Here is a 57,671-nt window from a genome sequence, read left to right as displayed (position 1 = left end):
GGCTTAAGCAGATAGTCGAGGCTATTCACTTTAAAAGCCTGAATGGCATATTGGTCGTAAGCGGTGGTGAAAATGATGGGGAAATTAACTGTACACTGCTCAAATATTTCGAAGCTGATGCCATCGCCCAGTTGAATATCGAAAAAAGCAAAGTCGGGTTCCGGATTGGTCTTAATCCATTCTACAGCTTGTTCAACACTATCGCAAACGGCGCATACCTTGGTCTCTGGATACAGGTGGCTCACCATCTGAATTAAGCGTTTGGCTGCCAAGTGTTCGTCTTCTATTACTAATAGGCGCATGTTACAACGATATTAAGGGTAGGTGAATGGAGAATAGCTTGTCAGATTGAATGATTGTCAATTCTTTGTTGGTCAGGTATTTTATGCGTTCATTTAGGTTTTTTAATCCCATGCCCGAATCTGAACTGTTTACTTTTGGATAATACGTATTAGTCATCAGAACTTCATTTTCTAATATCTCAATGGATAGGTGAAGTTTTTTACTGCTTGAAATGACATTGTGTTTAAACACATTTTCGCAAAGCATTTGCAACGATAAGGGGAGAACCATTTGGTCGGACTCTCTGTCTTCAGGTAGCTGGTAGGAGAAGCTGTCGCCAAATCGTATTTTTTGAAGATATATGTAGCGTTTAACAATGTTGATTTCCTCCTTTAAAGGGATGATTTCTTTGTTCTTCAATTGTAGAATATCACGGTAAAAACCAGATAATTCATTGGTGAAGGTTTTAGCAGATGCAACATCCATCTCGATTAAAGTTGTCAGGGCGTTGAGGCTGTTGAATAAAAAATGGGGGTTCACTTGAGTTTTAAGTGATTCGTACTGTAATTGCAAAGCCTGTCGTTTTAGCTTTTCGCGGTCTTCCACTTCCTGGCGCCAGGCCATGAAAAATGAGCGGGCATAAAACCATAAGGCAATAAAGTAGAAGATACCAAACTCAATCCACATGGTTGCTCCAAAATACTCCCAGAAACGATCGGAAGGAATATCGCGCACAATAATATGCCAGAACCAATTAACACCAATGATGGCAATTGTACAGTACACTGTGGATGAAAGCAGAACAATTAATAGGCTTTTAACAGGAAACTTAATCCAGTCGACATATTTGCTTTCCAACCAATTGAACACGAAGCCAAAACTAAACAAGCTATAACCAAGTAACAGGCTGTATCCACCGTTGTAGAACAACGCTTTTGGCCTTAACAGGCAGGAGGGGCAAGCTAAGCCCATAAATATTACTCCAATCAAAATGGAGCTTAATCCAAACCAAAGAAATGTAAAGAAAATGGTGCGCTTACTGTGTTTGTGACCGTTGATGTCTTTATAAATGCTCATGTTTGAGGTTTTTCAGTTCTAAGATAGTAATTGTTGGATGATTATTGTAAATAGTAGACGGAAGACAGAAGACAGAAGACAGAAGACCGCTCACCTAAGTTAGCCTCAGCTGGCGACTATAGCCATTGAAAATGTCGCCTGCTGAGTATGATGTTCTTACTTTGTCTCTTTGCATTTGGCCAGCATTTGATTATTGTGGTAGCTTCCCCAGCTTGGCCATAATGGATTATCATTTTTATTATTCGTGAATAATTCAGCGGCCTTTTCGAATAAGGGCAAGGCTTTTTGTTGGCCACCACCAAACATTTTAGGTGTGTGGTAAATGTTATTGCCGCGGCAATAGTATACACGCGGATTGTTACTATCAAGCTGTTCGGCCTTGCTCAAAGCCTCATTCGATAGGTTTGAATACTTGTAACCGCTCATAGGGTTGGTAATACGCAATGAGTAGATGAAAGCTTGCAAGACGTAAAGCTCCGATTCGTCAGGATTAGATTCCAGCAACCCATTTAGTTCTGCTTGTGCCTTATCCAACTGAACATGGATGGAATCACTTTCAGAGATAAAATGAGTTGAACGGGCATAGGAGTAGGCAGCATAATAGCCGGGTAACCATTCGCTTGTTTCAACTGCAGCAATGCGTTTAAAACTGGCAGCTATGGTGTTAAGAGTTTCTACATTGTTGGTTTTAAACAGTTTTTCGATGTTTTCTTTCATAGCTTTTTGATAATCGTTGGCGTGCATCAATTGTGCTGTGCATAGGCTTAGAATAATTACAATAGTTCTCATAATCGTTTATTTAAAGTGTTAGTATTATTTCGTATTTATTGAGATGAATAGGCCCAGGAATAAAAACTGCTTGATATCGGGCAGAATGGGCATTTGAATATAACCACTGGCAGCACTGGCCGATGGAATATTCTGGTAACCAACCAGGTGTTCCCGTCCAAGTATATTGGAGAAAGAAAAATGAATAATGGTAAAGTGGTCGCCGATATGTGTTAAGTGACTAAGGTTGAGGCTAAGGTCATTGTAATAAGGAGCTTTCCGGCTCATGTATTTTGTGTCGCCTTCTTTGTGATAGGGGCGACCCGAAGTCATCACCCAGGTAGCTCCCACCTGTGTATTGATGGTACCAATAAAATATTTGCCAACAGCCGAAAAGGTGTGCTCGGCGATGTAGGATGGTGTTACCGCATCGGGATAGTTTCTGTAATGACGCTTGGTATCAATATAAGAGTAGGAAAGCCAGTAATCCGTGTATTTAAAGGATTCTTTATCACGAAAGAAAATATCAATCCCTTTGGCGTAACCGTGTCCCCCATTCGCCAGGTTATTGTAGAAGTTATTACTATACTCACTATAACTAATTAGTTGTTTGTAATCCTTGTAATAAGCCTCGGCGCGGAAGAGGCGCTTTTTTAAGGTGCCGGTTTGATAGCCAAGCAGGTAATGAACCGCTTTTTCAAACTCCAGGTTTGAAGTGTATTTCAGATAGTCGATGACCGGATTTTGAAAGAAATGTCCCCAGGCAGCTGTCAGCTGACTGTTTTTACCAGTTTTGTAGGCTGCTGAAACACGAGGTGACCAACTCGATTCTTTCAGGTAGCTCGAGTATTCGTAGCGCAAACCAGGACGGACTGCCAACTCGGCTGATAATCGTATTTCAGGCTCAATAAATACACCTGCAATATGGTCGTCCACCCTCGCGTTGCTATAAGTTGAGGCATTAAGCTGTGTGTAGTCCTGACGGTATCGGGTGAAGGCATCGGAGACACCCAATTTCACATCAACAGCATCCGAAAGTGGGTGATTAAACGAAAGGCGCCCTTCAATATTCAGCTCTTTGTCAACTGTGCGGTGAAAACCAGCTATCTGTCGGTTATTATCAATGGTTGATGCCAGTCCGGCTTTTAAGCATGAGTTTTGAAGAACAGGCAGCGAGTAATTCATATTGATATAGGCGCTTCCGCCTTCGATATCAATGTTAGTAAAGGCATTTCCCAGTGAGGTGTTGAACTCCTGTACGCCATAGTCAAAGGTTGAAAATACTTTCAACAAGCTGCCATTTTTACCTTTTTGGCGATGCATAAAGTTAAAATTCATAGCTTCTGTTGGTTTAACCCAGTCGAGTCGGTTGTTGGCCAAACCATAATAAGGAGCCATATTGGTGTAAGCCACGCCTGCTGATGTGGAGCGATTTGGAGCGCACCATGTTTTGGATGCTTCGCCACCCACGCTCATTATCGATAGACTGGTGATTTCTTCAATAGCTATGTCGTTCGATTCGAGAATTAAGATAGAGGAAAGAGCCTGGCCATATTCTGCCGAATAGCCCCCCGTACTAAAAACAGTACCGCTAAACAAACTGGGAGCAAAACGCCCTCGAGTGGGTAAGTCAGGCACTTTTGAGTAATAAGGCTTAGCCGCTAATAAGCCATCCACATGCACTTTTGTTTCGGCTGCTTCGCCACCGCGCACTAACAGGCGGCCATCGTCCGAAGCCGGTTGAGTACCCGGAAGGGTTTTGAGGGCTCCATTTATGTCGCCCAATGACCCGGCAGTTGTGTAAATATCCAATGGTTCTAATACCGTAGCACGCTTTTTGTCACCTGCGCTAAAGGTGCCAGCTGTTATTGTCACCGCATTCAGGCTGGTCACGCTTTCTTTCAGAACAACCGATAGCTGAGGTGTTTTTTTGTTAACCTCAATTTCTTTCGTTTGATAACCAATATAGCTGATTAGCAGCGTTGCCTGTTCATCCTCTAGTGCCAATGTAAATTTACCATTGGTGTCGGTGATGGTACCATCGTAAGTACCTTTGATAGTGATGTTCACACCAACCAAAGGGGCGCTGTCTTTTGCGGTCACCTTGCCGTTAACCTGATATTGGGCACTGAGCTGTGAGATGGTCTGTACAGCTAGTAATATGGATATTGCAATTCTGAGTTTCATCGTCAGTGGGTTTGTTAATGACGATTCAAAAATGCAAGCTATTGCAGGCACATAATAATTAAAGGCGATGAGTTGTTGAATCAATGCGATGAGTTGTAAAAGCTGGTTAGAAGAAGGGAGTAAGTTGACAGAAAACTATTATTTGAAGGGGTAGGTGGTTGATTTATCGACTGTAGATGTTGATTTAGAAATCCTAAATGCCAATTTGGTGACTATAGATGGCAATTTATCGACCTCAACTATCGATTTACCAAGTGTGAAGGTTGATTTATCGACTGCTGATGTTGATTTGGGAATCTCAAATGCCAATTTGGTCACTGTAGATGGCAATTTATCGACCTCAACTATCGATTTATCAGGAGTGGAGCTTGATTTGGGAATCTCAAATGCCAATTTGGTGACTGTAGATGGTAATTTATCGACCTCAGATACCAATTTATCAGGAGTGGAGCTTGATTTATCGACTACAAATGTTGATTTGGGAATCTCAAATGCCGATTTGGTCACTGTAGATGGCAATTTATCGAACTCAGATGCCGATTTATCAGGTGTGGAGGTTGATTTATCGACTACAGATGGAGGGGTTGGTCAATAAGTTGTGTCATCAGTTCCCTTTTTTTAAAAAAACTCTGTACCTCAGTGTTTCTGTGCTTATGTTGTAAGAATGAGATTCATAAATACATTGCATGAGTAGTATCTCTGTAACGAATTTCTCACAACTTTTGATATCCTATTAAAATCGCTAATTTCACGGGCAAATAAATTTAAGAATGAAGGATAAAGTTATCATCATAACAGGTGCCTCTTCCGGGATTGGCCTGGCTTGTGCCCGTGAGTTTGCTCAACGTGGTGCCCAGTTAGTGTTGGCGGCTCGCAGTGCCGAAAAGCTGGTTGAGATTGAACAAGAGTTAAAAAGCAATGGAACAGATGTCATTTCAGTTAAGACTGATGTGAGCATAGAAGACGATTGTAAGCATCTGATTAGTGAAACGCTCCGGGCATTCGGAAGAATTGATATTTTGGTGAATAATGCCGGTATTTCCATGCGTGCCGCCTTTCAGGATGTGGAGCTAAGCGTGTTAAAACAGTTGATGGATGTTAACTTTTGGGGAACGGTGTATTGTACCAAGTATGCGTTGCCGTCTTTATTAGAAGCCAAAGGTTCGGTAGTAGGCGTATCTTCAATTGCCGGATTTATAGGTTTACCTGGTCGTACCGGTTATTCGGCCTCTAAATTCGCCATGCATGGTTTTTTAGAAACCATCCGCGTCGAAAACCTGAAGAAAGGGTTGCATGTATTGATTGCTGCTCCCGGTTTTACCGCGTCCAATGTGCGTAAAGCTGCTTTAAAAGCTGATGGTAGCAACCAGGGCGAAACGCCACGTAAGGAAGAAAAGATGATGAGTGCCGAAGAAGTGGCCAGCCACATGGCCAAAGCCATCATTAAACGCAAGCGTACATTAATCCTCACTTTTGTAGAAGGTAAGCTAACGGTTTTCTTAAGTAAATGGCTGCCTAAACTATTGGATAAGTTAAGTTATAACCATATGGCTAAGGAGCCCGATAGCCCGATAAAATAATATAGTGTTCAGTGCTTAGTGTACGGAGCTCAGTGCACGGTGCAAAAAAAAACGGATGACATCTTTATTGATTGAACTCAAATAAAGATGTCATCCGTTTGTGTTAAGTCTTTCGTCTCCTGTCTTCGGTCTTCCGTCTGTAAAGCTACCAACTTCCGCCGGCACCGCCGCCGCCAAAGCTGCCACCACCAAATCCGCCGAAGCCACCGCCTCCGCCACCAAAACCACCTGATCCGCTGGAGAAATTACCAAAGCTACCACCATGTGAGCCACTGCTGCGGCTTCCCATCATGGACATCAATAACCAGAATGGCAGGCTTGAGCCGCCCAGATTAGAGCGTCGGTGACCACCTGCACCTCTCATTATAAAAGATACAATAGCAAAGAAGATGATGATACCAAAGATGCCAAATCCGCCACCACCCTTGGTTTCATTCATATAGTCGTCGGCTGTGTATTCGCCGCGCGTCAGTTCCATTAAGCGGTTTGTAGCTAGCGCTATACCTGAGAAATAATCGCCCTGTTTGAAGCTGGGAATCATCTCGTGGTCAATAATGCGGTTAGCAACAGCATCGGGCACAGCTCCTTCTAAACCATAGCCCGTTGCAATAAATGCCTGTCCACGTGAGTTACCTATGCGAGGTTTAATCACTACCACAATACCGTTGTTTTTGCCTTGCTGTCCGATGCCCCATTTTTCGCCTACTTTATAGGCAAAGTCTTCGCGCGATGTACCACCAAAATCTTTAACCGTTAAAATGGCTATTTGCGTGCTCGTTTCGCGGGCAAACTGCGAAAGAGCCTGTTCCAGTTGTTGTTCCTGCTGTGATGAAATCAATCCGGCGAAATCATTCATCAGGCGAGGAGGATTGGGCTTTTCAGGAATATCTTGTGCATTGGCCACAATAGCACAAAGCACAGTCAATAGTAATAATAATGTCTTCTTCATGTGTTTTTTATTTGTCGCCAAACGAAATATCATCCGATAATTCATTAACATCATCCGATTGATAAGGGAAGTGCTGTTTTAGTTGTTTCCCACTTTCAATAATACCATTGGCCAGTCCATCGGCATATCGTCCCTCTTTGAATTGTGCCATCATCTGGTCTTTAATCGAGTCCCAAAAGTTTTCAGGAACCTTTTGGTTGATGCCTGCATCGCCTAATACAGCGAATTTTCGGTCTTCATAGGCCAGGTAAAACAAAACGCCGTTGCGCTGTTCTGTTTTATGCATCTGTAGCTTTTCAAACCAATAAGCTGCACTGTCCAGCACATCTTCGTTGCAATGTTTATCGAGGTGAACACGTATCTCACCCGATGTATTGAGCTCAGCTTCTTTGATAGCGCCTACAATCCGTTGACGCTCTTCTTCCGTGAAAAATTCTTTTGCCATAGTTACAATAGTCAATAATTAGAAGTGAGAGGAGAGAGGAGAGAGGTGAGTAGTCTGCGTTACTACAAGATAGGTAAAAACTCATTACTCAATTCTCATTACTCATCTCTTGTGTTTTCTAAAATTCCACTTTAGGTGCTTTCTCCGAACCTGCTTCTGCCTGGAAATAAGGTTTCTTCTCAAAGTCGAACCAGCTGGCATAAATAACACGCGGGAACTTTTTGATGTACGAATTGTAATCGCGTGTGGCGTCATTGAATTTTTTACGCTCAACAGCAATGCGGTTTTCCGTTCCTTCTAATTGCGCTTGTAAATCCATAAAATTTTGGTTGGCTTTTAAATCCGGGTAGCGTTCCATCACAACCATTAATTTCGATAGAGCAGATGTTAAACCTGCCTGCGCCTGCTGAAATTGAGCCAGATTGGCTTCGTTCAGATTGTCGGCACTAATGTTAACACTTGTTGCTTTTGAGCGGGCTTCAATCACGCCAGTCAATGTTTCTTGTTCGTGCTCGGCATAACCTTTAACAGTATTAACTAAATTAGGAATTAAATCAGCACGACGTTGATACACATTTTCAACCTGTGCCCAGCTGGCGTCAACCATTTCGCTTTTATCCACCATGTTGTTGTAACCACAGCTTGTGAAAAACGGAATAGCGAATGCAATTAGTAGAAGGTGTTTTAGAGTTTTCATAAGTATTAGTTGAATGTTTATTTGTTTAACAGCTATTGAGGTGATGAGTTTAAAAGTTTAGTAGTTGATGAGTTAATCGAATAAATTACTTCACCAAAAAGTCAAACATTAACTCATCTTCAATATAACCTTTTAGCCTGTCGTTGATAGCAACAGGGCCAACGCCTGCTGGCGTACCAGTGTATATCAAATCACCAATCTTTAATGTAAAATATTGCGATACGTGCGAAATAATGCGGTCAATCGGAAAAATCATATGACCAGTATTCCCGTTCTGCACAGTCTCGCCATTCTTCTCCATTTTAAAGTTGACATTTTGAATGTCGCCAAACTTCTCTTTATTAACAAACTTAGAAAGAACGGCTGAACCATCAAAGGCTTTAGCTTTTTCCCAGGGCAGACCTTTGCTTTTAAGCTCCGATTGCAAATCACGCGCTGTGAAATCCACACCAAGTGCTACTTCTTCGTAATAGCGGTGAGCAAATTGTGGCGCAATGTTTTTACCAATACGATTAATCTTCACCACCAATTCTACCTCGTGATGAAACTCTTCAGCAAAATCAGGAATGAAAAATGGTTTGTTTTTCAGTAATAAAGCCGAGTCGGGTTTAGCAAAAATAACCGGCTCAGTAGGCACCTGGTTATTGAGTTCCTCGATGTGTTTAACGTAATTACGGCCAATGCATAAAATCTTCATGATTGCTTATTTATTGAAGTTACGCAATTTAATATTTGTCAGTACTTTTTTGGTAAACAATGGAAAATCACCATTCATCATCCAGCCATAGTACGATGGGTCTTTAGCCAACACTTCTTCCACGCTTTTGCCTTTGTATTTACCAAAGTTAAAGACTTCTTGTCCTTTATCGTTAAAAATAATACGACCTATAAAATCAGCGTTTTTATTGAAAGATGAGAAATCGTTTAGGAATTCAACATCGTTTTCCAGTTCTTCGTAGCGGTCAAGTTGCGCTTTTAACACTTCATAGGTGGCTTGGGTATCTGCCAGAGCCGAATGCGCATTTTCCAAATCTTTATCGCAATAAAATTTGTAGGCTGCTCCCAAAGTACGTTTCTCCATTTTGTGGAAGATGGTTTGCACGTCCACAAACTTGCGCTTTTTCATATCGAAATCTACTTCGGCACGAATAAATTCCTCGGCTAATAAAGGCACATCAAATTTGTTGGAGTTAAAACCGGCAATGTCGCAGCCTTCCATAATTTTTGCCAGCTTTTTGCCCAACTCTTTAAAAGTAGGGGCATCTTTTACATCTTCATCATATATACCATGTATTTCAGAAGTGACCTTAGGAATGGGCATCTCAGGATTAACCTTGTAGCAATGCGATTCTTCGGAGCCATCAACATTTATCTTTAATATGGCTATTTCTACTATGCGGTCTTTGGCTATGTTGATGCCGGTTGTTTCTAAATCAAAAAATACAATTGGGTTCTTTAAATGAAGCTTCATATTATATTATAGTTTTTTTATGTCTTAAGCAGCAAAAATAGTTAAAAGCCTTATTATACCTATAAAATGAGAACTTATTTGGTCGCTACTTCTGGTCTTCGTGGCATCACAATAAGTCGAATGCGGTCAGCCACAGATTCGAAGCGATTGTCGGGTATTATTAATTCGTAATTGAGTGGTTCGATTGATTCGTGCTCAATTTTAATTTTATAGTGCCCTGTTGTTAAGGCCATCACAAAATCAGCTGAATCAGTATGGGCCACATAGCTGCCAACCAGGTTGTCAAGTGTGTCAGTCACACTAATTTGTGGGCTAAAATCCGGAATCTGAATACGTCGGTCTTTTTTTAGCCGAATATCGCAACGAACGACAGCATTATACGGATTTGTTTGATTAAAAACTACTTTGTACAGGTCATATTTCCCATATCCCTCAGGTCGTATAGCCGATATGTAGGCAAATCGGTTTTCGACCCACGAGATATTATAATTATTGTAGGTGTCGTTTATAGGATAACCTATGTTTACAGGCTGTCCCCAGGCTTTTTTGTTTGCATCCCAATTGGCATAGAATATATCGTATCCACCCATCGATTGTTCATTGTCAGAGGAGAAATACAGACGTTTACCATCACCGGACAAAACCGGAAAGTTTTCATTGTACTTTGTTGAATTAATTTTTCCTGGCAATAAGCGGGCGTTGCCCCATTCGCCTGTTGGCAGTTTAATCGCATAATACAAGTCGGTATTGCCCTTCATATTTTCGGATGAGAAAATGATGGTGTCTTGCTGTTCGGTCATCCAAACACCATACTCAGAGCCTTTCGCATCAAGGGGAGGACCAAAATTCTCAAGGGGTTCAAACCTGTAATTTCCTTTGTAAATGGAGTAGCCCATCGCTTCTGATCCATCTCTGTTATGAAAGGCAAACAAGTTAGAACCATCAGGCGATATGCCGGCTACCATTTCGTCATAAATGGAATTAAGTTGTGAACCAATTGTTTTTCCTTTTTCGAAATTCAGCTTTTCTTTTTCACTAACACAAATATTGTAATAATAAATGCCGGCATAGCTGTTGTAACGCTTGTCTGATGCGTAAAACAACGTATTTTCTTTATTCGTAATAAAGGGACTGACTTCGTTGCGTGCTGTATTGATGTCTTTTCCTAAATTAACGAAAGAGACGTCTAAAGGATTTGTTACAAGGTTTTTGGCGTTTGTGATGTTGGTTTTCAAATGTAATGCTTTTTCCCTTAATTCGATATTTCCAGCTATTGAAGGTTCTAGCTTATTTAGCAAGCTTTCCGCCTCATTGAACTGATGTGCATGAAATAAGGCCGTTACTTTATTAAGTTGTGCTTCGTAATCGTTAGGTTTTAGTTTGATGAGTATTTCAATATATGGAAGAGCTTCTTCACGCAAGGTGTTATCGCTCAGGTAGCAATCAACTATCTTTTTAAGCAATCCAACATTGTCTTTGTCTTTTCTCCACACGCGAATATAGTCTTTACGTGCTTTTTCGTAATTGTAATATTTGTAGTATTTGTCAGCGCGTTGCTCATACTTTTGTGTCGATGACTTTTGAGCTGAACAAATTAGGCTGAAGAGACAAAAAAATGAAAAAAGCAGAATTTTATTCATGGTTTGATTCAGTTATTGACTTTAAAGAAAGCAATTTTTCGAAGAATCCCCATTTATATTTGATGAATGTTTAATAGCTTGTTATAAGTTGACCTACTGTATAGTTATAGGAAACCTGAACAATCACTTAAACAACTTGTTTAGTCTTTATATTGGATACTTAACACAATGAAGAGAAGACAGTTTATTAGTTTAGTTGGATTAGGAGCAGCAGCTGCCTGCACCAGTTCTAACAAAAGCAGTCAAAATAATGAGGCTGTGAAAAGTGAAATTAAAACGGGACCAATAAGTGGTCATTTTTTTCCTGCTCTACCCTATAGTTATAATGCTTTAGAGCCACACATTGATGTCGAAACAATGGAGCTTCACTACGATAAGCACCATCGGGGTTATTTTAAAAAGTTTTCAGCTGCAATTGAAGGAACTTCGTTGGAAACCACTTCTATGCCTGCCATTTTTAGTGAAATTTCTAAGCATGGCGAAGCTGTTCGAAATAATGGAGGAGGCTATTACAATCATATGCTATTCTGGGAAAATATGAGTCCGGATGGCGGAGAGCCTTCTGCTAAGTTACTTAGTCATTTGATTAAAAATTTTAAATCGTTGGATGCATTTAAAGAAACATTTTTTAAGGCTGCTAAAACACAGTTTGGCAGTGGCTGGGCGTGGTTAATTCTTGATTCGGAAAGGAAACTCAAAGTTGTGTCGACGCCTAATCAGGATAATCCTTTAATGGATATTGCCGATCATAAAGGTATTCCATTGTTAACCATAGATGTTTGGGAGCATGCTTATTATTTAAATTATCAAAACAAGCGTGGTGACTATATTAATGCATTTTGGAATGTAGTGAACTGGAACGTGGTTAATAAACGATTTGAAAAAGCCCTCAAAGGCGAATGGATAGGATAAGTCTTGTTTCATATAAAATTGCGAAGCCCTTTTATTATTGAAAAGGGCTTTTTTTATATTTTTATCTACCAAACTAACAAAATGAAGAAGATACTGATAATTTTCGCTCATCCGATGGAACAGAAATCGCGCGTTAACAAGGAGCTGATTGAAGCTGTTGCTGACATGGAGCATGTTACGGTCAATAATTTATATGAGCGATATCCCGACTTCTTTATTGATGTTAAGTACGAACAGGGATTACTGCTAAAACACGATGTAATTATTTGGCATCATCCATTTTACTGGTATAGCTCCCCTGCTTTATTGAAGGAATGGTTCGACCTGGTTTTGGAACATGGTTTTGCATATGGTAAAGATGCCTTTGCATTAAAAGGAAAACAAGTGATGAATTGTATAACCACCGGTGGAAGGGAATCAACTTATGCCCCTGGTGGGTTGAATCGTTATCCGATAACTGATTATTTATTACCATTTAAGCAGTCAGCATATTTGTGTAAGATGAATTATCTGCCACCTTTTGTGGTGCACGGTGTTCATTTGTTAACAGAAGATGAAATTGAAAACTACAAAAAAGAGTATCAGCAATTAATGATGAGTTTGCGGAATAATAATTAATTAGGAAGTTAGTTGTTGTAAGCACTATAATTCAAAAATAACAAGCATATGCATCTGGACGAAATATTCTTTAAAATAATGATCTACCTTTTGGCAGCAGTTATCTCTGTTCCAATTGCTAAAAAGATTGGTTTGGGTTCTGTGCTTGGTTATCTTATTGCAGGAATCGTTATTGGCCCTTTTGCACTCGAATTGGTAGGAAGTGAAGGAGAAGGAGTGATGCATATTGCAGAATTTGGTGTTGTTATTATGCTATTTATCGTTGGTTTAGAGCTGCATCCAAGTATGCTATGGCGCCTCAAGCGTTTGATTTTTGGCTTGGGAGGTATGCAAATTGGGTTTACAGCACTTATTTTCTCAGGGTTAACAGCTTTCTTCTGGCTGAATACAGCGCAGGCCATCACTACCGGATTAATCTTAGCACTTTCATCAACCGCTATTGTATTGCAAACACTAACTGAGAAAGGAATGTTGAAAACGCGCGGTGGAAGGCATAGTTTCTCTGTTTTACTAATGCAGGATATTTCGGTGGTCCCAATTTTTGCAATTTTGGCTTTGCTGGCTAACCAAATTGTAACAGATACTTCGGTTGTTGAGGAAGGAGCTTCCGGTGAAGGGTGGCAGCAATTATTAATTATTATGGCAGCAGTGGCTGTTATTGTGGTTGGAGGACGATATCTGGCGCACTATGTTTTTAAATTAATTGCAGAAACAGGCTTGCGTGAACTTTTTACAGCAACAGCATTATTATTGGTTATCGGAATAGCTGTTTTTATGGACTTTGTTGGTTTGTCGCCTGCGTTAGGTACATTTTTAGCTGGAGTTGTTTTAGCCAATAGTGAATATCGCTACGAACTGGAAGATAACCTGGAGCCTTTCAAAGGGTTGTTGCTTGGGGTCTTTTTTATTTCGGTTGGTGCCAGTATCAATTTTAATTTGTTGTTTGAAAACTGGAAGACGATTTTGCTCATTTTAGTCATTTTAGTTGGGGTCAAACTTATAGTCCTCTATGCATTAGGTAAACTGTTTAAATTAGAGAAGTCGCACAATATGCTATTTACTTTTAGCCTTGCTCAGGCCGGAGAGTTTGGGTTTGTGTTGATTACTTTTGCGGCTCAAAATGCCATTTACGATGATTTTACAGCTGGTATTTTGTTAATTGTGGTCGCCCTGTCCATGTTAATAACGCCCGTATTGTTTATTATTAATGAGCACGTCATACAGCCAAGACTTGCTGTGACGGAAAAATTGGATGACGATGATTTTGAAGAAAATGGTCACCCCGTAATAATTGCAGGTTTTGGACGATTTGGACAAGTGTTGGGACGTTTTTTAAATGCCAATAGTATTAAGTTAACAATCATCGATAACAATCCACACAATGTGCAGTACCTAAAAAAGTTTGGATATAAAGTTTACTACGGCGACATAACCCGCAAAGAGATGCTGGATGCGGCAGGCGCTTCAGCGGCCAAAGCATTAGTGGTTGCAATGAGTGAAAGGCATCAGATTGATAAACTGGTAGAGCTGGCTCAGAAGCATTACCCACATCTAAAACTGATTGTTCGGGCTGAAGATGTTGCACATGAACTAGTGTTACAAAATAAAGGCGTAGAAGGACATCGCCAAGCTATTTTTGATTCGGCCATTGATATGGGAGTCAGCACCATGTCATCGCTGGGCTATAATAAGCATCAGAGTTATCGTGCTGCACTAACTTTTAAGCATTTGGATAAACGTTTTATGAAGAATCTGCAGCAACGCTATTCAAAGGATGATCCGCATTTTTTAATGGAAACAAAAAAGTTTTCGGAACACCTGGAAAACATATTATTATTGCAACAGAAGCATCCATATCAAGAAATGGATTGTGCATGGGATACGCACTCATTAATTGAAGAGGCGAAGGAAGGTGGTGATCTAAGTGTAAAGTAATTAGGTTTTTAAAGGTGTTATTTTGGTTTGGTACGCTTATTGCTTATTCTCCGTTGGAGTTTAAAATATTAGCGTATGAAACGAAGAACCAACTTTAATGTATATAAACAAATTTTTATTGAGCTTCTTCTGACTGTTTCTATAGCATTTATCGGAGGACTTTTGATTTATATCGCATTTATTAAAGGGCTATTAGCGTAAAAAGTATAATTGAATTTTAAAATAAAAAAGGGGCTTAATAGCCCCTTTTATTATTATTTCTTAGTTCCCAACCAAGTTAATTTATGCCAAATGCCTTCAAGAGGGCCGTGTTTAAAATTGTTGGCCCACCAGTGGCAGAAACCACCAGTTGCAAGTGTTAGAATTATTGCAATCAAAAGGCTATAAGTTGCACCAGTGTATTGGTACAAGGCCATTCCGTAACCATAATATATACTTGAACCAATGACTGATTGCATCACATAGTTGCTTAAACTCATTTTACCTAATGGAGCAAAAAGCATCAGGAATTTATGGAAGATTTTCTTTTGAAATAATAGAGTTATTCCAGAGACCCATACCAGCATCAACGCAATATCCGACCATGGGTTAAACATTGTTGTTGCAGAACGTTCTATGATAGCACTTTCTATCCACCCAGGTAAAGCCAGACGGATAGGGTAAAGAATGATAAATGAAAGAGAAGCAATGATTAGTACTTTTTTCCAAAACCTATTAGATGACTTGGTTGTAACAAATAATTGCTTTCGTCCGGCAACAAGGCCAAATATAAACATGGCAAATATGATGAAGAAACGTCCGTTTTCCCAGTTCCAGAGGATAACTGCTTTTTTACCATTAGTCAGGTTCCCAATCCAGGTGTCGATAGCAGAACCATTCGGAATGTATTCCTGCATTTTACCAAAGTAAGTCCACGACACAGGGTTGACGATTTCAATATCCGGATTTTGAATGGCGTATATTAAACCATACCATTCTGCGGGTTGAAGCAGCATAAAGATGGCAATGCCTACTAATATTTTATTGCTTAATTTTGAAATAGGGATCAGTAGAAATCCGATGACTGCATAGATGGTTAATATATCGCCTTGAAAAAATAAGGAGTTGAGCATCCCAAAGGCAAATAGTAAGACCAGGCGCCAGGCAAAACGAGCTCTGAAGTCATAGCCTTTTTTCTCCTGATTATTGGTTTGAATAAAGAACGTTAACCCGAACAGTAAAGCAAATATTGAATATGATTTGCTGGCAAACAAAAAGAAGAGTGTATCCCAAATGCCCTTATCGAGCGACTTCATCCAATCGGGTAAATGGTCAGGTAGAAAATAAAAATCGAAATGTTCGAGGTTATGGAGTAGCATAATGGCTACAATGGCAAAACCTCGTAAGGCGTCTATCACATGCAGACGCGTCGTGCTTTGATTCATAGTTTGTGCTTGTGTAATGATTTAGTGGCGTAAACGTAATAAAACGAAATGAATCATCCATAAAAAACACTTACTTAATCTTGCTGTTGTGGTATATAAAGCCAAAAAAAGACCATCGATTGATGGTCTTTTAATCTGAAAAACTATTTTGAGTTTTGATACTCTAATTAAAAGGCAGCGATAATTCCGTGAAAATCTTCTGCTTTAAGCGATGCACCACCAATTAATCCACCATCCACATCTGGGTTAGCGAATAATTCTTTGGCGTTTGAAGGCTTACAGCTACCACCGTATAAAATGCTTGTGTCATTCGCCACTTCAGCACCGTATTTGTTAGCTAAAGTCTGACGGATGAAAGCATGAATTTCCTGCGCTTGTTCTGGAGAAGCTGTTTTACCAGTTCCAATAGCCCAAACTGGCTCGTAAGCCAATACAACTTTACCAAACTCTTCAGCTGAAAGGTGGAATAAAGCCTCTTCAATCTGCTCTTTTACAACGTCAAAGTGCTTACCAGCTTCGCGCTCTTCCAATACTTCACCAATACAGAAGATAGGCGTTAAACCGTTAGCCAAAGCTAAATCAGTTTTTTCTTTTAAAATGGCGTTTGTTTCACCGTAGTAAGCACGTCTTTCTGAGTGACCCAGGATAACATACTGTGCACCTGTTGATTTTACCATAGGGGCAGAAATTTCACCGGTGTATGCACCGCTTGCTTTATCAGCACAGTTTTGTGCAGCAACACCAACTAATTCAGCATCTACAGTTTTTACAACTTCAGTCAGGTGAATAAAAGGAGCACCTAATACAACTTGACAATTAGGCTTGTTAGCCTTCAAGATTTCATTCACTTCTTTGGCTAATGTCACACCTTCTTCTAAAGTGTTGTTCATTTTCCAGTTCCCTGCAACAATGTTTTGTCTCATTGATAAAAATTTAAAGTTTATTGTAATTTAAATGTTATGACAATTAATCCGATAAGTGCTGTAAAACTCAGCCAAAGCCAGGTTTTATCGTTAGAGCTTTGCAAGGCCTGAACCGAATGTGAAAGTGGGTTCTTTAACTGGCTTGCATCGGGTAATTGTGTGTGATTGTATTTTGCAATAATAGTTCCGTTTTTAATAATCACCAACCCGGGATTCCCGCGAATGATCGTTTTTAAAGTGGTTTCATCGCACATGGCATATTCAAAAGCCGCCTGATGTTGCATATCGAATTTAAAACATGCGTCAGATAGTGATGCTGTGGCAAAATAAAACAAATGGTTGTGTTGAAAAGCTTTGTCTTTAATATCAATCAATTGCTTAATATTCTTTGTTGATGCTTTTTCCAACTTTGGAGCAATCGCTAAAAAAACTGTTTGATCGTTATTGATAATAGCATCTGTTAGATCATCTCCATCAGTCGATTCGAAGTTTAAGGCGGCAATTGGTGGTTGATAACCTTCACGAATCACTTTGGTTTTACTATCTACAAATACCCAAGTGCTGTCATTATATGGATAATCATTAACGCCGAATTCCTTTTTTATACCTTCTTTTTCAAGGATGAAGGACGTTTCGTATTCTCCTTCGTCGGCACCTTCCGGGATGGTCATTTTTTCAGGAATATTAGCACCGATATGGTATGGGCGAAAATCAAGCACTGGCAGGTAATAGATGCTATAGGCCGAGATGCCAATAATAAATGCAAGGCCAATAAAAGTCAACAAGTGCTGATGGACAGAGGTCAATGTACACTTATATTTATCTCTTTGGTAGAAGACTAACAGGCTAAAAGGCAGTATGATGAGGTTTTTAATCAGCGTTTCCCAATTTGTAAGTTTGATGGCATCACCAAAACAGCCGCAATCAGATACTGGCTCAAATAGTGCAATAAAGAAAGTAATAATCGTAAAGCCGATCATAAAAAGCAGAGTAGGTAAGGCTACACGCTTTATCTTAAAGCCAATTAGCAGATGGAATCCTAAAATAAATTCTACTGTTGAAAGTGCAATGGAAAGAATTACCGATAAGCCTTCAGTATCATGCAATCCTACAACTTCGAGGTATTCGGCAATTTTAATGGCACCGCCTTTAGGATCTACGGCTTTTACAAAACCAGAGAATACAAAAATAAGGCCTGTGAGAATTCGACTTATTATCCTAAGCATTACAATTTTGGTTTATTCAGAATCGTTGTCTTCCGGAAACTCCAGTTTTATTAAGGCAAAAATGGCATAATTGATCATGTCCATATAATTGGCATCAATACCTTCCGATATAAGTGTTTGCCCCTGATTATCCTCAATCTGTTTGGTGCGGTGCAATTTCATTAAAATCAAATCAGTAAATGAACTAACACGCATTTTTCGCCACGCCTCATCATAATCGTGGTTTTTATTCTCCATCAATGATTTAGAGGCGTAAATATTATCAAGGTATAGTTTTAAAGCTTCATCATGATCCATTTCGGGCTGGTCGGCAGGTTGCAGCTCCAATTGAACCAAAGCCATTGCACAGTAGTTCACAATGCCAATAAACTCATCGCGAATGCCCTCATCCACTTTAGAAGTGCCTTTTGTTTCAATGCTCCTGATACGTTGTGCTTTTATAAATATTTGGTCGGTCATGCTCGAAGAGCGAAGAATGCGCCAGGCAGTGCCATAATCTTTCATCTTTTTTTCAAAGATGTCTTTACAAATATTAATGACATGCTCGAATTGACTATCTGTTTTGGTCACTTTAGATATGTTTTTTAATGGACGCGTAAAATTATCAAAAAATGATAAATATTGAGGTATAATCAATTAGATTCTGAAAATAAAACATCAACTTTTGTAATAAGTTGACTATTAATTAACTCGGAAGAGCAAATTTAGAAAAGTGGCTTTTGGCCGAAATCGACCTAAAGGCTGCTGTGATGGAATAGTCCTTGCCAGAAGGAAATTCCAGTCAAAAGCCATAACGAATATAGTGTATTGTTTTTGTATATTTATGCAAAAGTGCGATTAGGTTGAAATTATTTCTTATTCTATTCTAAAAACACTCTTTAGTAGTCGAGTTTATACATTTGATTCCATAACCGTTCAAATTCATTTCGATATTTTGAAATAGCATCTGAATTATTTGTTTCTAAGATGTTTTCCTGGTTAAATTCTGACGCACTTCTTGTCCAATTGTAGCTACCTGTCAGTAATACCTTGTTGTCAAAAATGGCAAATTTGTGGTGCATGTGATGAGGCGAATGATCAATGCGGACATCGGCACCGTTGTTAGAAAGGAATTGGATATCAGAACCTTTATCCATGGTTTTATCATCGTCGGAAATAATGCGCACATTAACACCTCGATTAATGGCTTTGACAATCTCATCACGTATTCGATCGTCGCTAATCGTAAAAACGCAAATGTCAGCTTCTTCAATACAATTGCTTAGTTGCTTGTTAATAGCCATCAGGCAATCAATGCCAGGGCTGAAGTAACTGTGGCAATAGAATGGTTCGATAGAATTGGGAAGAAGTAAATTATTAGCTTCCTCTAGCCATTGGATGAGTTGTTTGTGTTTGTTATCTATACTATTGGTCTTAGCTAACTCAAATAGATGTTTTCGTAATGCGAGTAAATCCTTTTTATCAAATTCTTTTGTCTCAAGTTTGGATGCAAGAATTTTTTTTTCAAATTTCGATAATACAAAATCATCAATAGATTTTTCTAATTCTTCAATTATCTCCTTCATTTCAATTTAGGTTCGATTTGACTTTGAATTTACTAATATGCATGTTTATCAGCTATACATTAAAGCTAATAATCATCTGAGAACATAAAAATATTGTATCTTCAACATTTAACAAAAGATGATTGTGACACGTAAGGCTATAAATACGTTTTTTATTTTGACTGCTATGTGCTTGTTAATGCCTGCTTTACAAGCGCAGGATAAACTTATGCTAACGGAGCAGAATGGATTATTTAAGGAAGTGTATTGGGTTAATGCATCGGATAAGCTGATAAAAGACGGTAAAAGTACGACTTATTATAAAGGAAAAGTCATCGAGCAGGGACGATATTTCGATAATAAGCGAGTTGGGCGATGGCAATTCTACAATCTTAACAGCATTCTTGATTATGAGTATGATTTTGATAATGATGAATTGGTGAGGGTAAGTGGGATTGAACGGCATGACTTGAAACGTAAATCACCCTGTTTGTTTATGGGCAGCCCACTGATTCCTTATTTGTTTTTAGTGGATAATTTAAGTTACCCAACTAAAGCCATTGATAATGATGTAGAAGGTGAAATCGTATTAGCTCTTAAAGTGAATAAGGAAGGTATGGTGTATGGCTTTTATATTTCGCAAAAATTACACCCGGTGCTTGATAGGGCTGTAATTGATTGTGTAAAAACAATGCCCGCCGATTGGCGATTTATACCCGCCACTAATAGTGGGCAAAATGTTGGTGGAGAGTACCATATTACTATTGAGTTTGATTTGGAATATGTTCATCAATAAAAACACAATTAATCGCTCAGCTTCATTTCAATACTTTTATTGAGGTATTTTTTTAGTTGATTACCAGAGTTTAAGATAAGGTTGATGTCTTTTGATATTGGACTGTAAATAACTTCCGATTCCTTTTTACCATATAATACAATGGTGGATGATTGAACCTGAGGTATGGCCATTAAAAGTGCCATCTCATCATCCAACAATCGGGAATTGAGTATGATTACCGAAACATTGTGGGCCATCGGTATGTTAAGCAAGGCCGAAAAAGAAAACAATAAAAGACTTTTAGTTTCCTCTATAACAATCGGTGCCTCTTTGGGTGTTTTTGAATAAAAAACAATGGCGTTATTATAGCGATAGTTCTGCGTTGAATTATTATGAGCTGGTAAAATAAAATGAAATTCAGAGCCATGATTCTCAACCGAAGAAACCCAAAGAAAACCTCCCAGTACATTGGCCAGGTGTTTGCAAATGCTTAAGCCGAGGCCAGCACCTCCAAAATCACGTGAGTTTTCATCGTTGGCTTGTCTGAACTTGTGGAAAATATTTGGAATCTTATGACGAGGAATACCTATGCCAGTATCGGCCACAATAAATTCTATTGAATTATCAAGCCTGTATTGATACGATAAAGTAATAGTTCCGCTGTATGTAAATTTAATGGCGTTGTCAATCAAGTGGCGTAACACCTGCTTTATCCTGGTTTTATCAGATATTAGTTTCGGTATTATGTCAAGGCCAATAGGTTCATTAATCACAAATTTTAACTGGGAATTGTTAGTGAGTTGTGATGTTGTATATTCACTAATTTTCTGAATAATATCGTGCGGATTGATTGATTCATTATTCAGCTTGATAAGACCCGATTCAATTTTTGAGAACTCCATGATATCGTTCAATAAATTAAGGAGTTCGTTTGAGCTGGCCTTAACAATGTTATGAAACTCTTTTCGCTCGTGGGCTTGTAATTGCTCATCGCTCATTAATTCTGTAAAGCCCATAATGCTATTAAGCGGTGTGCGCACTTCATGCGACATATTAGCCAGAAATGATGACTTTAACCGATCCGACTCTTCAGCTCTGCGCTTGGCTTTACGCATTTCTTGTTCCATGTGCAAGCGCACTGAAATGTCCTTGAAGAAGCAGATAGTTGCTTTGCTTCCGGCAAAATCAAATGGAATAATATCTAATTCAACCGGAATAAGTTGTTTTTCGTTTGATACAATATGAAAAGTGTTTCTTTCTAAAACAGACTCATCTTTAGTTGTAAGAAACTGCAAAATAGCTTCCCGCTCATCTTCCGGAAAAATTTTAACAAACGATTGTTTTAATAGTTGATTGGAGTTGATTTTTAAGATGTTTCGAAAGTGCCTGTTTGACTCAAAAATTCGTAGTTCATTGTCAATAATTGTAATAGGAAAATTAGCATTTGATATGGTCTTTTTTAAGTTATTTCTCCTTTTTTCAACATCACTTTGCGGATGCTGTATCGACTCCAAGTCTTCAACGATAATACAATATAATGGAAAGCTAATGTCTTGTATGTTAATTGGTCTGATATTTATTTTGAGCGTTCTTCCATTGTTGTTAGTTGCAATTACTTCACCTGTACTACAAAGGTTAAGGGTTGTGTTATTAATCTGTAGTTGTTTATCCCAGCTTTTGTACGCGGTGTTTGACAGTTCATCGTATTGGGCATTTGTAAACACCACTTTTTGGTTTTCATTGGCAATACAGGCGGCGTATGGAATCAAATCAACAATCTGTCTCAAGTTAGAGGTAAGATGACTACTGTTATCGCTTGACTCCATGAATTTGTCAGGTTGTATTTTTCTTTTTTTGTTATTTCTGAAGTTGATATATAAGTAAACGATGAGCGATAAGCCCAATAAAGCAATGACTTGGTAAAACAAGGCTTGAATTTCATCAAGGTCAATAGAACTATCATCCGTAGCCAATGCCTTGGCAGGCCACAACAGCAGTAAAACCAGATAGTATTGAATTAAACGAGTCATTTGCATTAAGTTAGGTATTCTTTCATATATGATTTAAAAATGACGACAAAAGTATTTCTTTGATTTATGTAAACCAATTGTGTGATGTGAATTATTAAAAAATGATGTAATAAATTTATAAAGTCTATAATTATGCAGATGTTTTGAATATTCTTACATGTCATATACGGTAACTTTATTAACTTTGCGTTTTGAAAAATCGACCATATTAAAGATACAAAAATGATAATTGAAAGTCAGATAAAAGCTTCGATTGTAAAAGCAGTAAAAGAACTGTATGAAGCTGAGATTGCTGAAGAATCGGTTCAGATTCAGCTAACCAGAAAAGATATGAAGGGCGATTACACGGTGGTTGTATTCCCGCTTCTGAAAGTATCAAAAAAGAATCCGGTTGAAACCGGAAATGATTTAGGAGAGTTTATTAAAAAAGATTGTCCTGAAGTAGCTGAATTTGACGTTATCAAAGGGTTCTTAAACTTGCAGTTGTCGACAACATATTGGCTAGGTTTGCTCAACGAGTATGTTCAAAACGAACAACACGGACTTACTAAGGCCGATGATAATTCACCATTGGTGATGATTGAGTATTCTTCGCCTAACACTAATAAACCATTACACTTAGGTCATATTCGTAATAATTTATTAGGCTATTCATTGTCGCGCATTGTTTCAGCCAACGGAAACCGTGTTGTTAAAACCAATATTGTAAACGACAGAGGTATCCATATCTGTAAGTCAATGTTGGCATGGAAAAAGTGGGGTGAAGGTCAAACACCTGAATCAACAGGCAAGAAGGGTGATCACTTGGTAGGTGATTTCTATGTGAAGTTTGACCAGGAATATAAAAAGGAGCAAGCTGAACTCATTGCTGCTGGCCAGACTAAAGAAGAGGCGGAAGCTAACTCGCCATTGATGAAGGAAGCGCGTGAAATGCTATTGAAATGGGAAGCTCACGATCCTGAAGTTTATGCTTTGTGGGAACAGATGAATAAGTGGGTTTATGCTGGCTTCGATGTGACTTATAAGCAAATGGGTGTTGATTTTGATAAGATTTATTACGAGTCAGACACTTATAAAGTAGGTCGTGATATGGTGCTGGATGGCCTTAATAAGGAGGTGTTCTATCGTCGTGAAGACAATAGTGTATGGGCTGATTTGGCAAAAGATGGGTTAGATGAAAAGCTATTGCTTCGTACCGATGGAACAAGTGTTTACATGACACAGGATATTGGTACAGCGAAATTGCGTTATGATGATTACGATATTGATAAAATGGTTTATGTAGTGGGTAATGAGCAGAATTACCACTTTAAAGTATTGGCCATTTTATTGGATCGACTAGGACTCGAGTGGGGTAAAGATTTAGTTCATTTTAGCTATGGTATGGTTGAGTTGCCCGAAGGTAAAATGAAGTCGCGCGAAGGAACAGTTGTTGATGCTGATGATTTAATGGCTGACATGATTAATACAGCGCGCGAAATGTCGAAAGAACTTGGTAAGTTAGATGGCTATTCGGATGAGGAAGCTGAGAAAGTGTATCAGACAATCGCCTTAGGTGCTTTAAAATATTTTATTCTTAAAGTGGACCCGCGTAAGAATATGACCTTTGACCCAAAAGAATCTATCGATTTTAATGGTAATACAGGTCCGTTTATTCAGTACACTTATGCTCGTATTCAATCTATATACCGTAAGGCTGAAGCAAAAGGAATAGAAATATCAGATAAAGCAGTATTAGAAACGGCAATGACAGAAAAAGAAATACAATTAATGCGGATGGTTGCCAATTTCCCTACGATTGTAGCTGAAGCTGGAAAAGTGTATAGCCCTGCTTTAATTGCCAATTTTGTTTATGACATGGCAAAAGAGTTTAATCAATTCTATCACGAGTCACCAATTGCTGTTGAGGAGGATGAAACAAAACGTTCTATGCGATTGCTATTGTGTAAGGCTGTAGGTACCGTTATTAAAAACGGTATGTGGATGATGGGAATTGACGTTCCTGAAAGAATGTAAGAAGTATACTAAGCAATATATTGAAAGGGACTATTATTTAATTAATGGTCCCTTTTTTAATAGTTCGGTTTATATGAATCACTTTTATTCTTCAGTACCATCAGGTAATATAGCCATACGTGTTTAAGAATTAAGGAATATTCAATATATTTGATTACGTGATAACATAAGACGGACACAATAATCGAGCTTGTTATTCCGTTTGCTGAACAAACACTCAAACATTAAATACTTTCAAATGAGAATTAGAACATTGCTATTTGCAGTTTTGATTGCTGGTCAATCAGTTAGTTTATTTGCGCAAAACGATTTAAAGGCGCGATTTGACTCCTTGAGTTTAAATGAGCAATTCGAGTATGTTTACGATAAATCCGAAACCTACGAACGATACAAAGTGGTGAAAATTTCGACTTTTAACTTGCTTAAGCAAAATTCGGTTGATAGTATTGATATTTATAAAACGGAATTGAAAACCCGCTATAATGAAATTGCCGATTTAAAGAATACTATAGCGGGAAAAGACGATAAAATCAAAGTATTAACAACAGACCTGGAGTCTACCACGAAAAGTAAGGATAGTATGGTGTTTCTGGGGGCAGAAATTGGTAAGGGTGCTTATAATTCTATCATGTGGGGATTGGTATTTGGCTTAATCATTTTGTCTGTTGTGGTGTTTTTAATGTTTAAGCGCAGTAATAGTATAACAAGTGAAACAAAGCGACGCCTTGATGAAGTCGAAGAAGAGTTTGAAACGCACCGAAAATCAGCTCTTAAGAGAGAACAAAAATTAGCTCGTGAGTTAATGGATGAAAAGTTAAAGCATAAGTTTTAGACGAAGCACAATCGAATACTATTGAAAAGGGCCACTCAAACGAGTGGCCTTTCATATTTTATTCAACCGTTAAACGATCTTCTATCATCCGGTTGTTGTACTGTTGAATAATTGTTTTCATTAAAGGTAAATGATTCAGATATTCCTTATCTGTGTCTTTGATATTAGTCGTCAGCATTGGATCCTTACTCGTGTCGAAGGCACTGATGATGTTTTGTCCATCGAAATGAATAACATAGTTGTCGTGTAATAGCTGGTAGCTGTCATTAATGTAGTTAATGGCAAATCGATTAGCATCTTTATCTAGTAAATTATTACCAAAGGCTACGTATGGTTCCTTGTTGTAACCATTGTAGTTAAGCACTGTTGGCATAATATCAATTTGCTGAGCAATGCGTTCATCTACCCCTTGCAGCGTTGAGTCTCCAGGGCTAAAGAAAATGAGTGGTATCTGAAATTTATTGGTACTAATGTGTGAGAAATTATAATGCCCACGTGAGCTATGATCAGCAGTGATAACAAACAAAGTGTTTTTGTACCAAGGCATTTCTTTCGCTTTCTTAAAAAATAGCCTTAACGCATTGTCTGTGTAGCCTACACATTGATGAAGGGGAAGTGTCCCTTTGGGAAATACATCAGTGTATTGCTCAGGCACTTTAAAAGGATGGTGTGACGAAAGAGAGAACAATGATGTCATAAACGGTTCTTGCATCTTATTCATTTCATCGGCATAAAACTGAAAAAAAGGCTCATCCCAAATGCCCCACATGCCGTCAAACTCATCATCGTTGTTGAATTCAGTCATGCCCTTGTACTCATCAAACCCGGCCATTTGGGCAAAAGCGTCAAATCCCATTGATCCATTGGGGGCACCATGGAAGAATGCTGTGTGATAACCTTCTTTTTTGAGTAAATATGGTAAGCCATTAATCTGGTTGGAAGAATATTCGGAGACAACATAAGGTAATACCAGCGCTGGTATGCTGGCTAGTACTGATGGCATGGCATCAATTGATTTTCTTCCGTTAGCATAGGCATGCGAGTATACCATCGAATGTTGGGCTAAAGAATCCAGAAATGGAGTATAACCTTTGTATGTACCATTGTCTAAATCTGTATTAAGTGAGCCGAATAATTCGCGGCTAAAACTTTCAAGAATAATGATAACAACGTTCTTTTTGCTTTCTACATTGGCTGTATCAGGTGCGTAAAACGGATGGTAAATGTTATTTAATTCCTCTTCTGTTTCAAAATAATCATAGGCTGTAAAGCTCTTTTTACCCCACGTGCGAATAACACAGAAAGGCGTGTTTAATACCACTGCCATTTCATCGGGTGTATTTACAAATTTACCCGCATTTGCCATATTAATAGGGCGCGTTGAATGTCGGTATCCACCACGCATACCAATGATTGAGAATCCTGAGAACAGCGCCAGAGCCAAAACTGATACGATGGGATATATCCATCTTCTTGAGAAATTAATTTTTGTTGGCTTTAGTGCCGAATAGGCGATGCTAAGCATCCATACTGATGCAATAAAAATTACAGCCACATACCAATAATCGATGATAAACTGCCCCCATAACTTGGTCATATTTGTTTCGTTCTCAAGTATATTGAACACATTATAGGTGGTGCGTTTTTGAATAAACTGATAATATATAAGGTCGATGCTATTGAGCGCAAAACCAAGGCCGTTAATGAGGAGGTAAACCGACTTAAGAAAATATTGGTAAGCATTAGAAAATTTAAAGGGTAATGGCAAAATGTAAAGCAGAGCATATACGCCATTCAGATAAAGCATAGCGCTCAGATCAAACATTAGCCCGCCTTTCATGATAGTGATAAAAGAGGCGAAATCAATATTAGGGAAAGACGATGCGTTAAAAAGATAGAATACAATGCGAAAGGCACTGTAGAACGCCATTATTAATAACAATCGATATAGGAGAACCAGGTATTCGTTATATGTTTTACCTGTTTTAAAAATAAAGAACATGCTAACTTTTATAAAAATTCGCACAAAGTTAACATTGTCTTTACATTTTAATGGTTTTTCTATATTAAGAATCGTTAATGATAATAATTATTCGTTGTTAAGCCATTCAAATGCAGCTTCTTTGGTTGAGAATTGCTTACGATTAATCTTTGAATTTTCGGGCAACCAGGAGAATAACATCGCATAGGCAGTGATCTTCGGGTCTTTAACGCAAAAGGCTGTTTTAACAGAGTTGCAATGAAGTGTTTTTTCTTCTGCTCGTTTTGATAACAGGTTGATTTCATCTAAACGAAGATCGATCGAAGCATTTCTTAAATCGTAAAAAACTTTAAGGTTTTCGGGCAGGCTGTGTAAGTTACCCAATTCATCTAAAAAATCGTAGAGATCATATATTGTGGCAGGACCTTCAATTGAAACGTGTAATATGTTATTAATAAATGCATATGATGTCATGTATCTTTGTTTATGATGTGATTTTACTTGTTTATCCATTGCTTAAATTCTTTAGAAAGTAGTGTGTTTCGGATAATATCAACAAGTGTTTGGTTTGGTAAATCTTTCAGAAATGCTTCTACTTCGTCTGATGAAACATTGGCTTGTGTTAAAATGGATTTTAACTTTTTTAACGATGCTCCGGTTAATTCATCTTCAAAGGGTAACCACACGAAGTCAAGTTGAGAATCATTGTTTAAAGAAATATCATTAGCGTCAGATTCTAATTTTATTTCAAATTCTTTTATTATCGTTGATAAGGTGGTTTTACATTCGCGTTTAACCGGATCTGTTGTTCCTGATTCATCGCGAAGAGCCCAGCTGCTATAGTTGTAATCAATTTTATCAAGCGCCGCTACTTGGGGCGAATTAGCACCAAAGCACGTAGTGGTTAAAAGAATAGTGGCATTCTTCCACGATGCAAAGTCAAATTCCCGTTCATCAATCTGCATCAGTTGATTTTTGAGTAATGTTAAGTAGGATGCCTTGGTGTTCATAATTGCGTTTTTCAACTATTGATGTGATATTTAATATCTAAATTAAAAAATATAACGATGAAGCATTTATTACTGTCTTTGTTTTTGATAACAGTGCCGTTATTGGGTGTGACTGCTAAAAAAAAGGAGATGAGAGAACAAGAGAAATTGATGGTTGTATGGAGTAGCGGCGATAGAGATGTTGCCCTTAAGGTGTGTTTTATGTATACAAATGCTGCCAAAAAGATGGATTGGTTTGACACGGTTCACCTGATTGTTTGGGGGCCATCGGCTAAACTGCTCAGCGAAGATAAAGAGTTGCAGGAAAAGCTGCAGTTGATGCAAGATAACGGTGTAGTAGTAGAGGCTTGTGTCAATTGTGCCAATATGTATGGCGTTGCCGATGAACTTAAGTCAATGGGTATTGACGTTAGAGGCATGGGAAAGCCTTTAACAGAACGACTAAAAGCTGGTTGGAAGCAACTCAATTTTTAGGCATAAAAAAACCTGACAGGTTTTAAAAACCTGACAGGCTTATATTTTCATAAATAACTCAATTACGCAAATTGAGCTAATGTCTTTTTAATAATGTCAATTGCCTCGCGTAATTCTTCTTCATTAATAACTAAAGGAGGGGCAAAACGAATAATGTGCTCGTGAGTTGGCTTGGCTATCAGGCCATTTTCTTTCATAGCCACACAAACATCCCAGGCTGTTTTGCCATTTTTAGGCTTAATAGCCACTGCATTTAACAGACCTTTACCGCGAACCAGCTCAATCATATCCGAATCGATGCTTAGCATTTCTTCGCGGAAGATTTTACCTAAACGTTCTGCATTTTCAGCCAGTTTTTCATCTTTAATCACGTCTAAAGCAGCCATGGCAACTTTACATCCTAGTGGGTTGCCTCCGTAGGTTGAGCCGTGCTCACCTGGCTTAATAACCAGCATCACATCATCATCGGCTAAAACAGCTGAAACCGGGAATACACCACCAGAAATGGCTTTACCTAAGATTAAGATATCCGGCTTAACACCTTCGTGATCGCAAGCTAACAACTTACCTGTACGTGCAATGCCAGTCTGTACTTCATCAGCTATGAAAAGTACATTCTTTTCTTTACACATTTCGTAAGCCTTCTTTAAATAGCCTTCATCTGGCACGTAAACACCAGCCTCGCCTTGAATAGGCTCTACCAAGAAACCTGCTACGTTAGGGTCTTCTAATTCTTTAGCTAAAGCATCTAAGTCATTATAAGGAACAGTAACGAAACCAGGTGTGTAAGGACCAAAACCTTTGTATGAATCTGGATCAGTTGACATCGAAATAATAGTGATGGTACGTCCGTGGAAGTTGTCGGCACAAACGATGATTTTTGCCTGGTTTTCTGGAATACCTTTTTTGTCATATCCCCAGCGGCGACAAAGCTTCAATGCTGTTTCGTCGGCTTCAGCACCAGTGTTCATAGGCAATACTTTATCAAAACCAAAGTATTTGGCCATGTACTCTTCAAACTCACCTAATACGCTGCTGTAGAACGCACGTGATGTAAGTGTTAACTCTTTAGCTTGTTCAGTAAGAGCATTAATGATTTTGGGGTGACAGTGTCCCTGGTTTACAGCAGAATAGGCAGAAAGGAAATCGAAGTATTTTTTACCTTCAACATCCCAAACGTAGATGCCTTCTCCTTTTTCAAGAACAACTGGTAGTGGGTGGTAATTATGTGCTCCGTACTTATCTTCACGTGCAATGTAATCTGCAGGTGTCATCTTCTTATTGGTCATAATACAGATTTAAAAAGGTTATTATTATCATTTATTTGGTTTGTTCAAAAATAGAAGAATTAATGAGAAAATAAACTTCTTATAAGCTGAGTTTTGTCATTGAAATGAGACAAAAGCATAAAGCCGTATTTCTGTGTAATAAGTGGAGATACAATTTCTGTATTCCTGTTTATTAATTTATTTTTACACGAATAATCATAAAACGACATAAATGTTATTGGGTGGAACCTTACTAAATGTGATTACAGTGGCCGCAGGCAGCGCTATTGGTATGGTAATAGGCAATCGCATTCCTGAAAAAATTACCAGAGGTGTGTTTCAGGCTCTTGGCCTATTTACTTTGGTACTGGGGATTAATATGGCCATTAAAGGCCAGATGCTTCTGGCTATTGTGTTTAGTCTTATAATTGGCACTATACTGGGGGAGTGGCTATCAATCGAAACAGCTGTGGATGGTTTATCAAAGAAAATAAAAAAACACCTGAAGCTTAAAAATCCTAAATTCTCCGATGGTTTGCTAACTGCCTTTTTATTGTTCTGTATTGGCTCCATGACAATATTAGGTGCCATAGATGAAGGCATGGGAAATGGTTCGGAGATATTAATGACCAAAGCCATTATGGATGGTTTTTCGTCTATTGCGCTGGCTTCAGTGTTTGGACTTGGGGTAGGTATGTCGGTTATACCTTTGTTTATTTTTCAGGGAGGCATCACACTATTGGTTTATATGCTGGGAGACTTTATTGCTGCCGAAATTATAACTGAATTAACTGCTGTGGGGGGCATTTTGCTGTTAGGTCTTGGTATAAATATTTTAGAGATAAAGAAAATTAGAATAATGAATATGTTACCATCCTTAATTATTATCATTATTATGGTGTGGGCAAGTTCCTTTTTCTAAATTATTTTAAATAATTAACCATTAACCATTAACCATTAACCATTAACCATTAACCATTAACCATTAACCATTAACCACCTAATTATTTTAAAAAAATACACATTGGAAGCAAATACTAAAACGTTACTGATACAAATGTTCGAACGGTGGGCCGGCGAAGAAGCTCGTTCGTTTGTTATGTTACCACCTTCAGGCTCATACCGCGAATATTATCGCATAACAGGCCGCACAAAATCGGCTATGGGTGCTTATAATTCAGATGCTAAAGAAAATGAAGCTTTTCTTGAGTTTTCAAATCATTTTAAAACCAAGGCGCTGCCCATACCTGCCATTTATGAAACAGATACTCAAAATCATGTATATCTACAGGAAGATTTAGGTGATGTAACGCTCTATAGTTTTTTGCAGGGTATTAGAAAAGGCCCTGAATTTCCAGAAGAGTTACTGCGCTTTTATAAGAAGACAATTCAAAAGCTTATTTGCTTTCAAATAAACGGGGGGGAAGGTTTAAACTATAACAAATGTTATCCGCGCGAAGCTTTTGACCGTCAGTCGATGTTATGGGATTTGCACTATTTTAAGTATTATTTTCTTAAGTTGGCTCGTGTACCTTTTGATGAGCAGGCTTTAGAAGATGACTATCACAAACTGATTAATTTCTTGTTGGAAGTGAAGCACGACTATTTCCTATATCGCGATTTTCAGTCGAGAAATGTGATGGTGGTGAACGATGAGCCATGGTTTATCGATTACCAGGGAGGTCGTAAAGGTGCCTTGCAATACGATTTGGCATCGTTATTATACGATGCTAAAGCAGACATTCCGAATGAGGTAAGGAAAGAACTGTTAGATTACTACATTGAGGAGTTAAGTAATTATCAGAGTGTTGATAAAGAGGATTTCATCTGTCATTATTATGGCTATGTGCTCATTCGAATTATGCAAGCGATGGGAGCATATGGTTTCCGAGGATTTTACGAAAAGAAGGAACACTTTCTGAAAAGTATTCCGTATGCCATTGAAAACATAAAGGACCTGATTGAAAATGTGAATTTAGGAATTGAACTACCAACTTTGTTTTCTGCATTAAAAAATGTGACTGAATCAGAGGACTTAAAAAATATTGGTCAGAGAGATTCTTTATTGACAGTCCGTATAACAAGCTTTTCATACAAACGAGGCATTCCGGTTGATGTTTCAGGCAATGGTGGTGGTTTTGTATTTGATTGCCGCGCTATTCATAACCCTGGACGTTATCCTGAATATGCCGATAAAACGGGTAAAGATGAAGAGGTGATTGCTTTCTTTGGTAAAGAGCCGGAGATGACTGAATTTTTAAATGATGTTTATTCCATTGTGGATAAGTCAGTTGAGAAATATATCTCGCGCGGTTTTAAAAACCTGATGGTTAACTTTGGTTGCACCGGCGGACAGCACCGCTCAGTTTTTAGCGCCGAATCATTAGCGACATACCTTCAACATAAATACAAATTAAACGTTGAGTTAAAACATGTAGAGCAAGAAATGAAGAAATAGACGTTTTAACAATGGCAAAGAAAAAGTGTAAAGACAAAGAGAAAGTAAAGAATCCTGAAGTGAAAGACAGCCACATGTATGAATGCAAAAAGTGTGGCATTGGGTCGAAGAAAGAGGATAAGTTGTGCAAACCTAAAAAAATCGACAAATAGTGAATGCAATGATTTTTGCGGCCGGTTTAGGTACGCGTTTAAAACCATTGACCAAAACAATGCCCAAAGCCATGGCACCCTTTAATGGGAAACCGCTATTGTGGCATGCCATTAAAAATATGGAGGCAATAGGTGCCGAACGCATTGTTGTCAATGTGCATCATTTTGCCAGTCAGGTTATTAATTATATCAACTCCAATACATGGAAGGCAGATGTTGTTATCTCAGATGAGTCTGATCAGCTGTTAGATACAGGAGGTGGTTTATTAAAAGCACAATCTTTATTCATTCCAAATAAGTCGATCTTTATTAGAAATGTAGATATTATCACATCTACAAATCTAGAAAGTTTCATATATTCGCATCGTTCAAATCAAAACGATGCAACTTTAATGGTTAAGAAACGTAGTACATCACGTTATCTGAGTTTTGATAATACCATGCAATTATGTGCATGGAAAAACATTAAAACGCACGAAGAGATTATCGTGAAAGATGTTGAACGGAGCACAGATTTGGCTTTTAGTGGCATGCATATTATTGAACCTCACCTGCTAGAAAAGCTTGGGGACGTAAGACCATTTTCAATTATACATGCCTACCTCGAATTGGCTAAAGCGCATCAAATAAAAGGCTTTCAGGTGGCCGAAGACGAGCTTTGGTACGATGTAGGTACATTAGAAAAATTACAGGAAGCAGAAATAAATTATAAATCAGGGACATAAACTAAGTAAAAATGAGTGAAATTCAGAGTGGAACCGGGCGACGCCGATTAGGTGACCCGCTCCAACAATTTATTAAATTTTTCTCCAGTGGTAGTGCTTTGCTAATGATTGCAACAGCTGTAGCTGTTATATGGGCTAATATTGACCACGACAGCTATCATCACTTTTGGCACAGTCCGTTTGGCATTTCATCTGGATTATTCAGTGTTGAAATGGGGCTGATGCACTGGATTAACGACGGTCTGATGGCCATTTTCTTTTTTGTTGTAGGACTGGAAATTAAGCGTGAGTTTTTGGCTGGTGAGCTAAGCTCTTTTAAGCAGGCGTCATTACCAATTTTTGCAGCCATTGGTGGTATGGTTGTGCCTATTATATTATACTTCTCATTTGGCTTTGAAGGAACTGCATCAAAAGGGTGGGGTATACCAATGGCAACGGATATTGCGTTTTCATTGGGTATTTTATCTCTACTTGGCAAACGCGTGCCTTTGGCTCTTAAAGTATTTCTAACTGCCTTAGCTATTGTAGATGATTTGGGAGCTGTTTTAGTTATTGCTTTGTTTTATGGTGGTGATTTAAACTGGACTTACCTGATGATTGCAGGTCTTCTGCTAATCGTTCTTACCATTGCCAACTTGCGAAATATTCAGGATTTGAAGATATATACCTTCTTAGGTTTTATTATTTGGTATTTGTTTCTTCAGTCGGGAGTTGATGGACCGGGCTCTGGCTTACATGCAACGATTGCTGGTGTATTAATTGCATTTACCATTCCGGCTCGCCCCAAAGTACATATCAATGAGTTTTTAGCACGTATAAAATCAGGCTTAACGCGTTTCGACTCAGTGCCAAAGAGTGAAAATGAACGTGTTTTAACGGATGATCAGTTATATGCCATCAATGATGTTGAATACAGTGTTAAAAAGGTGCAGAGTCCATTGCAGTACATCGAACATCAGTTTCATGGTTTCATCAGTTTATTTGTTTTACCAGTATTTGCCCTGGCCAATGCGGGGGTTACGATTTTTCATCATGGCGAAGGAAGCGGGGAAGTATTCACAACGTTATCATTAGCTATTGCCTTTAGTTTGGTTGTAGGTAAAGGAATTGGTATTACATTCTTCTCATGGTTGGCCGTTCGTTTAGGGATTGCTGTTAAACCCAAACGCTCTTCTTGGTTATCCTTCCTGGGGTTAGCTTTATTGGGTGGTATTGGATTTACCATGTCTATTTTTATTGCCAGCCTTGGTTTTAAAGAGAATGCTGATTTATTAAACCAGGCGAAGATTGGTATTTTTGTTGGTTCAATTGTGGCTGGTTTGCTAGGTTTCTATTTGCTCAAATACTCGTTGAAAAAGGATGAAGACAGTAAACCTTTGTCAACAAGGTAAATAATCCAACTAATGATATTTTAAGGAGTACAAATCGGTGCTCCTTTTTTTTATGATGCAAGATTTATGCTGTTGATGACGTATAATGCTTAACAATTAATCTATTCATCAATTTCTCAAATCACAATTAGTCAGTTTGAATTATTTACTTTTGTCGCAACAATATTATTTATGGAACAATTTATCACAAATCACTTTGGTGAATTAGCGGCTTTAGTTACAGCAGTTTGCTGGACGTTTACATCTTTGTCATTTGAGTCGGCAGGTAAAAAAGTGGGCTCCATGTCGGTCAATATCATTCGTTTGTTGATGGCTATTGGTTTACTTGGTACCGCCCAATATGTTCGCTTTGGCTATTTCTTTCCCCAGGGAGCTGATGCTTACCAATGGTTTTGGCTATCGATAAGTGGATTGATTGGTTTTGTGATTGGCGATATGTTATTATTCAGAGCTTTTGTAGTTGTAGGAGCACGTATTTCAATGTTGGTGATGTCTTTGTCTCCGCCATTAGCTGCCTTTTTTGGTTGGATTATTCTTGGCGAACAATTGACAATGGCTCATATTATAGGTATGCTGGTAACCATGACAGGAATTGCGCTTGTCATTTTGGGAAAGCCACACAAAGCAAAACGATTAGAAATAAAGTATCCGATTAAAGGCGTGTTGTTGGCTTTTGGTGGTGCTGCCGGCCAGGGGCTTGGGCTGGTTTTAAGTAAATTGGGTATGGGTGATTATGATCCGGCTTCAGCGACCATGATTCGTGTAATTGCTGGTACAATTGGTTTTAGCATCTTATTTGTATTTACCGGTCACTGGCCAAAAGTGATAAAAGCCTTAAGCTACGGAGCAGCCATGGTGCGTATTTCAATTGGTGCCTTCTTTGGACCGTTTTTGGGTGTCTCGTTTTCCTTATTGGCCATAAAATATACGACTACCGGTGTTGCATCTACCATTATGGCTATTGTGCCGGTATTGATTATACCTCCGGCCATCTTGCTATTTAAAGAACGAGTGACGCTTAAAGAGTTGATTGGAGCAGTAATTGCTGTATTAGGTGTTATTTTTCTTTTTTGGTTTTAACCAGTAATTTTCAACATCACTTTGGCTGCCATCAATAATGTGCCAGTCATAATAATGATTGAAAAGAAGATTAAGCGGTAATCTTTACCGAAGGATTCAGCTATCCCTGCTTTTAATAAGCGTTTATTATGGTGCGAAATAACAACGAAGCGAGGAATAACTCTTAGATAAATGCCATAAACAATTCGCCCTAAAATTAAGCCGAGAAGCATACCGCCAATAATATCACCAGGATAGTGAACTCCCATATAGATGCGCGAATAGGCATTAACTGCTGCCCATAAGAAGATAAAAAGACTGTATGTTTTGTTGCGGAATAATAAAGAAGTAAACAGCGCTAAGCCAAATGAATTAGTCGAATGCGAAGAGACAAAGCCATACATGCCACCTCTTTTCCCATTTATTAAATGCACAAGGTATTTTAAGTCCTCATCACGCGATGGTCGAAGGCGTTCAAAGCCGTGTTTAAAGACATTGGTCGAAATTTGGTCACACAGTACAATCACTAAACCAATAAAAACGACTGTAACTAATCCTCTTAAACCATGATTTTTAAAAATAACGTAAGCCAAAGTTAGATAAAGAGGTACCCAAACTTCTTTACTTGTAAACATCCAGAAAAAATTGTCCCAATAACCATTGTTGAAACTGTTAAGGAATAGGAGAAGTTCTTTGTCAAGTTCTATAAGTGATTGCAGCAGATCCATAGCAAATATTTAAAGCCTAAAAGTAACCAATAATTACAAAATAAGAACATTGCTTGGAGTGTTTCAAACTTAAAATAGGACGTTTTGTTACATTTAAGGTGTACTTAGCGTCTACATTATGTAATTTTGCCACTCAATAATTAAGACCTCTACCTGATATACATGAAGAAAATATTCAAATATATACTTCTGATAGTTATTTTTAGCTTGCACCTTAAAACCCTTTTTGCACAAGAGCCTGAAATCAAAGGGATCGTTAAAGATGCTAAGGATGAAAGTGCAATACCAATGGTCAATATCTATTTTAAAGGTACTTTCAACGGAACAGTTAGTGGTGCTGATGGTGAATTTTCATTGAAAAATGATGCTAATGCTGATACATTAGTGTTTTCGTCCATCGGTTATCACAGCAAAGAGCTAGTTTATAAAAAACATAGATTGCCGTTAACAATTTACCTCAAAGCCGAAGATATTGAGTTAAACGAAGTATCGGTAAAACCAGATGATTCCCGCATACGATGGTTAATGAAAAATCTGGTCAAAAATAAAGCGATAAATAATCCCGAATCGCATGAGCGTTACACCTATGAGAAGTATACCAGGTGGCAATACTATGTTACCAATGTGGATAGTTCGATAATGAATTCCAATTCGTTTCGCAAGCACCAATCATTGTTTCGGACATCGGCAGATGGCTCGCGTTATTTACCAGTTTATCTTTCAGAGCAGGTTGTTAACAATGAGTTTCAACGAAAACCCTTGTTGCAGAAATCAACAATTATTGCAGATAAAACAAAAGGCTTAGGCGTTTTAGGCGATTATGAAATAAGTGGTTATACAGCCGGCTTGGACATGCAATATAATTTTTACACCAATTTCATTAAGGTTTTTGAAGAAAATTTTGTGAGTCCTGCTGCCACTAATGGGTGGTTTTATTATGATTATTATATTCAGGATAGTACAGTAGTTAATAACTCGAAGCAGTTTGAAGTGCTATTTGTGCCAAAGCGGAAACACGATAAGGTTTTTAGAGGAACCATGGTAGTTGATGAAAATGGTTTTGATATCGTAAAGATCAATGCTGAACTGTCGTCAAAAACTAACTTGAATTTCTTAAAAACAATGAGCCTGGAGGTGGCGTATCAAACATTGGATAGCGGACAGCCTTTTTATAAAACGCAAAAGATTGATGCCAAATTTGATTATCTGCCTTTTGATATTGGTGCCAAACAACGAGAGATGGGACTGGATTTTACGCAGCAGGTTTCTTTTCGCAATATTAAAATAAACCCACAGGAGGAGATAAAACTTAGTGCTCGCAGCTTGAGTTATGAATCAATTAAATTGAGCGGCTCCTATGATAGAGACGAATCCTATTGGGCTAATGCCCGGCACATTACCATTAGCGAAAAAGAGGAAGATATGTATCAGGCTATTGATTCCATTAATAACATTCCTATAGTCAAGGTGATGGACAATTCTGCAAGGATGTTTATGACAGGATATTACGATATTGGCAAATTTGAGTTAGGCCCTTATATGGATTTCTTTCAAGCTAATAAAATCGAAGGGTTTCGTATGTTTGTTGGCGGTCGGACGAGTAAAGAAATTAGTCGCAACTGGATGTTTTGGGGTGGTCTGGGATATGGAACGCGGACTAAACGTTTTACCGGCTCATCGGGTTTGGGGTATAAGTTTAAAACGCCAAAACGTAAAGTTTTTAAGCTCTTTTATGATGATCGTTACATACGAATGGGCGAAAACAGGAAAATTCTCTACCTCTATGAAAACATGCTGACGCCTTCAGAAAATAACCTGGTGTCTGCTTTTTTTGTGCGCGACGAATTTAATGAATTGCACCGTCAGCAAAATGTGAGCATAAACTACGAGCATGAATGGCGAACTGGTTTATCAAGCCGCCTGAATCTGGAGTATCGGAAACAATTTTCTCCTGAATATTATCCGTTTATTTATCAAACCCAGTCGGTTGATGCGATTGATGTGTATGAAGCAACACTCGATTTTCGATTTTCGTTTCAGGAAAAAATAATCGACGATGAGTTTATGCGTTTATACGTGTCTAGTGATTATCCAATTGTCAACCTTGCGTTTACGGCTGGTAGAGCGACATTTAATAATGAAAGTCTCGATTATACCAAGCTACACGCAACGATTAAACACCGCATAAACATTGGTCAAACATATTTTCGTTATGCCTTAGAAGGAGGTGCTATTATGGGAAAAGTGCCTTTTACATTGCTTGAAATTCCTCGTGGTAACGAAACATATGGTTATTACAACTACGATTTTAACATGCTCAACTACCTCGAGTATGCCCACGATAAGTACGTGCATTTATATGCCGATTATCACTTAAACGGTTTCTTTTTTAACCGTATGCCATTTTTTAAAAATCTGGGATTGCGTGAGGTATTTTCGGCCAAAGCTATGTATGGTTCGTTGAGTGATAAACAGCGAGAGACAATAGAATTGCCTGGTTCGGTGCAGTCACTGGATCAACCTTACGTTGAGCTTGGAGCCGGGCTTGAAAATATTATCCGGCTATTTCGTATTGAAGCCATCTGGCGATTAACGCCTCATTCACAAATTGGTGCTCCAGAGTTTGGTATCAGAGCTAAGTTTGAATTGCATTTGTAATGGTTACCGTTTTAGCTATGAAACTGTCAGGAATTTGATCATATCAAATCAGCCGCCCGACTTTTTTACTTTATAACCATCAGCTTTTAACAAATCAACTACTTTATCTCTAAAGTCACCTTGAATCAAAATGTCACCGTTTTTGGCCGAGCCACCAACGCCACATTTACTCTTCAGGAATTTACCAAGGTCTTTTAAGTCATCTTCGTGTCCTACAAAACCGGTAATAAGCGTAACTTTTTTGCCTCCACGCTGCTTTTTGTCAAGCATTACTCGAAGGTCTTGCTGTTGAGGGGCTAATGTTTCATCCTGATCTTCGTCATTGTATTGATAATCAAAATCCTGATTGGTTGAAAAGACGATTCCATCCAGGTTTTTCCATTTTTTCTTTTTAGCCATTGTTTGTTTTTTTACAAAAGTAATAACACCCAAGTGATTTTATGGTTAAATATCTGCATATCCTCTTCTTTTTAATTAATTTTCAGTTTCAAATACTAAATTATGAGAACCTTATTAACCAGTCTGACTCTTATTTTTTTGTTTGTAACTGCTTCTTCGCAGGACTCACCCAAATGGGAACGCTTGAATTCCTATTTCAAACTTCTCGAGGATAATAACAAGTTTATGGGGGGGATTGCCATCTATAAAGGTGAAAATCGATTGTATGAATACTATACCGGCTTGTCAAGTGTTAAAGAGGAAAAACATGCTAACTATCAAACGCGCTATCGAATCGGTTCAGTGACTAAAATGTTTACGGCTACAATGATTTTTCAATTAATAGAAGAAGGCCGCTTAACGCTTGATACAAAGCTATCTGAATTTTATCCCCAGATTACAAATTCACGGAAAATAACCATTTCTGATCTATTGAATCATCGAAGCGGATTACATGAATACACGTCAGGTGAGCATTTTGTAGATGTAAAAGGGAAATCATGGCATAAAGGGGAGTTAATGAGTGTCATTGTCAATTTTCCAATTGATTTTGAACCTGGAGAAAAGGCTAAATATTCAAATACCAATTACCTCTTATTAGGTTTCATTATTGAGCGTTTGACCAATGAGAGTTATTCGATTCAGTTGAATAATAGTATTAGTAAACCATACATACTGACTGCTACGCAATATGGAGGAACGATTAATACGACAATGCACGAGGCACAATCTTATGTCTACAGAAATAGACAGTGGGAGCAAATACCGCAGACCGACATGAGTTTAGCGCGAGGAGCAGGGGCTATTATTGCCAATGCCCGTGATTTAAATGTGTTTGCACAGTTACTATTTCAGCAACGCATTATTAACGAGGTGTCATTAGATAGTTTAGTGGCGATGAATGATGGGGTTGGAAGAGGTGTTTTTAAATATCCTTACCGGAATAAATACTCATTGGGACATAATGGTAACGTAGATGGCTTTCAAAGTCATTTATCTTATTTCCCGGATGATAGTGTGAGTATCTCTGTTTTAGGTAATGGAATGAATTACCCTTTAAATGCCATTCTCACTACTGCCTTGGATGCGTATTATGAATATGACTATGAACTACCAGAATTCAGTAATCGACAAGTGGATATGCCAATCGAGATTCTGGAAAGAATTGAAGGTAATTACCTTAGTGATGAATATCCTGAAGTGATTAGTTTAGTATTGAAAGAAGGCCAATTATATGCGCAAACAGCTGGACATACAGCATATCCGCTGACGACTTTCGAGAATGGCTCCTTTCGTTTTGAACCTGTTGGAATAGAACTTAAATTTGAAGGCGATAAGCATTCCATCGTTATGGGAGCATTTGTATTGTATCAGCGGGGAGCCGCTTTTAATTTTGTTAAACAATAAGTGGAAAAGGTTCGAGGAATTGAAGTCATCGCTTTTGATGCAGATGACACTTTGTGGGAAAATGAGACTTTTTTTAGAGACGCAGAGCTGCAGTTTGTAGAGTTGATGAGCGAGTATGCGACTAAGCAAGAAGTGCTAAAAGCTTTGTACGATGTTGAAATAGCTAATATGGCAGTTTATGGTTATGGTATTAAGGCTTTTATGCTTTCACTGATTGAAACAGCCAATCTATTATCTGGCTTTCAGACTACAGCCCGGCAAACCAATGATATTATTGAAATAGGAAAGGAGATGCTGGATAAACCTGTTCAACTGTTGGAGGGTGTTGAAGAAGTATTGCGTGATTTATCAAATCAGTTTAAATTAATTGTGGCAACCAAAGGTGACTTGTTGGATCAGGAACGAAAACTCAAAAAATCTGGTTTATTAAAATACTTTCATCATATTGAGATTATGAGTGATAAAACCGTTGATGCTTACAAATCATTGGTTAGGCACTTAGATGTAAAACCATCAGAGATTCTGATGGTGGGCAACTCATTAAAATCTGATATTTTACCAGTTCTTGAAATTGGCGGGTGGGGTGTTCATATTCCTTTTCATACTACATGGCAACACGAAATTGTTACAGAGAAAATATTCTCAGAACGATTCTTCGAAAGAAAAGGTATCAAAGAATTACTTGCGTTGTTTAGCTAATTTTTGTTAAAAAACCACTATTCCCCAAACAATGCTGGTAGAAATAGGTTTCTGCAATAAACTAAAATAACATGGAAACCTTAACATTGACCACACCAGCTTTATTATTCTCAGCAGTTTCATTAATACTTTTGGCCTATACCAACCGTTTTTTAGGTTATGCCGCTTTGGTTCGTCAGCTGTATGAAAAGCTCAAAGCCAATCCAGATCAGGTATTGCTCGACCAAATTATGAACCTTAGGAAGCGCCTTTACCTCATTAAGAACATGCAACTGTTAGGAGTTGCCAGTCTTATGTTTTGTGTATTATCGATGTTCTTAATCTATATCGAGGTATATATTCCTGCTGCTTACGCCTTTGGATTAGGTTTATTATTGCTGATTATTTCTTTGCTTCTGTCTGGTTGGGAGATAAAGATATCTGTTCGCGCACTCGATTTGCATTTAAATGACATGGAGCATTTTAAAGAATCGAAGGGCAGATAATTGTACTTTATTTTTTTGTGCAGAATTTATAGGATAACAGCTTGTAATACAGTTTTGCAACCAAAAAGTCGGGCGCATGTAAACCATCAATTGGGGCAAATTCAACAATGTCAAACCCAACGACATTTTTACGTTGAAAAACCTTTTTGAGGTAACGGATAGTTGTGTCCCAACCTAATCCGCCAGGTTCTGGTGTACCTGTCGATGGCATAATGGAAGGGTCTAGTGCATCCAAATCAATGGTGAGGTACACATCATCAGTCATCAGATCGATGCTTTTATCCATCCACTCTTCAGTACCATAAATGTCTTCGGCGAAAAAGCACTTGGTTTTGTCGAGGAATGGTTTTTCAACTGCATCCATGCTGCGAATACCAACTTGCACGAGGTTAGTTGTTTTGGATGCTTTGTGCAGAGCACATGCATGATTGTATTCGCTGTGATGATAGGAGGGACGCAAATCAGAATGAGCATCCAGTTGCAGCACCGTCAGGTTGTTGTATTTCTGACGGTAGGCTTCAATAATGCCAATAGAAATAGAATGTTCCCCACCAAAGAAGGTCAGGAACTTATTCAGATTAAGCAGTTCTTTTGTTTTCTCAAGTACCGTTTGATATACCTTTTCGGGCGATGCATGTTCGTTGATATCAGGCAAAATGTGTATACCTTTTTTATAAACTTCTGAGTCCGTTTCAATATCATAGAATTCCAGGTTGGGAACTGTATTCAGAAACACTTCAAAGCCTTTATCGGCACCCTTGCCCCAGGTACTCGTTCCGTCGTAAGGAACAGACTGCAATAAGATATTAGCCTCTTCCAGAGAGATATAATCCTCTTCTGTTTCACCAAAAAATCTACTCATCGTCTTCCAAATAACCAAGTATATCTAACATTTCACGAACAGATTGCTCTTCACGGTAGACTGTGTCAACTATGTTTCCGGTGTCATCGCGGTCGATAATAACGTGCTTTGGTGCCGGAATCAGGCAGTGTTTAATACCACCATACCCACTTACTGAATCCTGGTATGCTCCTGTATGGAAGAAACCAAGGTAAAGTGGTTCTTTATCATCATCGCTATACCTGGGTAAGAGTACTTCCTGGTTAAAATCTTCCGAATTATAATAGTCCGAATGATCGCAACTGATTCCGCCAATGTTGGCACGACCATATTCATTGTTCCACTTATTAACCGGCAGTAATATAAACTTTTCCTGAATAGACCAGGCATCCGGAATGGTGTTCATCAAACTGTTATTGATGATGTACCAGTTCTCGGTATCGTTCTGCTGTTTTTGCTCCAATACTTCAAAAATGATAGCGCCTGATTCGCCAACCGTGTATTTCCCAAACTCGGTGTAAATATCGGGTTCCATCACATTCTCCTTGGTACAGGCGTTTTTAATGTTGGATATGATTTCATGAATCATATACTCGTAATTATACTCAAAACCAAGGTGATTGCGGATTGGGAAACCACCGCCAAGGTTAAAGGACTCCAAATCGGGACTAACCTTTTTTAATTCGACATACAGTTTAAGGGCTTTTTGAAATTCGCCCCAATAGTATGGTGTGTCCTTAATACCTGAATCGACAAAAAAGTGAAGCATCTTCAACTCAACTTTCTCATTGTCTTTAATTTTCTCTTTAAAGAAGTCAAGAATTTTGTTGTGCTGAATTCCTAAACGTGATGTGTAATAAGCCGACTGAGCCTCTTCATTGATCGCCATTCGGATACCAATTTTAAGCTTTTGTGTTGTTTTCAGTTTTAACAATCGCTCATACTCATTGATACTATCCAATACAATGACTGAGTTCGAAAAACCAGCCTCTTGCAGTTTTATAATTTTCTTCAGGTATTCATCCGTTTTATAACCATTGTGTATGGTGATGATATCCTTTTTAATCTTGCCTTTTTTATGCAAATAACGAATCAAGTCAATGTCAAACGATGAAGATGTTTCAATATTAACTCTGTGTTTTAAAGCCTCGTCAATCACATGGTTAAAGTGATTACACTTTGTGCAATAGCAAAAATGGTATTTTCCTTTATAGGCATTGTTTTTAATGGCACGATTAAACAGGTTTCGTGCCTTTTTGATTTGGTCGCCAATCTTTGGCAAATAGATAAAACGGAAAGGTGTTCCATACTTTTCAATCAGGTATTTAAGCGATACGCCATGAAAAGTGAGGTAGTCATTTTTCAGATCGAAACCCTCCTGAGGAAAGTAAAAACTTTGCTCAATCAAATCAAAGTAGGTGTTCTTCATTTACGTAATCCCAACAAGTTTTTTTATTGTTATGCTATCGGGGCAAATTTATTTAAAATAGAAATATAAAACAGCATGAGGGTTCAATTTTAATAAAGCTTGTTTGTTAATGTATGTCAACACCAGATGCTACTGCAAAGGATGAATTGACTATATTTGCACATAATTTTCACTGATGAACAGGAGTTAAAATGCAAGACCAAAAAGATACGATTTGTGCCATATCAACTGCTCAAGGTATGGGGGCAATAGCAGTCATTCGCTTGTCAGGAGCCGAAGCTATTTCAATATGTGAGAAAGTTTTTGTGCCGGCCAAACAAGGTAAGTTGTTGTCAAAGCAAAAGGCCAATACAATTCATTTTGGTTCGATTACCGATGGTGAAAAAGATATAGATGAAGTATTGGTTAGTATTTTTAAGGCGCCGCATTCGTTTACCGGTGAAGAAATTGTTGAGATAGCCTGTCACGGAGCACCTTATATTCAGCAGCAGGTGCTTCAATTGTTAACACGCAATGGAGCACGACTGGCCACAGCCGGAGAATTTACGCAACGCGCTTTCTTAAATGGAAAAATGGATTTGTCGCAGGCCGAAGCGGTGGCGGATTTGATTGCCTCCAAAAGTGAAGCAGCTCGAAGGGTTGCCCTACAGCAAATGCGCGGAGGCTTTTCCAATGAGCTGATTAACCTTCGCACTCAACTACTTAATTTTATCTCTTTAATAGAGCTGGAACTCGACTTTAGTGAAGAAGACGTTGAGTTTGCCAATCGCAATGAACTGACCAAACTGGTAACGGATATTCAAACGCTTTTGAAGAAACTAACCAACTCATTTTCATTGGGAAATGCTATTAAAAACGGTATTCCGGTGGCCATTGTAGGGCATACTAATGCCGGAAAATCGACCCTGTTAAATACCTTACTTCAGGAGGAGCGAGCCATTGTATCCGATATTCATGGAACCACACGCGATGTCATTGAAGACACCATCAATATTGAAGGTATTGGGTTTCGTTTTATTGATACGGCAGGCATACGTGCCACCAAAGATGAAATTGAGAATCTGGGTATTGAGCGCACCTATGATAAGATTAGTAAGGCCACTATTGTTTTGCTCCTGTTGGATGTTAACGACCCCGATGAGAAAATACATGATGCTATTAGCGACATTAAAAGACGATTGGAAGAACATCAGCAACTGATAGTGGTTATCAATAAAACTGATTTGTCAGATGATGCTTCTGTATCCAATCGCTTCTCAATTGATAGTTTTAAAGAGTTAGCCGAAACCGATGCCATTGTGCCTATTTCTGCCAAAAAGCAAAAGAATATTGACGCTTTAACAAATGCGCTGCTTAAGACAGTTAATGTGTCGGCTATTGATAATGATGAGGTAATTGTGACCAATGCACGCCATTATGAAGCATTGCAAAATTCATTGGCAGCCATTAATCGTGTTTTTGGCGGGTTGGAATCAGGATTAAGTGGTGATTTTCTGGCGCAGGATATTCGTGAGGTTTTGCACTACTTGGGTGAGATAACCGGGCACATTAATACAGACGAGGTATTGGGTAATATTTTCAAAAATTTCTGTATCGGAAAGTAATTTGCAATGCTGATATTCATCCATTTAAATACACGACAAGCATATCAAAACAGTTCAGGAATACAATAGATTTTGAGTAAAAATGTGATTCAAAACAATATTCTATAATTTCCTTTTTACAAATATTAATCTGAGTTCGAAATATAATAGCTAAAACCATTGATTTTACTATCCCGCGGAAGTTTCGACCAGCTCTCGTGGTATTTTTTTATGTCCTCGGGCAAAATATTGAAGCCCTCGGGCAATCTTACCCCGGTCTCGGTTCATTTTTACGGCTCCTCGGACAACTTCCATGGCTTCTCGGGCCATCTGCAGCAGCTCTCGGGTAATATTTCACTGTCCTCGTGAAATTTTATGGGCTTCTCTTGACTATTGATGCATCTCTCGGCTACAATTAGATAGCTTTCGGATTGTTTTTGCAAGTTCCACATCCATCTAATAAGCTGTAAATAAAAAAAGGTCCCATTCCGAAGAATGAGACCTCCTGAGTATAAAACTCCCCCTAGCGAAACATGAACGCGTATAATGCTATGACCAAAACTTAATGAGAATCAATTTTCATAATCAATAATAATATTTGTTTTACAGCTCTGTGTCTATGTCAATCATGAGTTGACAGCAGTCACATAACTTTAATTTTCGATTAGAGAAATTGCCATATGTAGGACGCCACTCTCCTTCAAATAATGGCTCCTTTGACGGATAAATTCTATTAAGCCTACTGATTGACTGATTAAAAACAATAACAACAGTTGCACTTTTTTATATTCCAAGCTGGGAAATGCCACTTTGCGTAACTATCAATACAATCGCTATTTGAGAAATCACCAAGTAACAATAGGTAATCCATTCGAAGTCTCATTTGAGGACAACCCCATTGATGAATTAACCTTGTGCCACCATTTTCACTTACATATTCGAGATAATAAGATGTCATTGGAAATGAATAAACAAAATTTGAGTACTATTCTCCCAAAAGCTCCTGTAGCTTTTCATCCAATCCAAAGCCCCTCACTTCTTTTCCGGAAGCCACAATGATTCCATTCTGATCGATTAAAAAGCTGGCCGGGATGCCAGTTACACCATAGGCCTGTGCCCCATCACCATCAAATGCCTTGTAGTCGACCACATTGATCCAAGGCGCATTTTCTTCTTCCAGCGCTGTAAACCAGTGCTTCTCTTTCGAGTCGAGCGAAAAGGCAAAAATCTCGAAGCCTTTTTCGTGATAATGACTGTACGCTTTTTTCAGGTGTGGAAACTCCCCACGACAAGGGCCACACCAGCTCGCCCAAAACTCCAGCAAGGTATACTTATTTTGTGCCACGACCTCTGATAGTTTCAGTTGTTCACCGTCTTTAGTTTGTCCAAGCACCTCCATAAACGGTTGACCAGGCGCCACTTTTTTTCGAATTTCCATTTCTTTCTTTATGCTCAAAATCTCTTCTTTCTTATAAATCAGCAAGGGATGAGGCCCCAGTTCCTGTTCATATTGCTTGTATAACTCTATTCGCTTATCCGCATCGTATTTATCCCAATCATTATAATCGGCTAATAAAAACAGTTTGATAAGCGTAGAATGGTTGCCCTCTAATACTTTTAACTGGTAGGCGTTCTTATATGACCGTACCTCATTCATTCTTTCTCGGAATATGCTGCGAGCTTTCTCTACCGCTTCTTTATTCATCATATCCAGATTATTAAACGGATCTGGTGCTAAAGCATGTTCCTTTAAGAGGTTCTGGTAGTCATTTTCCAAGGTATAGCCAAATACCTGGTTATTGATTTCGCCCCCATCGGCATAAATAAAGTTACTGCCTCTAACAACTTTATAGCTTGCATTTTCCAACACCATGTGGTGAAAGTAATTACCAACATATATGTGAACAAGCATAGGCTGTTCTACTTTTCCCTTTAACTGAAACTGCCCATTGAGCACCTGCGCCGAATCAATGGTTTCGTAGGTAATGGCATTGGTCAGTTTTACCCACTCGCCATCTTCCAGGTTATCAGCTTCACCTGCAATTTTATAGGATGCATTCAGACTACAGGCGCTTAAAATAACTAAGGCCACAATACCTGTCCAAAACAAAGAATTTATCGTTTTCATCATCGGGTTATTTAATTAGTTCTTTCAATTTTTCTTCTAAATAGTTGGTGCCATACTGTGAGGTAATGATAACCCCATTCTGATCGACCAGCAGGCTGTATGGAACGCCAGAAACACCGTACATTTTTGCAATGGGACTTTTAAAAGCCAACAAATCGGAAGTATTGATCCATGGAATACCCTCCTCTTCGGAGGCTTTTCTCCACAAGCTCTCCTTATTATCCAAGGAGAAAGACACTATTTCGAAGCCTTGCTGGTGGTACTTGTTATAGACCTCTTTCAAATGTGGGATAGCTGCCCGGCAGGGGCCACACCAGCTGGCCCAGAACTCCACCAAAACATATTTATTCTCCTTTAATACCTTTTCCAGCTCAAAGGCCTGCCCACTTAAATCTTTGGCCACAAAGGGTTTTATTTGTTGGCCAACCCCAACAGTGGCCAGCATAGCCTCAGCTTCTACACTCTGCTCTTTATGATACATAATGGTTTTTAACAGATAATGCTCCCCCAGCTGTGCTTTAAGTTTTGCTATCTCTCCGTCAGCACCTTCATCCACCCAAAGGCCTCCTACATAAAATGCCATCACCTTCACAATTGGATCCAGTGCGGTTCTATAGGTATTGATGTAGTAATCCTTTTTTGCATTATTAACTGCGCCAATAAGCTCTAAATAATCCTTCTTGACTTCCGGAATTTTTAAATCCCGTTCCTTAGCACTCCATGTATCCAACTTTTCTTTTGCTGCTGAAAAAGCCGGGTCATTTTTAACCGCTTGGTAGATAAAAAAGTTGTAAACGCTGTTTTCAACAGTCATATCATTGCCTTTAATTGTGGCCAAATACTCCCCCGGCTCCAATATTACACCACCTCCTTTGTACTGATAGACCTCATCATCATATAATCCCCACCAAGCATTAACAGGCGTTGAAACATGGCCGGTTAGTGTACATTGCCCCTCTTTAATCAACACATCACCTGCTTCAACCATTTCACCTATTTCATCAGGGCTTTCATAACTAAGTTTAATGCACATCCCATTGTATTCATCCAGGCCTGAAATATGGATGCTATAATCTCCTTTTTCCATTACGGCAATCTTTTTTTCAAGCGTCTTCGCATATTTAAGGTATTCCCCGTCTATATTGTTTTCCTGTGCATAGTCGGCCGCCTTTTGGTAGTACTTTAGTGCGGTTTGATAATCCCCTGTCATAGCATATGATTGTCCTAAATAGGCATTGACCTCAGCCACTTTATAGTTCTGAGCAATTAACTCATCCGCCAACTGGTGAACATAAGCTTTCAATTCGGGCGATTGATAAACTGAATGAACAGCCACCATAAAAACCCACCTATATTTGAGTTCCAGGTTATTTTTAGCATATTTCTGTATGTAACCAGGTGCTTCACTTATAAAAACTTCATAATTACCATCCGATATGTACTTGGTCAGCTGATAAGTTTTCTGAATTTTGTCGGCAAAATCAAAGCCCTTTTGTTTGATTTCGTCATATACTGTTTCAATGGCACCACCATGATAAGCCACTTTAAAGGCTTTAGTCAAATATTTATTAAAAAAGTAGTTATCTACCGGCTCTTCACCAATGGCTCTGGCAAAGGCCTTCTTATTATTAAAAATAACATCGAAGGTAAAGCCAGCAGCTTCCCTTCCTCCCAGCTCCACCATTAAATCAAAAGTTGCTTGCGTAAACAGCTCTTTCCTTTTTAAAGAAGTAATATAGGTTTCGTATTTATCTTCGTAAGCCAATCGACTTTCACTTAACTGACGCAAATAGGCTGGTATATCTGTTATTTGATCCTCATCCTTGTTCATCACATGGGAAAGCTGTTGCTCAGGATCCAGAGCGGCTTTTCCTAAACTTATAAGGGCTGTTGCATCCATGCCCCCAACGGCCTGGTGAACGAATTCACCATTGGCATTGGCAAATACTAATGTTGGGTAGGCTTTTACTCCAAACTTTTTAGCCAATTCCCGTCCTTCCCCTTTTTCTGCATCTACCTTATAACTGATAAAATGCGCATTATAAAAGTCACCGACCTGCTTTTGCGGAAATACATTGTTCGATAAGTTTTTGCACGGGCCACACCAGGTGGTATAAAAATCGATAAAGATAATTTTCTCAGCAGCTTTTGCTTTTGCTTTTACCTGGGCCCAATCGCCATGTTCAAATCGTATTCCCTGCGCCATCATGCCGGATGTAATACCAAGCAGGATAGCTAATAGTATTATATAGTTTTTCATTTTAGTTGTGATTAATAAGTGTATAATAGTGTGTAAGTAACTGTCTATACCAATTGCAGCAGGCAATAGGCGTTACTCAGAACATCACAATCATTAGTGTACACTCTATAGGTGTACACTAAAGGTGCTGTTCAAACAATAAAACAGGATGTGGTATAAATCAAATGATCGTAAACGAAGAGCCACTAGCTCAAAGCCAATGACTCTAAGTTCACCAACACACTAATTTAATACGTAACTTTTATCCTTAATTACTTTCTCCAACACCTATGTATCCCGGGTTCTGCACCAGGCGGGTATTGGCATTTAAGGTTCTAAGATTGAACGGATAAGTAAGCTGCCAGTCTTGAATCTCAAAACCTCTGATGGCAGATATATTAATATCACCCAAAAAGTGGTAGCGAACCATATCGCTCCAAGGCTCGCCCCATTCCAGAAGCAGTTCCATCATTTTATCAATGCGAATGGTTTGAAGCAGCTCAGCTTTACCAGCTGGCATAGCATGCGCCATACTCACCCTATCGCGCAACTGATTAACCCGTGACAATGCACTCACAAAACGAGAATCATTGATGTCGTCGCTGGCTAATCGAGCCTCGGCCTCAGCCTGTATAAAATACAATTCGGCCAGGCGCAGATAATTGTATGAATTGCCTGGCTGATTAAAGTCCCATTTAGGCGGATACTTCCCATTATAGGCCCAGAGAGGCAATAAGTCCCAAGCATGGGTATAAGCATAGCGTGCATCGTATCCTTCGCCTGTTGCCTCATTGCCGACACCTTCCACCTGTTCATCTGCCAAAGCCTTTAGCATATCCGACGGACTGTTGGTGTATTCATTAGAAGGACCAATGTACTCATCGTAATTAATGGCATTGGGCGAAAAGATCACTTCTTCAGAAGCAAAGCCCTCCAGAAAGATATCCGTATAGTTTGTCTCTAAACTAAATCCACCATTTTCGATCACGTCATTGGCCAAAATAGCTGCTGTTGAGTAATCTCTCATATACAAAGCCACTTTGGCTTTTATTGCTTTGGCTGTTAGTACTGTAAACAACTGGCGATTTATCCCTTCCGGTGCATACGTTATCCCTTCATCCAAATCCTTCATAATGGCATCATACACCTGCTGAACACTGCTGCGCAGTGGTGCTTCAGACAATACACTGGTCACCACTGGGATGCCATACTCTGAGTTCAGGTCGTAGTAATAACCAAATAGTTTCAATAACTCAAAATGGCCAATTGCCCTGGCTATTTTAGCTTCCCCAATAATCTCATCACGTCTGGCCAGGGATAAACCTTCGACCTGTCCCTCTGCTAAATCCTTAAGGTTTTTAACCAGATAGTTGGCACTGGCAATTAACTGATACCAGTTTAGGTAGTATTGGTTCGTATAGTTATCATCAACAGTCACCATCACCCTCATATAGTCTGTTTCCTGCTGCCATGGGTCATTATAAATCCCCGCTAGTTGCCCGGCATTTTTAGCAGGTTCTGTCATCTGAAAACCTCTCATTAGTGAATACATACCATTTACATTGGCATTGATACCCTTTAGAGTGGCATATGAAGCATCCTCGGTTTGCACATAATAAGGCTTGGCCTCGTCCACATCCGACCATAAGTCGCAGGCTACCATCGCGAAGCCTAATAAACTGATAAATATATAGTTGAATATACGTTTCATCTTAAATCTGTTTAGTTAATTAAAAGGTAAGCTTTAGCCCCATGGTATAAGTACGCGCCATCGGATAGGCATCTTGACCTCTGACACCACTCAGAATATTACCGGTTTCTCCCGGACCATTGTATGGATGAGCCATGCTTTCAGGATCCAGTCCTTTGTATTTGGTAAAAGTCAATAAATTGGTACCACCAACATAAATAGTTAATCCCTCAATCTGCAGCTTATCCGTAATCTGCTCAGGTACCCTATAGCTCAGGTTAACCACCTTCAGGCGAAGATAAGAAGCATCCTGCACCACCTCATCATTAATCATACGCTTGAAATAAGAATTATTTCTGTTTCCATATGCTAGCATTGGATATTGGGCATCTGTATTCTCATCGGTGTAAGTATCGTACAATGCCTCATGTCCCATATTGGCAAATGTTCCGGGTGTCAAATACATGGCCGCTGCATTATACCAACGCTTTTCATTACCTACCGAGTACTGAAATCCGGCAGTAAATGACAAATTCTTATAACTTAAGTTGGTTGAAAAACCACCAAAGAAATCAGGCTCTTGCGTACCTATTATCGTTTTATCTTCGGCATTAATCTGGCCGTCTCCATTCCTGTCTTTGTACAGATAGTCGCCCACGCTTGTTGTGGCATCCTGGTAATAGCCACTGGGTGCTTTGGCATTTAAGGCATCAATTTCTGCCTGATCACGAATCACATGAGACACTTGCAATCCACTTAAAATCCCAATGGGTTCACCTTCTACATACTGGCCAACTACCCACTGGCTAATAGCATTACCTTCAATGCTTTCCAGCACATTTCGGTTATAGGCAATATTTAGATTCACATTCCACACAAAGTCATTTGTTTGTATAATATTACCTCCCAACTCAAACTCCATCCCGGTATTGCTAATTTCAGCACGGTTATCATACATAACAGCAGCTCCCGTTTCCGGGAAAATGGGTGTGTCCATAATGGCATCGCTGGTATATTTATCGTAGTAATCAATACCTCCATACAAGCGGTTATTAAACAGGCCAAAATCCAAACCTATATTTAACTCCTTGGTGGTTTCCCACTTAATATCTTCATTTGGGTAGATATTTTCAGGCAACAGCACCGTATTGCCCATGTAGCTGATGTGGTCCCAGGGCGTTGACCAATAACGCAGATAGGTAAAGTCTGAAATATTCGCCAATCCGGTTTTACCATACGAAGCTCTTAGCTTCAGTACATTCAACACCTTTTGGTTCTTCATAAAGTTCTCCTGGGCGACATTCCAATTAACAGCCCCTGAAGGAAAATAGCCGCGTTTATTACCAGGCCCGAACTTCGAAGATTTATCTGAACGCATATTAGCAGTGAGTGTATAGCGGCCCTTATAAGAATACTGCAGGCGAGAGAACCAGGAGTTCATTACATTCTCTGCTTTGGCTTCTGATGACTTTTCATGAAGCCCTGTTTCAACATTAGTCATGTAAACATCGTCGGCCATATTCGTAAAGCTATGGCTTTCTGACTCATGTCGCACTTTGTTTGACGAAACACCTGCCATTAAATCAATTGTGTGATTCTCCAATTGCTTAGTGTAGTAGGCCTGGAAATTTAACGTGGTTGATAAGGCATTGGAGTAGCCTAAATATTTCTTATTAAAGTTACCTCCTGAAACATTCTGGTCTTGTGCTACCAAGGGTTGAAAGTTACTGCCCTTGGTTACAAAGTTGGCGACATTTAAGTCAGTTTTTAACTTAAAGTCTTTGAACGGCTGCACTTCGACATAGCCATTGGCAAATACCGATAAGGATTTGGTCACATTATCATTTAAGGTGGAAGCAACAATATTTGGCTGAAGTGTGGTATAATTAACAATACCATTGCTGACAGTATACGACGTTGGAACAACCTGACGTACATAACCAAATCCAGTTTCATCCATTACCGGCATATCTGGTCGCGCGCCAATGGCCTCGGTCAATGGACCATTTCCGGCATTAACATTTCGGCCAATAGCATTCCTTGCTCCACTCACGTTTAAAGAGCTTCCCAGGCGCATCCAGTCATTCACATCGGTATCAACCGATAGCCTAGAACCGTATCTTTTTTGGATATCGTTGATGATAAGCCCCTTTACAGAATTATAGTAAAGCGTGGCAGAGTAGTTGGTACGCTCTGTACCACCTGCCATTGTTAGATTATACTTCTGGACTGGCGCATTGGTCCGGTATAGTTCATCCTGCCAGTCAGTATTGCTGGTACCCCACATATCAACTGTTTCACCCAAAACAGCATCGTAATACATGTCATTAAAAGTACCATCACCATTATAAATCAGGTTAGCCACTTCATTAGTACCACCAAATTTATTGTAGGTATTTACCGCAATCATCTGGTGTAATTGCTTAAATTCATCAGCATCCAATAAGTCCCACTTTTTCACAGGGTTGGATATGGATAAAGAGGCATCCATTGTAACAGACAATTGACTATCGCGCTGGCCTCGCTTTGTCGTAACAATAATCACCCCATTGGCGCCACGAGAACCATATATGGCGGTGGCACCAGCATCCTTCAACACCGAAATACTTTTTATATCGGATGGACTGATGGCTTCCAGAGGATTTTGTGCAGCTGCTCCTGACACCTGATCGGTATTAAATTCCACCCCGTCGATGACATATAAAGGCTGATTATTACCACCTGAAAAAGGAGATGTGATGCCTCGCAGGCGAATGGTAGAAGAGGCACCAGGTGCTCCTGATCCCTGCGACACCTGTAAACCTTTGACATTACCTCCCAGTATATTTTCGAAGCTAGTGACACCAATCGATTGCTGTTCGATATCTTCGGCTTTAACTTGCGAGATAGCTGAACCAATTCGCTCTCTTTTTGTGGAACCGTAACCAATCACCACCACCTCATCAACACTACTGATGGCCGAGATAAGCGTTACATCAATAACCTTTTTATCAGCAATCAACAGTTCCTGTGTTTCCATGCCAATAAAAGACACCACCAAAACGTCGTGCCCCACTGAAATTTCAAAGGCATATACCCCATTTGCATCTGTAATGGTACCGTTTTGTGTCCCTTTTATGAACACGTTAGCACCGGGTATTGGCAGTCCGGACTCATCCTTAATCGTCCCTGTAAGTACTCGGTTTTCGGGTTGCTGAGCGACCTGCTCCATGCGCAGCTTCTCCTCAGGCTTCAAGGGTCGTATCACCAGATAGTTATCTATTAACTCATAAGTTAACTCAGTGCCTTTAGTGATTTCATTAAGCAGCTGCTCCAGTTCAAAGCTTTTACTTTCAATAATCAAGTCACTGTTCAAATCAATCTCATCATTACTTAATATCGTCACAATGCCGGTTTGTTCGCGTATTTCTGAAAAAAGCTGCTTGTAGGTGATGTTTCCTTTTTTAATAACAACTTTCTGTGCAAACCCGGCCGCAGATATTTGCATAAAGACAGCAAAGAGAAGGATGAAACTGATTTTCATGATCAACAACAGTTTTCGTGGTACAGCAAGCTTAAACAAAAGCGCATACCACTTCCGATTTTTTTTCATAATTTTGTACTTAACGTTATACGTAGGGTAATGATTTTGATGTGATTACCCTTTTATTTAAATAAGCAGAGATGTGTTACCAGCACATCTCTGTTTTAGTTTTGCTCTTGCACCAATACAGTACGGTTATTCACTGTTATTTTAACATTCGTTGTTTTCTCAATTAAAGACATAAAAAATTCAAAGTCACTGTCTTTTGAAATAACACCAGTAAATCGCTTTTGTGTCACATTCTGATTGGCAAAAAAGAAATCCACCTCATACCAACGCGATAGTTTCTTTGCTAACTCATTTAAGGCCATATTCTCAAATACTAGTTCTCCGCCAGTCCAGGCTGTATATAACTCCGTATTAACCTCTTTCACAGAAACTGAGGAGGCCGACAAGAGTACTTCAGCCTGCTGTCCTGGTTCTAAAAAGGTTTGCTTACCATTAATATTTACTCCTACCTTTCCACTTACCAAAGTTATTTGCTCAACATTGTCATCTTTATAAGTCATAAAATTGAACTCGGTGCCATATACCTTCACCGAAGAATTATCAGAGTGTACAAAAAACGGCTTCGTCTTATTGTGAGCTACGTTAAAAAATGCCTCTCCTCTAAGAAAAACGTCTCTTTTATCCCCCATGAAACTCACTGGGTACTTTAATTCACTATCCGCATTTAACCACACTTTCGTACCATCACTTAAAACCAGATTGTACTCACCTCCGATTGGCACCATAATGGTATTGTAAATAATATTGTTTGTAGGAGCATTAGAATATGTAAGTGTATTCAGTGAGTCTTTTCCAACAACTTGTCCATTTTCTTCAAACACAAAGGAATCTTGCACATCATCTAACGCTAATGTGCTACCGTCACTCAAAAATAAAGTGGCCTTTTTAACTCCCGGAAGAATCTTCTCTGTCTCAGCTGATTTGGGTTGCGAAGTATCAGTCAGATAGACTATACTTAATCCCACCAAAAGAGGGATGGCAATTGCTGCTGCATACTTGAAAACAGTTGATAATCTTCTTTTGACACTTATTGAAAAATAGACCTGTTTCCAGCAACGTTCAATTTCTTCATCTGTCAGCTGTGACCTGTCTGCCTCAAATCGTTCACAGAACAAATTGAAGTACTTCCTGTTTTTTGAGTTGGCACCTGACCATTTAGCAAACAGTTGTTGCTCATCAGGAGTAGCAATCCCTTTATGAACTCTCCACAGAATCTTCGTATCTATCTCAATATATTTAGGCATATTTTTGCGTCTTATGCCCTTATGACCTTTATGTTTTTATATGGGGTGACAAAAATCAAATAATTCTATGTTACTGATCAAATAATTTTGCGCGGATTGCAGCTCTGGCTCTTTTTAATTGTGTTTTAACAGTATTCGCAGAGATTCCTAAATCTTCGGATATTTCTGGCACTGTAAGATCATAAATGTACTTGGCCTTAAAAATCCGTTTCATTTCCTTTGGCAGAGACTCTAAAGCTTCTTTAATTTGTTTAATTACTTCAGGATCATACTCGATATTTTCATCCGATGCCTCCAGGTAATTATTAATTAAAAACACCTTGTGCTTATCCCTTATTTTAAGGTGATTAATATAATGAATGCACTTATTTTTAACTGCTGTATATAAGTAAGATTTCAGATTCTTGATATTTATTTCGGCATGGTTTTCCCATAGATAAATAAACACATCCTGCACAATATCTTTTGCTACGTCCAAATCGAAAACATAGCCTTCTGCAAACTGTACTAATTCACTGAAATACTGACAAAACAAAGCTTTATATGCTTTAATATCTCCTTGTGAAATCTTTGCTAATATCTCAGTATTACCAGTGTACAATTTTGTTCTTTTTAGAAGAATTTTTGAATTATAATAGTTTAGTGCATCACTGCGAAT

51 protein-coding genes (1 of these 51 running past the window's edge) are annotated in these 57,671 nt (G+C 38.8%); 21 read left to right on the top strand and 30 right to left on the bottom strand.

From position 1 onward, the window contains the following. From J1N10_RS12365 to J1N10_RS12350, 4 genes are all read right to left on the bottom strand, one after another. Window positions 1-302: the 5' portion of a LytR/AlgR family response regulator transcription factor gene (locus J1N10_RS12365; RefSeq protein WP_262327022.1), read on the bottom strand. 466 nt of this gene lie to the left of the window's left edge; 302 of the gene's 768 nt are visible here — the first part of the coding sequence; its start codon is at window positions 300-302; its stop codon lies off the left edge, out of view. Between the two features lies 1 nt (window position 303). Next, window positions 304-1,359: a sensor histidine kinase gene (locus J1N10_RS12360; RefSeq protein WP_262327021.1), complete on the bottom strand. Its 1,056-nt coding sequence runs from the start codon at window positions 1,357-1,359 to the stop codon at window positions 304-306. Window positions 1,360-1,515: 156 nt separating this feature from the next. Beyond that, entirely contained in the window at window positions 1,516-2,148 is a 633-nt protein-coding gene (locus J1N10_RS12355; protein WP_262327020.1) for a tetratricopeptide repeat protein, read from the bottom strand. 24 nt (window positions 2,149-2,172) lie between these two features. Continuing rightward, window positions 2,173-4,314 (bottom strand): TonB-dependent receptor plug domain-containing protein, encoded by a 2,142-nt coding sequence (locus tag J1N10_RS12350; protein WP_262327019.1) that lies wholly within the window; start codon window positions 4,312-4,314, stop codon window positions 2,173-2,175. A gap of 154 nt (window positions 4,315-4,468) precedes the next feature. Here J1N10_RS12350 and J1N10_RS12345 point away from each other — a divergent pair, with 154 nt between their 5' ends. Together J1N10_RS12345 and J1N10_RS12340 are read left to right on the top strand one after the other, a co-directional pair. Next, window positions 4,469-4,909 (top strand): hypothetical protein, encoded by a 441-nt coding sequence (locus J1N10_RS12345; protein ID WP_262327018.1) that lies wholly within the window; start codon window positions 4,469-4,471, stop codon window positions 4,907-4,909. A 175-nt stretch (window positions 4,910-5,084) separates the two neighbouring features. After that, window positions 5,085-5,894 carry an SDR family oxidoreductase gene (locus tag J1N10_RS12340; RefSeq protein WP_262327017.1) on the top strand — a complete coding sequence of 270 codons (810 nt, stop codon included), beginning with the start codon at window positions 5,085-5,087 and terminating at the stop codon, window positions 5,892-5,894. Window positions 5,895-6,039: 145 nt separating this feature from the next. On the opposite strand, the gene J1N10_RS12335 is transcribed toward J1N10_RS12340, so the two are convergent. From J1N10_RS12335 to J1N10_RS12310, 6 genes are all read right to left on the bottom strand, one after another. Then, a complete protein-coding gene (locus J1N10_RS12335) occupies window positions 6,040-6,843 on the bottom strand; it encodes a TPM domain-containing protein (protein WP_262327016.1) in 804 nt (267 codons plus the stop codon). Between the two features lie 7 nt (window positions 6,844-6,850). Further along, on the bottom strand, window positions 6,851-7,288 hold the full coding sequence (locus tag J1N10_RS12330) for a TPM domain-containing protein (RefSeq protein ID WP_262327015.1): 438 nt from the start codon (window positions 7,286-7,288) through the stop codon (window positions 6,851-6,853). Between the two features lie 118 nt (window positions 7,289-7,406). After that, complete coding sequence (locus J1N10_RS12325) at window positions 7,407-7,985, bottom strand: LemA family protein (RefSeq protein ID WP_262327014.1); 579 nt, start codon at window positions 7,983-7,985, stop codon at window positions 7,407-7,409. An 85-nt stretch (window positions 7,986-8,070) separates the two neighbouring features. After that, a complete protein-coding gene (locus tag J1N10_RS12320; RefSeq protein WP_262327013.1) occupies window positions 8,071-8,682 on the bottom strand; it encodes a fumarylacetoacetate hydrolase family protein in 612 nt (203 codons plus the stop codon). Window positions 8,683-8,688: 6 nt separating this feature from the next. Continuing rightward, window positions 8,689-9,456 (bottom strand): 3'-5' exonuclease, encoded by a 768-nt coding sequence (locus J1N10_RS12315; RefSeq protein WP_262327012.1) that lies wholly within the window; start codon window positions 9,454-9,456, stop codon window positions 8,689-8,691. Window positions 9,457-9,530: 74 nt separating this feature from the next. Beyond that, complete coding sequence (locus J1N10_RS12310; RefSeq protein WP_262327011.1) at window positions 9,531-11,096, bottom strand: hypothetical protein; 1,566 nt, start codon at window positions 11,094-11,096, stop codon at window positions 9,531-9,533. Window positions 11,097-11,264: 168 nt separating this feature from the next. Here J1N10_RS12310 and J1N10_RS12305 point away from each other — a divergent pair, with 168 nt between their 5' ends. The 4 genes from J1N10_RS12305 to J1N10_RS12290 all read left to right on the top strand — a co-directional run bounded on the left by J1N10_RS12305 (window position 11,265) and on the right by J1N10_RS12290 (window position 14,762). After that, on the top strand, window positions 11,265-12,008 hold the full coding sequence (locus J1N10_RS12305; protein ID WP_316044931.1) for a superoxide dismutase: 744 nt from the start codon (window positions 11,265-11,267) through the stop codon (window positions 12,006-12,008). A gap of 81 nt (window positions 12,009-12,089) precedes the next feature. Further along, a complete protein-coding gene (gene kefF, locus J1N10_RS12300) occupies window positions 12,090-12,626 on the top strand; it encodes a glutathione-regulated potassium-efflux system oxidoreductase KefF (RefSeq protein WP_262327010.1) in 537 nt (178 codons plus the stop codon). Between the two features lie 78 nt (window positions 12,627-12,704). Then, the gene (locus tag J1N10_RS12295) at window positions 12,705-14,561 is read left to right on the top strand and encodes a monovalent cation:proton antiporter-2 (CPA2) family protein (protein WP_262327009.1); all 1,857 of its coding nucleotides are present in this window, start codon (window positions 12,705-12,707) and stop codon (window positions 14,559-14,561) included. 75 nt (window positions 14,562-14,636) lie between these two features. Beyond that, on the top strand, window positions 14,637-14,762 hold the full coding sequence (locus tag J1N10_RS12290; protein WP_262327008.1) for a hypothetical protein: 126 nt from the start codon (window positions 14,637-14,639) through the stop codon (window positions 14,760-14,762). A gap of 53 nt (window positions 14,763-14,815) precedes the next feature. On the opposite strand, the gene J1N10_RS12285 is transcribed toward J1N10_RS12290, so the two are convergent. The 5 genes from J1N10_RS12285 to J1N10_RS12265 form a co-directional block, all read right to left on the bottom strand. Next, window positions 14,816-15,985, bottom strand: coding sequence for a DUF418 domain-containing protein (locus J1N10_RS12285; protein WP_262327007.1), 1,170 nt, complete (start codon window positions 15,983-15,985; stop codon window positions 14,816-14,818). Between the two features lie 167 nt (window positions 15,986-16,152). Then, window positions 16,153-16,908, bottom strand: coding sequence for a triose-phosphate isomerase (gene tpiA / locus J1N10_RS12280; RefSeq protein WP_262327006.1), 756 nt, complete (start codon window positions 16,906-16,908; stop codon window positions 16,153-16,155). A 17-nt stretch (window positions 16,909-16,925) separates the two neighbouring features. Beyond that, a complete protein-coding gene (locus J1N10_RS12275; RefSeq protein WP_262327005.1) occupies window positions 16,926-18,134 on the bottom strand; it encodes a BT_3928 family protein in 1,209 nt (402 codons plus the stop codon). A 12-nt stretch (window positions 18,135-18,146) separates the two neighbouring features. After that, window positions 18,147-18,704 carry a DUF1599 domain-containing protein gene (locus J1N10_RS12270; RefSeq protein WP_262327004.1) on the bottom strand — a complete coding sequence of 186 codons (558 nt, stop codon included), beginning with the start codon at window positions 18,702-18,704 and terminating at the stop codon, window positions 18,147-18,149. 308 nt (window positions 18,705-19,012) lie between these two features. Beyond that, complete coding sequence (locus J1N10_RS12265; protein ID WP_262327003.1) at window positions 19,013-19,699, bottom strand: phospholipase D-like domain-containing protein; 687 nt, start codon at window positions 19,697-19,699, stop codon at window positions 19,013-19,015. A 178-nt stretch (window positions 19,700-19,877) separates the two neighbouring features. On the opposite strand from J1N10_RS12265, the gene J1N10_RS12260 reads away from it, so the two are divergent. Beyond that, window positions 19,878-20,474 (top strand): energy transducer TonB, encoded by a 597-nt coding sequence (locus J1N10_RS12260; RefSeq protein WP_262327002.1) that lies wholly within the window; start codon window positions 19,878-19,880, stop codon window positions 20,472-20,474. Window positions 20,475-20,482: 8 nt separating this feature from the next. Here J1N10_RS12260 and J1N10_RS12255 read toward each other — a convergent pair whose 3' ends face one another. Continuing rightward, a complete protein-coding gene (locus tag J1N10_RS12255) occupies window positions 20,483-22,486 on the bottom strand; it encodes a sensor histidine kinase (protein WP_262327001.1) in 2,004 nt (667 codons plus the stop codon). A gap of 222 nt (window positions 22,487-22,708) precedes the next feature. Here J1N10_RS12255 and argS point away from each other — a divergent pair, with 222 nt between their 5' ends. Next, window positions 22,709-24,502: an arginine--tRNA ligase gene (gene argS / locus J1N10_RS12250; protein ID WP_262327000.1), complete on the top strand. Its 1,794-nt coding sequence runs from the start codon at window positions 22,709-22,711 to the stop codon at window positions 24,500-24,502. 238 nt (window positions 24,503-24,740) lie between these two features. Beyond that, window positions 24,741-25,334 carry a hypothetical protein gene (locus J1N10_RS12245; protein WP_262326999.1) on the top strand — a complete coding sequence of 198 codons (594 nt, stop codon included), beginning with the start codon at window positions 24,741-24,743 and terminating at the stop codon, window positions 25,332-25,334. Between the two features lie 58 nt (window positions 25,335-25,392). Here J1N10_RS12245 and J1N10_RS12240 read toward each other — a convergent pair whose 3' ends face one another. The 3 genes from J1N10_RS12240 to J1N10_RS12230 all read right to left on the bottom strand — a co-directional run bounded on the left by J1N10_RS12240 (window position 25,393) and on the right by J1N10_RS12230 (window position 28,325). Further along, complete coding sequence (locus tag J1N10_RS12240; RefSeq protein ID WP_262326998.1) at window positions 25,393-27,336, bottom strand: LTA synthase family protein; 1,944 nt, start codon at window positions 27,334-27,336, stop codon at window positions 25,393-25,395. 87 nt (window positions 27,337-27,423) lie between these two features. Then, a complete protein-coding gene (locus tag J1N10_RS12235) occupies window positions 27,424-27,789 on the bottom strand; it encodes a hypothetical protein (protein ID WP_262326997.1) in 366 nt (121 codons plus the stop codon). 23 nt (window positions 27,790-27,812) lie between these two features. Then, the gene (locus J1N10_RS12230) at window positions 27,813-28,325 is read right to left on the bottom strand and encodes a hypothetical protein (protein ID WP_262326996.1); all 513 of its coding nucleotides are present in this window, start codon (window positions 28,323-28,325) and stop codon (window positions 27,813-27,815) included. A 57-nt stretch (window positions 28,326-28,382) separates the two neighbouring features. Here J1N10_RS12230 and J1N10_RS12225 point away from each other — a divergent pair, with 57 nt between their 5' ends. Next, a complete protein-coding gene (locus J1N10_RS12225; protein WP_262326995.1) occupies window positions 28,383-28,799 on the top strand; it encodes a DsrE family protein in 417 nt (138 codons plus the stop codon). A gap of 62 nt (window positions 28,800-28,861) precedes the next feature. Here the strand turns inward: J1N10_RS12225 and rocD are convergent, their stop codons facing one another. Further along, the gene (gene rocD / locus J1N10_RS12220; protein WP_316044930.1) at window positions 28,862-30,088 is read right to left on the bottom strand and encodes an ornithine--oxo-acid transaminase; all 1,227 of its coding nucleotides are present in this window, start codon (window positions 30,086-30,088) and stop codon (window positions 28,862-28,864) included. Between the two features lie 211 nt (window positions 30,089-30,299). On the opposite strand from rocD, the gene J1N10_RS12215 reads away from it, so the two are divergent. From J1N10_RS12215 to J1N10_RS12190, 6 genes are all read left to right on the top strand, one after another. Beyond that, on the top strand, window positions 30,300-30,989 hold the full coding sequence (locus tag J1N10_RS12215; protein ID WP_262326994.1) for a DUF554 domain-containing protein: 690 nt from the start codon (window positions 30,300-30,302) through the stop codon (window positions 30,987-30,989). Between the two features lie 135 nt (window positions 30,990-31,124). Next, window positions 31,125-32,525: a RapZ C-terminal domain-containing protein gene (locus J1N10_RS12210; RefSeq protein WP_262326993.1), complete on the top strand. Its 1,401-nt coding sequence runs from the start codon at window positions 31,125-31,127 to the stop codon at window positions 32,523-32,525. Between the two features lie 11 nt (window positions 32,526-32,536). Continuing rightward, window positions 32,537-32,677, top strand: a complete 141-nt coding sequence (locus J1N10_RS12205; RefSeq protein ID WP_262326992.1) for a hypothetical protein — start codon at window positions 32,537-32,539, stop codon at window positions 32,675-32,677. An 8-nt stretch (window positions 32,678-32,685) separates the two neighbouring features. Next, window positions 32,686-33,402 carry a nucleotidyltransferase family protein gene (locus tag J1N10_RS12200; RefSeq protein ID WP_262327105.1) on the top strand — a complete coding sequence of 239 codons (717 nt, stop codon included), beginning with the start codon at window positions 32,686-32,688 and terminating at the stop codon, window positions 33,400-33,402. 11 nt (window positions 33,403-33,413) lie between these two features. Continuing rightward, window positions 33,414-34,793 (top strand): Na+/H+ antiporter NhaA, encoded by a 1,380-nt coding sequence (nhaA, locus tag J1N10_RS12195; RefSeq protein ID WP_262326991.1) that lies wholly within the window; start codon window positions 33,414-33,416, stop codon window positions 34,791-34,793. 171 nt (window positions 34,794-34,964) lie between these two features. Next, window positions 34,965-35,873, top strand: coding sequence for a DMT family transporter (locus tag J1N10_RS12190; protein WP_262326990.1), 909 nt, complete (start codon window positions 34,965-34,967; stop codon window positions 35,871-35,873). Here J1N10_RS12190 and J1N10_RS12185 read toward each other — a convergent pair. After that, window positions 35,870-36,580, bottom strand: a complete 711-nt coding sequence (locus tag J1N10_RS12185) for a phosphatase PAP2 family protein (RefSeq protein WP_262326989.1) — start codon at window positions 36,578-36,580, stop codon at window positions 35,870-35,872. The genes J1N10_RS12190 and J1N10_RS12185 overlap by 4 nt on opposite strands. 162 nt (window positions 36,581-36,742) lie before the next feature. On the opposite strand from J1N10_RS12185, the gene J1N10_RS12180 reads away from it, so the two are divergent. After that, the gene (locus J1N10_RS12180; protein ID WP_262326988.1) at window positions 36,743-39,238 is read left to right on the top strand and encodes a DUF5686 and carboxypeptidase-like regulatory domain-containing protein; all 2,496 of its coding nucleotides are present in this window, start codon (window positions 36,743-36,745) and stop codon (window positions 39,236-39,238) included. Window positions 39,239-39,286: 48 nt separating this feature from the next. Here J1N10_RS12180 and J1N10_RS12175 read toward each other — a convergent pair whose 3' ends face one another. Next, a complete protein-coding gene (locus J1N10_RS12175) occupies window positions 39,287-39,637 on the bottom strand; it encodes a translation initiation factor (RefSeq protein WP_262326987.1) in 351 nt (116 codons plus the stop codon). Between the two features lie 102 nt (window positions 39,638-39,739). Here J1N10_RS12175 and J1N10_RS12170 point away from each other — a divergent pair, with 102 nt between their 5' ends. The 3 genes from J1N10_RS12170 (at window position 39,740) to J1N10_RS12160 (ending at window position 42,267) form a co-directional block, all read left to right on the top strand. Beyond that, entirely contained in the window at window positions 39,740-41,083 is a 1,344-nt protein-coding gene (locus tag J1N10_RS12170; protein WP_262326986.1) for a serine hydrolase domain-containing protein, read from the top strand. Further along, window positions 41,084-41,782: an HAD family hydrolase gene (locus tag J1N10_RS12165; RefSeq protein ID WP_262326985.1), complete on the top strand. Its 699-nt coding sequence runs from the start codon at window positions 41,084-41,086 to the stop codon at window positions 41,780-41,782. A gap of 71 nt (window positions 41,783-41,853) precedes the next feature. Then, entirely contained in the window at window positions 41,854-42,267 is a 414-nt protein-coding gene (locus tag J1N10_RS12160; protein WP_262326984.1) for a DUF2721 domain-containing protein, read from the top strand. A gap of 7 nt (window positions 42,268-42,274) precedes the next feature. On the opposite strand, the gene speB is transcribed toward J1N10_RS12160, so the two are convergent. Both speB and J1N10_RS12150 read right to left on the bottom strand, forming a co-directional pair. Then, window positions 42,275-43,129 carry an agmatinase gene (speB, locus tag J1N10_RS12155; protein WP_262326983.1) on the bottom strand — a complete coding sequence of 285 codons (855 nt, stop codon included), beginning with the start codon at window positions 43,127-43,129 and terminating at the stop codon, window positions 42,275-42,277. Further along, the gene (locus tag J1N10_RS12150; protein ID WP_262326982.1) at window positions 43,122-44,537 is read right to left on the bottom strand and encodes a type III PLP-dependent enzyme domain-containing protein; all 1,416 of its coding nucleotides are present in this window, start codon (window positions 44,535-44,537) and stop codon (window positions 43,122-43,124) included. The genes speB and J1N10_RS12150 overlap by 8 nt, the downstream gene beginning before the upstream one ends. Window positions 44,538-44,728: 191 nt before the next feature. Here J1N10_RS12150 and mnmE point away from each other — a divergent pair, with 191 nt between their 5' ends. Next, window positions 44,729-46,141, top strand: a complete 1,413-nt coding sequence (mnmE, locus tag J1N10_RS12145) for a tRNA uridine-5-carboxymethylaminomethyl(34) synthesis GTPase MnmE (RefSeq protein WP_262326981.1) — start codon at window positions 44,729-44,731, stop codon at window positions 46,139-46,141. Between the two features lie 964 nt (window positions 46,142-47,105). On the opposite strand, the gene J1N10_RS12140 is transcribed toward mnmE, so the two are convergent. From J1N10_RS12140 to J1N10_RS12115, 6 genes are all read right to left on the bottom strand, one after another. Then, the gene (locus J1N10_RS12140) at window positions 47,106-48,251 is read right to left on the bottom strand and encodes a TlpA disulfide reductase family protein (RefSeq protein WP_262326980.1); all 1,146 of its coding nucleotides are present in this window, start codon (window positions 48,249-48,251) and stop codon (window positions 47,106-47,108) included. A 4-nt stretch (window positions 48,252-48,255) separates the two neighbouring features. Continuing rightward, the gene (locus J1N10_RS12135; RefSeq protein ID WP_262326979.1) at window positions 48,256-50,508 is read right to left on the bottom strand and encodes a TlpA family protein disulfide reductase; all 2,253 of its coding nucleotides are present in this window, start codon (window positions 50,506-50,508) and stop codon (window positions 48,256-48,258) included. Window positions 50,509-50,755: 247 nt separating this feature from the next. Next, the gene (locus tag J1N10_RS12130) at window positions 50,756-52,198 is read right to left on the bottom strand and encodes a RagB/SusD family nutrient uptake outer membrane protein (RefSeq protein WP_262326978.1); all 1,443 of its coding nucleotides are present in this window, start codon (window positions 52,196-52,198) and stop codon (window positions 50,756-50,758) included. A gap of 19 nt (window positions 52,199-52,217) precedes the next feature. Then, a complete protein-coding gene (locus tag J1N10_RS12125; protein ID WP_262326977.1) occupies window positions 52,218-55,769 on the bottom strand; it encodes a SusC/RagA family TonB-linked outer membrane protein in 3,552 nt (1,183 codons plus the stop codon). Window positions 55,770-55,864: 95 nt separating this feature from the next. Further along, complete coding sequence (locus J1N10_RS12120; RefSeq protein ID WP_262326976.1) at window positions 55,865-57,013, bottom strand: FecR family protein; 1,149 nt, start codon at window positions 57,011-57,013, stop codon at window positions 55,865-55,867. A 70-nt stretch (window positions 57,014-57,083) separates the two neighbouring features. Next, on the bottom strand, window positions 57,084-57,671 hold a 588-nt coding region (locus J1N10_RS12115), incomplete at its 5' end, for an RNA polymerase sigma-70 factor (RefSeq protein ID WP_262326975.1).

The organism is Carboxylicivirga litoralis, assembly GCF_025499605.1.
GTDB lineage: Bacteria > Bacteroidota > Bacteroidia > Bacteroidales > Marinilabiliaceae > Carboxylicivirga > Carboxylicivirga litoralis.
This window is presented reverse-complemented; position numbering and strand designations above follow the sequence as displayed.

Bases quoted from the DNA above. Each gene is read 5' to 3' on its own strand.
- J1N10_RS12360 (WP_262327021.1), bottom strand. From the start codon at position 1,359: ATGAGCATTTATAAAGACATCAACGGTCACAAACACAGTAAGCGCACC.
- J1N10_RS12355 (WP_262327020.1), bottom strand. From the start codon at position 2,148: ATGAGAACTATTGTAATTATTCTAAGCCTATGCACAGCACAATTGATG.
- J1N10_RS12350 (WP_262327019.1), bottom strand. From the start codon at position 4,314: ATGAAACTCAGAATTGCAATATCCATATTACTAGCTGTACAGACCATC.
- J1N10_RS12340 (WP_262327017.1), top strand. From the start codon at position 5,085: ATGAAGGATAAAGTTATCATCATAACAGGTGCCTCTTCCGGGATTGGC.
- J1N10_RS12335 (WP_262327016.1), bottom strand. From the start codon at position 6,843: ATGAAGAAGACATTATTATTACTATTGACTGTGCTTTGTGCTATTGTG.
- J1N10_RS12330 (WP_262327015.1), bottom strand. From the start codon at position 7,288: ATGGCAAAAGAATTTTTCACGGAAGAAGAGCGTCAACGGATTGTAGGC.
- J1N10_RS12325 (WP_262327014.1), bottom strand. From the start codon at position 7,985: ATGAAAACTCTAAAACACCTTCTACTAATTGCATTCGCTATTCCGTTT.
- J1N10_RS12320 (WP_262327013.1), bottom strand. From the start codon at position 8,682: ATGAAGATTTTATGCATTGGCCGTAATTACGTTAAACACATCGAGGAA.
- J1N10_RS12315 (WP_262327012.1), bottom strand. From the start codon at position 9,456: ATGAAGCTTCATTTAAAGAACCCAATTGTATTTTTTGATTTAGAAACA.
- J1N10_RS12310 (WP_262327011.1), bottom strand. From the start codon at position 11,096: ATGAATAAAATTCTGCTTTTTTCATTTTTTTGTCTCTTCAGCCTAATT.
- J1N10_RS12305 (WP_316044931.1), top strand. From the start codon at position 11,265: ATGAAGAGAAGACAGTTTATTAGTTTAGTTGGATTAGGAGCAGCAGCT.
- kefF (WP_262327010.1), top strand. From the start codon at position 12,090: ATGAAGAAGATACTGATAATTTTCGCTCATCCGATGGAACAGAAATCG.
- J1N10_RS12295 (WP_262327009.1), top strand. From the start codon at position 12,705: ATGATCTACCTTTTGGCAGCAGTTATCTCTGTTCCAATTGCTAAAAAG.
- J1N10_RS12290 (WP_262327008.1), top strand. From the start codon at position 14,637: ATGAAACGAAGAACCAACTTTAATGTATATAAACAAATTTTTATTGAG.
- J1N10_RS12285 (WP_262327007.1), bottom strand. From the start codon at position 15,985: ATGAATCAAAGCACGACGCGTCTGCATGTGATAGACGCCTTACGAGGT.
- tpiA (WP_262327006.1), bottom strand. From the start codon at position 16,908: ATGAGACAAAACATTGTTGCAGGGAACTGGAAAATGAACAACACTTTA.
- J1N10_RS12275 (WP_262327005.1), bottom strand. From the start codon at position 18,134: ATGCTTAGGATAATAAGTCGAATTCTCACAGGCCTTATTTTTGTATTC.
- J1N10_RS12265 (WP_262327003.1), bottom strand. From the start codon at position 19,699: ATGAAGGAGATAATTGAAGAATTAGAAAAATCTATTGATGATTTTGTA.
- J1N10_RS12260 (WP_262327002.1), top strand. From the start codon at position 19,878: ATGCCTGCTTTACAAGCGCAGGATAAACTTATGCTAACGGAGCAGAAT.
- J1N10_RS12255 (WP_262327001.1), bottom strand. From the start codon at position 22,486: ATGACTCGTTTAATTCAATACTATCTGGTTTTACTGCTGTTGTGGCCT.
- argS (WP_262327000.1), top strand. From the start codon at position 22,709: ATGATAATTGAAAGTCAGATAAAAGCTTCGATTGTAAAAGCAGTAAAA.
- J1N10_RS12245 (WP_262326999.1), top strand. From the start codon at position 24,741: ATGAGAATTAGAACATTGCTATTTGCAGTTTTGATTGCTGGTCAATCA.
- J1N10_RS12240 (WP_262326998.1), bottom strand. From the start codon at position 27,336: ATGTTCTTTATTTTTAAAACAGGTAAAACATATAACGAATACCTGGTT.
- J1N10_RS12235 (WP_262326997.1), bottom strand. From the start codon at position 27,789: ATGACATCATATGCATTTATTAATAACATATTACACGTTTCAATTGAA.
- J1N10_RS12230 (WP_262326996.1), bottom strand. From the start codon at position 28,325: ATGAACACCAAGGCATCCTACTTAACATTACTCAAAAATCAACTGATG.
- J1N10_RS12225 (WP_262326995.1), top strand. From the start codon at position 28,383: ATGAAGCATTTATTACTGTCTTTGTTTTTGATAACAGTGCCGTTATTG.
- rocD (WP_316044930.1), bottom strand. From the start codon at position 30,088: ATGACCAATAAGAAGATGACACCTGCAGATTACATTGCACGTGAAGAT.
- J1N10_RS12215 (WP_262326994.1), top strand. From the start codon at position 30,300: ATGTTATTGGGTGGAACCTTACTAAATGTGATTACAGTGGCCGCAGGC.
- J1N10_RS12210 (WP_262326993.1), top strand. From the start codon at position 31,125: ATGTTCGAACGGTGGGCCGGCGAAGAAGCTCGTTCGTTTGTTATGTTA.
- J1N10_RS12205 (WP_262326992.1), top strand. From the start codon at position 32,537: ATGGCAAAGAAAAAGTGTAAAGACAAAGAGAAAGTAAAGAATCCTGAA.
- J1N10_RS12200 (WP_262327105.1), top strand. From the start codon at position 32,686: ATGATTTTTGCGGCCGGTTTAGGTACGCGTTTAAAACCATTGACCAAA.
- nhaA (WP_262326991.1), top strand. From the start codon at position 33,414: ATGAGTGAAATTCAGAGTGGAACCGGGCGACGCCGATTAGGTGACCCG.
- J1N10_RS12190 (WP_262326990.1), top strand. From the start codon at position 34,965: ATGGAACAATTTATCACAAATCACTTTGGTGAATTAGCGGCTTTAGTT.
- J1N10_RS12185 (WP_262326989.1), bottom strand. From the start codon at position 36,580: ATGGATCTGCTGCAATCACTTATAGAACTTGACAAAGAACTTCTCCTA.
- J1N10_RS12180 (WP_262326988.1), top strand. From the start codon at position 36,743: ATGAAGAAAATATTCAAATATATACTTCTGATAGTTATTTTTAGCTTG.
- J1N10_RS12175 (WP_262326987.1), bottom strand. From the start codon at position 39,637: ATGGCTAAAAAGAAAAAATGGAAAAACCTGGATGGAATCGTCTTTTCA.
- J1N10_RS12170 (WP_262326986.1), top strand. From the start codon at position 39,740: ATGAGAACCTTATTAACCAGTCTGACTCTTATTTTTTTGTTTGTAACT.
- J1N10_RS12160 (WP_262326984.1), top strand. From the start codon at position 41,854: ATGGAAACCTTAACATTGACCACACCAGCTTTATTATTCTCAGCAGTT.
- speB (WP_262326983.1), bottom strand. From the start codon at position 43,129: ATGAGTAGATTTTTTGGTGAAACAGAAGAGGATTATATCTCTCTGGAA.
- J1N10_RS12150 (WP_262326982.1), bottom strand. From the start codon at position 44,537: ATGAAGAACACCTACTTTGATTTGATTGAGCAAAGTTTTTACTTTCCT.
- mnmE (WP_262326981.1), top strand. From the start codon at position 44,729: ATGCAAGACCAAAAAGATACGATTTGTGCCATATCAACTGCTCAAGGT.
- J1N10_RS12140 (WP_262326980.1), bottom strand. From the start codon at position 48,251: ATGATGAAAACGATAAATTCTTTGTTTTGGACAGGTATTGTGGCCTTA.
- J1N10_RS12135 (WP_262326979.1), bottom strand. From the start codon at position 50,508: ATGAAAAACTATATAATACTATTAGCTATCCTGCTTGGTATTACATCC.
- J1N10_RS12130 (WP_262326978.1), bottom strand. From the start codon at position 52,198: ATGAAACGTATATTCAACTATATATTTATCAGTTTATTAGGCTTCGCG.
- J1N10_RS12125 (WP_262326977.1), bottom strand. From the start codon at position 55,769: ATGAAAAAAAATCGGAAGTGGTATGCGCTTTTGTTTAAGCTTGCTGTA.
- J1N10_RS12120 (WP_262326976.1), bottom strand. From the start codon at position 57,013: ATGCCTAAATATATTGAGATAGATACGAAGATTCTGTGGAGAGTTCAT.